This window comes from Agrobacterium sp. A3-95, from assembly GCF_053521785.1.
On record NZ_JBNWDR010000009.1, the window covers coordinates 1 to 53678 of the forward strand.

The window sequence follows — 53678 nt, forward strand, 5'->3', positions numbered from 1 at the left end:
AAACGAGGAACTTGACCACGACCGCAGACCCGAAACATACCTAACAGGCGGGTCAATTCTCGGTGGAAACGCCGGGTCAGTTCTCAGTGGCAATCAACAGCCAGTGATCTTGGAAACAGCGTCGTAGTCTGGATTGAGCACGTTCAGCTTGTCGATATAGCTGCGCATCTTGTCTGCATAGAAACGCTCGCGTTTTTCACAGTGCTGCCGTTTGTTGAATTCCTGCCCGCGAGTCTGATCTCGTTTTCGGCCGCGACAACGGCTCGCGGGACGGGCCGCCGACCAGGATGTCGAAGTCGTTGCCGATGCGAATGAGCGAAGACCCGAACATGAAGGATTTGAACTCGGATAGCGGAGCGCAGCTTTTAACGAGATGCCTCGCCACTTCACCGGACGTCTTCAACGTCCTTTCGGGAGCACCTTGAGTTTGTCCCACTTCATCACCTTGGAGCCAAGCTCTTCTCCAGTTTCGATAGCCTTTTGGGTGGTTTTACCATTCGGATGATATTCCAAACGACATCCACGCCTTGCGTGACTGAACCGTCAATGTTGATCAATGTCTGCTTTGTCCAGCGTCAGACTTTTAAATTGTCAGTCAACTCCCGGCTTCCTTGGGGAAATCATTTCCGCTTTGCGCGCCCGTTCCGGTCGCTAAGTCTGTGTTTCTCGATGCCCAAAAGCCGATACTTCTTGGCCTAAAACGCGAAAGCCATCTGTCGCTTAGTCAACAATGCCTCGCGCTGCCAGACCCATGCGTCGAATTCTCTTCTTGAGACAGACAAGAGATCGGCCGCGTAGCAGAAAACCGTCTTCAGGAAATCGTAGTCATCTTCCATGACACCGACCCGTTTCGCGAAAGTACGGACATGACGGTCGACAGCTACAGAGTCCATACCCACGAGACACCCCATGTAGTCGACGGTTTTTGGGCCAACGCCTCTGACGCCTCTAAGAGCTTTTGCGAACCCGCTGTCCTGAAGGCCCTCCTTCAGGTCATCCACGTGTTCAATGGAGGCGTCGGCGAGAAACAGAACCAGTGCGTCGAAACGGCCAACCTTCACCTGGTGTGTCCAATTGAGAAATGCAGAAGTCTCCCCGCGCTCAACGAGTTCAAGCAGATTGGAAATGCGGCTCAGTCCAGGATAGTCTGCGAGAATAGCCAGGATCCGCGGTCGAACCACGGAGTTGTAGTTCAACCCGGCTTCGGTATCGCCTTCGCCAATGATCACCAGGCGCGCAAAGTAGACCTCGGGGTTCGCCAGGATGACCTGTTGGATGAATTTGTCTTCCTCGCTGCTTTCCTTGGGCAACGGCAGCTCGAGTGCAGAGCTCGTGAGGGTTTCTGGAGAGTTCCGGAAGTAGCGAACGTTCCGAGGTGGGATCCGGCTCAGGATACTGGTCGCGTGGCTGGTCACGATCGCCTGTGCGGATCCAGTCTCGTTCAGCTTGTCTAGGAGTGCGACGAGCCGCGGAAGATAGAACGGAGAGAGATGGTTCTCCGGTTCCTCGAGAGCGAAAATCGTGAGCGCCGGGAATGTGAAATCGGAAGGATGAAATCCGCTGAGGCCGTTTGGCAAGGACTTCTGCATTTCCCAAATCAGCGTCTGATAGGTGGCAGCCAAGGCGAAGTACAGAAGCGATGTTTGTCCTTCGCTGAGCTCTTCGAGATACCTCTGGCCACCGCCCGGTGACTTGCTGAACCGTATTGTCAGATCGCGGATCAGCTTTTGAAATTCGGTTGCCACCACGCCGAGGCGCGGAGTGCCGTCGTAGTGCCCGTCGTGCAGCGACTTCCAGAAGCCATCGAGGGTCTTGCTTACATACTTGATCGCCTCCGTGGCATTGAGGTTATCCTCCAAATCGTCGGCAAATCCCTTCGATTTTAATCGCGTATCGTCGCTCCAATCCGCCGACGACTCCAATCTATGTAGCAGGTTTCTCAACGCAGTCTGGCTGACGCCACGGGAGTCCCTATGGGCGGGAATATAGATCACTTCGGCATACTGGGTCGGCCGCCCGCGGAGCGGGCTCTTCCGTTCATCGTCAGGACCGAATGGCACGGGGTCAAGCGTCTTGACGGAATAGATCTTGGTCTCGAGGTCATCGGTTGCGCTGTCGCTGCTTGAGAACTTGCATTCGAGCCGGATCCTGACCTTCAGTGTGTTGTCCGAGGCGGAGAAGAAGAGATCGTTAAAGACCATCGGTTCGGTCTCCGTGGCAAAGCCGAACACGGCATCGATCAAGATCTCTCGCTCAATTCCCCTCAGGGTCTGCGCGTCCTCATTCGGACCGAAATGAACATCCGATAGACGGATCTGCCTCTCTGCGGCGACAGGCGAAAAGAGCCGCTTCAGTCCTTCCAGTGCCGCGGTCTTGCCCGATCCATTGTTGCCTACGAAAGCATTCGTGCCGGGCTTCAGGGTGATCGTGACCGGCGTTGCGCCAAAGCAGCGGAAGTTCTGCAGGGTGAGGGTTTCGATATACACGGCTTTCCTCGGTATGGAATCGACGCACAAATCCTGTCTGAGGGGGGTTGAAAAAGCAACTCCAGCTTGCGCCATCTGCGAACCAACATGGGTGTTTTCTCACGTCGAGTTACCCTTCCAATAGGAGTTGTCGATGTCACAAAGGCAATCCGCACCATCGTTGCGGCTGCGGCTAGGAACTGTTGTCTGGAGGGCCTCAGAACGGCAGAACTATCCGTAAGCGTAGTCCACGTAAATGCCAATCAAAGACAGAAGGTGATTTTGTTGCAGACGGCAGTATTTTTCAGTTACAGCCCAGGACCAGACAGTCTGTAATCAGCCCCCAATCGGAAATTACTTCGCGGAAAGGCGCGCAGACCGCCCCAGTATTTGGCCATGGCAGCAGATGCGCTTTCTTCCAAACGGATCGTGGCACCGCCAACGATGATCTCGGGACGGCTGGCTTTTTTGATCGGCGGCTCCGCAACGGGTGGATAGACGATGACCGCCGCGAACTCTAACGCATCCACGAGTGCACGGAGTACAAGCTTGCCCTGCCGCGCCATCGTCCGCCAGGTGGATAGGTGGTTCTGCTTCAAGCCATGTCGCCCTGCGACCTCACTACCGTCGCACCGGGTCTCAAGCTCTCCGAAACGATCTGCGCCTTCACCTCGTCTGGCCAGTGTCGGTGAACCTCACGCCGAGCCTTCCCGGTCGTGAAAACCTCCAATGTACTCTCCATGGAGAAACTCCCGTTGCTCGTCCACAGCTATGCGATCACAGATCAGCGCGGCGACGACAACGTGGGGACAGAACAGCGGTTACGGTTTTCTCCGCATGCGCCTCGCTTCAAAGGCTTTCAGCCTTTCGATAACTCATTGTTGCCGCCTTGCTTGCTCGCGCGCCTTTCGCAATCCTTCGACAACCCGTTCCAACCTTCGGATCGAACCACCCGTCCAGACTTTCGCTAATGCGTCTAATTCGAATCCTTCGAGGGGCTTGGCCCAGCGCGGATCGTAACCCGCATCGATGTACAGCCGCTCCAGGATTCGCGGGGCGAGCGTCGGCAATTGATCGGCTCCCGGGGTGGGAAAACGAAGGATTCGGCACCTGTCGCGCAAGGGGCCCGGGATCGGCTCAATCGAGTTCGCGGTCATCAGCCAGGACACATGCGACAGATCGCATGGAGCCTGAATGTAGGGATCATGCCAGCAGCGCGATGTTACCGATTCGTACAGGCCGATCAACACGTCGTGCACATTGCCGTTGTTGCGGCTGGTCCCGATCTTATCGATCTCGTCGAGAATTATAATCGGTCCGGCGCACCGGTGGCGACGCACGGCCATGATCGCGAGACTTGGTTCGCCCGATGACCACCTCCGGGCGGTCCCGCCGATGGCGCTATCGCTCAGGCCGCCACAAGATATGACTTCAAAGGGCGCGCCGAGTTCCTTACTCAATCGTTTGGCAAACTCAGTCTTGCCGCTTCCGGGCGCACCAAGCAGGATCATTGGTCTCAGGTAGACATTGGCCCGGCCATCAAGGTACTCCAGCACATTGTCAATAACCGTCACTGCATAGGGAAATTCCGCGATCAGCCGCGCACGAACTTCGGTCAATCGAGGCATGCCGGGTAAAGGCAACGCCCGCTGTTTGAACTTTTCGAATTCCTTGGCTACTCGCCTCCCTTCGGCCGTCGTGTCATTACCGACGCCGTTGATAACGACGACACCGTTAGTCGGGAACGTCTGACGCTCCGAGGGCTCTTCTTCCCAGGTCGGGATAGAAAGGTCGGCATCAACTGAATCCTTGGTTTCCGGCCCAGCGACCGTTCTCGAAGTGATCGCATTTTGGAAATGCTCCTCGTAGGTCCGCACTTCCATCTCGAACCACTCTGCCGATCGCTGAATAGATACGCCTGCTCGCTGCCGCGCGTCGAGTGCACGGGACTGTGCTGCCCAACTGAGCGAACGCCACAGCAGGTGGAGGCTTTCAGCCGTATCGAGCTTCTCAGATGCGAGGTGGGCAATCTCCCCGGCGATCAACGCCGTCGCTTGGCCATCCCCAAAGAACGCCCGGTATAATTTACACCGGAGTCGGCACTCATCGAACGGCAGTCCTTTGGCTTCATCGATGACATCCAGAGCAGCCTCCACCGCAAGCACAGCGTCGTTATTGGGATGCAATACTAGCTCATCCAAGACGGTGGCGAGGATCGCTAGCCCAGTCCGCTCCCTCTTCTTAAGCAGACCTGATAAACGTTCGGAATATTCGCGGATGTCTTCGCTCAAGTCTTCGCGGAAGAAGGCCATTCCTCGGAGCAGCTCCTCTGCGGTCGGCAAATGCAATCCAGCTATTGCTGCCTGCTGTCGGCGATGGAAATGGCGATTGTGTGATGGCAGTTTATCCTTCACGGGACACCCTATTGGATCTTAGTGAGCATCGGTTCTAAGTCGTAGCCGCTTTCTGTGCGGTCTCATGATTTTCCAGCTTCGGCCGGACGCCCCAAGCGGTACCAACGGTTGAGCGTACGCGCGATGCCGAACTCTGTGTCCATGTACATAAGCTGACTTGTCATGATCTCACTACCGTCGGCCAGAGACGGATGTCCAAAGACATGTCCGGAAAGGCACGCCGTCCTCCGAGAATACATCTGATGGGATTCGAGTATGGGAGCGGTGTGGAGCGAGAGTGTGTGGGTGATTCCAGCCTCAACGGAACGAAGGTCAACGGAAAGCCGCTGGGCATCTTCTGAATTCAAGTAGACGAACTTCATCGGGACTTCCTTTTTTATCGATTCGCAGCAAACAGCGGACGGGCGGGTTTAGCGAATCTATCGTGTTTTTTAGCGATATTTTCGCTTTTATTAGCGATGTATTCGCTATTGTCAACATTTGTTTGCGGACAAGGGCTTTTGGTGGCATCACGGCGGCATGAGGCCGCCATCCCGAATGCTTGCCGTCGCGCGACTTGTCCTTGGTCAAAATCAGGCCGAGGTTGCAGAGGATTCAGGCATCAGTCCGCGCACGATTTACATGATCGAAAAAGGTGCAGCTGGTATCGCAAGCGTTGAAAAACTCGTACGCCACTACGGCAAGCGGGGTGTGATTTTTCTTGCGCCTACTTCGACGGAAGGCTGGGGCATCCGCACCAACTTTGTCACCGGTTCATATGATGATGAGCGACTAGAGTAGCGGACTATCAATATTGATCAATCGGGCGCTCAAAGCCCCTTCCTTCGGTCGGGGTCCAAAACCGGCTTCGCCGGAATTGACGGCCTGTCGGCCGGCTCTTAAATTCATTAGACGACAAAGCCTCGTCTGCTGCGAAGTTGGGCTCCGCTTCCTCGGCCTAGTCTTCTGAAGGGAATCCGCCTGGTCGGCGGATGAGTTTGCATAAAGTGTTTGAAGCAACAGCTTTACGTATCCAGACAACTGTTCAGTTGTTCAGATTGATCATCAGCCTTGGAGTGCATGTGGAAAAGGCGGACCAGCTTTAAGCGATCAACCAATTGTCAAATTATGATAAGTCCTTGACAAAAAATAAGAAAAACGTCGGAGTGGCGGGATTCGAACCCACGACCCCTTGACCCCCAGTCGCGTAGGAAAACGCTGCAGCCCTTATTTTGCAGGGTGTCTAGCGATTTCAGTTTACAGACCACCCATTTACCGCCCTGTGGATAACAAGGTCATCCGGGTTCGCCTGTAAACCGTTTTTGGCGATTCTCGATGCTCTCAACTGCCGCACTCGACACCAGATAGTGCTTCCGAATGATTCCCTCGGCGTCCTTTTCGGAATGACCGGACACCTCGGCAATCTCCTTGATCGATGCTCCATTGCGGTAGGCTAGGGTAACGAACGTTCCCCGCAGGTCGTGGAAGGTCTTTCCTTCAATGCCTGCTTTCTCTACGGCCTTGCGCCAAGACGATTTGAAGCCGGTCGCCCAAGGCTGGCCCTGACCATTGGTCAAGATCGTGACCGAGTTGCCCCGTGGAACTCCGTCCAGATAGCTCTTAAGCTCCTCCGAAACTTTCATCCTGACGTGCGCTCCTGTCTTCGACTGGCGCAGGTAAATGGAATGGCCATCGTATGCCTTCCATGTGATCTTGAGCAAATCCCCCTGTCTCTGCCCCGTCCAGATCGCCAGCATAAGCGCGCGCACCAATGGCTCGGCTGTGGGCTTGATCTTCCATTTATCCTTTTCGCCCGTGGCATCCGGGTTCTTCACCCCATACCGGAAAGTCTGGATATCCTCATCCGTCCAGATCACATCGCGGCGGGTGCCGTCGCTGACCTTTTCGACGCGCTCTAGCGGATGGCGCTCGATCATTTCCCGATCAAGGCCAAACCAGAGGATGCGTTTCAGCACGCTCATGTACAGATCGGCTTTGCGTGGGTGCGTCTCTGCTATCTCGTCACGCCATTCAAGGAACGTCGTTCTAGCGCCAGGCGCCGATATCTTTGAGGCTGGCATGTCGAAGAACATCGTCTCAATCGCTTTGATAGCGAAATCATATCCTTCTCGCGTGCTCGGCTTTAGATTCAGGTAGGTCGGAGATTTGAGATATTGGCGGATTATCTCAGCCAGACAGCCGTTATAGGGCGCGTCTTTTCTGTCGCGTGTCAGACGCACATACTCAGCGATGAAATCATTTTGGTTCTTCGGGTCGGCCTTCATTCTAGGGCCGCCCCGCCATGCATAGAAATAGAAAGTGCTGGTACCGTCAGCGAGTACCTTTTTGACGCGGTGAATACCCACTAGATTTACCTTCACGGCGCGCCCTCCATTCGGAGAGGCTATTGCCACCATATGCAATGTCGCGGTCAACGGACGTTTGCTTGTGATTATCGGGGATATCGGGGGCAACTCGAATTATTTTGCCATCGACTTCGATTTCGACACGGACGCCTTTCTCCAGGGCGATATCCGCCATCCGCTTCAGGTCTGCGGATTTGACCAGTGCCGGCGCCGTCATCCCTCGCTCCTTTCAAGCGCCGCTCGGCCAGCGTCGGTGATCCGGTAAGTGGTGTTGGGCTTACCAAATTCGAGCAGCCCATTTCTAAGAAGCTTGTCTATCCGCTGCTGCACTGCCCGATAGCTTGCGGCCGAGTTTCTTAGCTGCCGAATGGCAATCACCTCAAACGTTGCTTTCCAATCGTCGCAGGCGCGTAAAGTTTCAACATCGGCCTTGGTCAGATTCACCATCACCGCTCCTCCGATTTCAGGGTGCTTCTGGCATAGTCGATAAATCCCTGAAACGCCTTGGGCCGATACTGATAAAGCTCATGCGCGGTGAGGGCGGACAGAACATCCTCGACGGCCTTCGCCCTTGCCTCTGCCTCGCGTTTGTCTGCTTCGGATAGGAGTTGGCGGAGGCGGGTTATTTCGGTCGCGCCGTCGTATGCTGTGCGAGCGATCCCTTCTGCCTCACAGATCGAGCCAATGTATTCTAGGCGCTCAACGATATCAGTCATGGCCGACCTCCTGCTTTGCGGGTGCTGCGGCGTAATCACCTGAACTCATCGCGTATTCGGCTAAAAGAAATGCTGCATTTTCCCACCAAGTTGTTTGCCGAAGCATCCCACACTCATGAGCCGTGATAACTTCTGTGGCTGCTTCTCGTACCTCTTCTGGAACGCTTCCCGCCACGTCCTGCACCTGTGCGGCGACCTTGCCGTTACCGTCACAATCTGGGCATTCGGAAACAGCTTCATCGCCAACGTCGTTTTCATGCGGATGACGATACCGTTCCCAATCAGTGACGATTTCACCATTGCCTTGGCAACGTTGGCAGGTTTCGGTTCGCTGTTCGTGGGTGTCCTGCACCTGTGCGGAACCGGGAGCATCCCAAAAATCCCCGCGCTTTTCGGCATCATCGATCAGGTTGAGAGTTTCGAACCGATCAACGATGCGCTGGATCATTTCAGCCGGTCCCGGCGTGTGGCGCTCTGGATCATGGTCGGTGCAATATCGGTATTCGCCGTCGCCTCCGGTCAGTCGATCTATTTCCTGCACAGCCTGCGAATAACCATCGCGAACGCCAATCTGATAGGTTTCCTCGTCATCGTCGCTGCTGACGTCCTGCACCTGTGCGGAGAGGGCGGAGCGGATCCTCGTAGCATAATCTGCTTGGGCGGCGGCTTTGGCCTCGCTCAAGCGCTTATGTGTTGAGAGCCTGCCACCAACTGGTCCGCAAAGATCGTAAGAAAAACCTGTGCCGGGGAAAACGTGATAATGACCGATGGAGCTTGTTCCGCAGTGCGACCCATCTTCACGGGCATCCCATTCCAAAGCCTTCACGGCCACGGATGGCGCGGGAGGGGCGGCGTAAACCGGTCGATACTCGGTATCGGGAAGCTTGTCCTCTCTTGGCCCATCGGGGCAATGCTGCCACTGGCCACCGACCGTCCATCGCGGGTTTCGCCACTGCCAACCTACCGGTTCCGTAGCGGACTGGGCGGCTTCAATTATCGCCCGCCGGGCAACCTCTTTCACCTGGTCATCGCGCCAATGACCCATAGGATGCTCCTTGACAACTGAGAGCATCGCACTCTTGACTGCCTTCTCTAACAATTCTTCACTCTGCATGGTGTTCGCCTCCTGTGCTGGCGAGGGCGGTGCGGGCGCTATAGCTGAGGTCGCGCCGGTCGAATGCGGGACCATGAGGGTGAGGTTTGTAAATCTCGGGGTTCGCGTAAAACGCCAAGACCTCCCGCAGCTTCTTCTCGCCTGCTTCAGCTTCCTCCGCACGGATGCGGTTGCTGATGGAGACATCACGAAGCTGGTTAGCCTCTCCCTCGTATGTTCTGGCGAGCTGTTCGGCTTCCGCAAGCTTTGCCGCCAGTGAAACTAGGGACATCATGTCGCCGTCGGTGGTCTCAGCCAAAAGCTCTTCTTCGTCAGATAGGCGTTTAATGCCTGCCTTCAGCATATCGTTCTCGCGCTGCAAGCTTTCGATGGTTGAGCGAAAGTCGGGATCAAGGCACATGACGATATCCAGCTCATGCCGGTTCTGGACTGCATCTTGAGCCTGTTCCAACGTATCGAACTGGTCAGACAGCTCCTTTGCATAAAACGGCCTGTCGTTCGGAAACTTCTCCCGCACATCGTAAATGTGGTACATGCCGCGTGTCGCGTGAGCATACCATTCCCCGCAACCGTGTTCGGTAGGTCCGTCGAAATGATGCCATTCCAGCGGACGGAACATGTTCGGGAAAGCCTTCTTGAGCTCTTCCAATGCGGTCATGGCGAAACTCCCGTCGGAACAGAGATCGGAACGGATTTGGTGCAACCCTTCCCACAGGGCTCAGAATGGAAAGCCGTGGTGGTGCCGGTGCAGTTCGAGAAGTAGACGAAGCGACCGGCATCTTTGAACCGGTAGACCTTGCATCCATCGGTCTCGAACAGGACGCCGACCGGCACGTTCGGATTGTCGGTGCTGTGTGTGGAAACGGGGTCTTCGCCGCAGGACGCGAGAAGGATAGCCGTCACGGCCAGAGCGATTGCTTTCTTCATGGCTGCCTGCCTCCCACGATTTCACCGGTGCGGCGGTCAACGACCGTGCCGTCCATCAGGCGTTTCAGGTTTGGGTGCGATAGGGATGACTTAGGTTTGGCGATGCCGATGTGCTTCTTGCGTACACGGGCGATTTTCGACTTCACCTTCATCTCGGTGGCCGTCTTGACCTTGTGAGCGGGATAGAGTGCAGGCGCCAGATTGCTCTCGCGGTGCTGGCCGCCAAGAATCAGCGCATGAACGTGCTCAAGCTCCCAGCGCTCCCCAGGCTGGATTTTGCGGCCGGTCAGATGGCATATGCCGTTATGCCGGTCGAAAACGCGCTGGCGGACCCGTGGTGGTACCTTCTGGTCATCGTGCTTAGCCACCCACTCATCAAGCGATCTGGTCATGGCCGATCCTTTCCCCAGTGCGTGGGTCGATCCATGCTTGTTCCGGTAATGGCGTCGTCTTCCACATTTCGACCAGAGCTTTGCCCCTCGGTGTTGTGCGAGACACTCCGTCTTCGTAGCAAAGCACTCCGAGATCATGCAGGTGGTTGATTTCCCCACCATAGATTGGCGCATCCGCCCTCGGGAATCGGCCTGTGCTTGTTTGGTGGTGCAGGATTATCTCGATTTGATAAGGGGTCCACATCACCTCTGCCCTCCCAGCGCGCGTGTCATCATGTCCCGCTTGCGGCGTTCCAGATCGCGGACACGTCCTGTCTTGCTGCGGGATTGCTTTGCCTGTCGGATCTCGGCGTCGATCTCGGTTTGCCAGTTGTATTCACGGGCAAGGTTCTGTCTCGACTTCCAAGTGAGCCAGTGGTGGATGGCGCGGCGGATCAAGCGGTTCATGCTGCCACCTGCGCAATCTGGTCGATGTTGCCGTGGTGGACGGTGAAGTCGTAAACGACTACCCAAGGATTGGCGGCCCATGATCGGTCGCCATTGATATCGCGCCACAGCCGGTTGTATGCGCCGGTCGCGGTATCGTGCCCTTCGCCTTCGTGCAGGCCGTACAACGGTCCGCCGCCGATCCAAGCCTTACGATCAAGCTGGATGATGCCTTCGGCTAGTGCGTCTTCGTGGCTGATATTCTGAAGCCGCTCCACTCGCACATCGATGACGGCGAGCGTCAGTCGGGACGCAAAGCGTGGCATGAAGATCGAAGGGCGCCATTGATAGCCGCGTGCTTCGGCATCAAGGTCAGCACACGGGTCTGTTGCGGCATAGCGGACCTCGCAAGGCTCATGCTTCGTCGGGCGAAAGTCACCGAACGTCAGGCCCTGCCATGTCTCGCGCACCCATAGGCGATCACCAGTCTGGATATTGGCATAGTCTGGCGCATGCGTCGGAACATCTTCCTCGCAAACCCCGACAATGCCGCCGCCATTCCCAAAAACATGAAATGTTCCGACAGGTAGTCTCTCAATGCCTTTGAATAAGCGACGTGTCTGCGTTTTCTTCCCGGCCAGCAACGCGCGGATCATTGGGGCGCTGAATAGGATAGGGCGGTCAGCCATCGACGCCTCCCAGATCAGAGAGATTGCAGTCAAGCATTTCGGCAAAATGAGTGAGAGCCTTTTCGCGCAGAGCCGGCATCACCTTCGGGTCAGCCTTGATCTGAGCATCAGCGCTTTCAACAAAGGCCTTGATGTGCTGGTGAAGTTCTTCCGGCAGTTTGTCTTTCCAGTCGTCTTTTGCCGAGACGAGCGTGGCGCGGCGCTGCTGTGGCGTTTCGAGCAGTGGATTGACCACGACATACATCAGCTTATTGCAGCACTCGATCAGGTCGGCCCGGTCAATTGGGAAGATGGTCGAGGCCGGAGCATCCGATGCGGGGGTATCATCCGCTCCGGCCTCATCTACTGGCGTATTGCCAGCATCTGCCGACGACGAGGCGGTGGAGGGGGTGTCGTCGGAAGGGGTGTTGTCGAGAATTTCGCCCGTTAGAGCGGTTTCTGTCTCGGAATGCACGAATGCTGCGTCAAATCCTTCTCGCTCCTCACCGGGCTGCTGTGGGGCCGAGCGAAGACGCTCCATGACCGAAGGCTGGGAGGATGGTGTGACGTCTTTCATCCGCTCGTATTCATCCGGCTCCATGATACCCGAGAACCCGAAAGCATATCGAGCGCACTGGATTGCCGACTTATGGCGAAGCATACGGTTCGGCCACTTCTTCCAAGGGTCAGTTTGCCGGGAGCACTCGCTCATATATTCGATGACGGTGGTAGGGCGCTGCCTGTCCTTCCGGTACATCTTGCACTCGACGGAATAGAGCTTTCCATCGTCGCCCATGTTATCTACGAACTCCATGCCATCGAACTGAGGATGAGAATTAATAAGGTTCATCCATCCGTCGATCGAGACGATAGGGGTGATGCCCCCGCGATCCGGGAAGGCATAGATTTCCTTCGTTAGCGGGTTGAGGTCATACTCCTTGGCGACCATCAAGAAGGCGGCGAACTGTTCGTTGGAGCAATCGCCCTTGATGCAGGTAGCCTTGACGGCGCCCATGAACGCCTGCGGCTCCATTTCATATTTCGCGGCCATGGAATCCACGAGGGACCGCTTCGGAAGAGTTGCAACCTGGTTCATGTTATGGGGCCTCCTGGCGCTTTGCTGGTCTGCGGTTGTTGGCTTGTTCTTTCTTTGTGGCCCACCGGCAGTTTCCGGGTTCATAGTTGGGGTATCCGGATTTTGATGTGTAATTCGGCATGACATGTGCTACCTTTCAACCGGATTTTGGTGTGGAAAGAGGGGTGCGGTGATGCAGATGGAAATGCTGTTTGAACGAAGCGAACTGGACGCCCTTCATAAGCCGACGATGCTCAAGGCGGTTGCTGCGACCCTTCGTCCAAAGCCCAAGAAGGCAACGGCGATTGATGTGGTTGATGAGACGCTCCGGGCTTGCCTCCCACCTGATGTTCCGCCGTCTTTCGTTGAAATTCTGAGTGCATCGAAGGCTGGGACGGGTAGGAACGAGACCATCACAGCCAAACTCTCCATGATCGACGGCACGGTTGCGACCGTTCGGCTGAAGAAATGGGCGATGGGCTGGTCGCATCAGTACATGGACTTGCCAGGCGGCACTCTCTACTGGGACGGCGGCCGTTGGGTTCATGACTCCACAGAATAATCCGGTTGGGATATGACTCCTCCGAAACGAGGGGTGAATATGGCGAACGAGCTTTGGCTTAGGAACTGGCGAGTGTTGGAAGCTTCGGAGCCAGCGACCTTCGACGAACCGAAGGTCTTCACTGCCGAATGCCTTGATGCGCCTGAGGCTTGCAAGCATTGCGGGTGTGTTGATCGCCTCTACCGTCACGGCGTCATGACGTTGGACTACAAACACCTCCCGGCGTATTGGCGGCGCGTCATCATCAGAGCCAAAGTCGCACGCTATAGATGCAGGGAGTGCGGAAAGACGATGATGCAGCCCTTGACGGACATGGACCCGGCGCGAGGCATGACGAAGGACCTGGTGGAGTGGATTGGCTACGCGTCCATCGACAACACCTACGCCAGCATAGCCCGCGAATTGGATGTCGATGAAAAGACAGTCCGCAACATCAGCGACGAGTACATCGACCGGAAGATGGCCGAACATGTGATTGAAGCACCGCTGGTTCTGGGTGTCGATGAACTTACACTGATGGGCCGGAAGCGGTCGATCTTCGTTGACATCAACGGAAAAAAGCTTCTGGACATCATCGAGAGTATGGATCAGGGCGCGGTCTCCAGATGGATCGCCAGGCTGCCGAACAAGCAAAACGTCCGCATTGTCACCATGGACATGTGGGGCGCGTACAGCACGGTCGTCGAGGACCTGCTTCCCAAAGCCAAGGTTGTCGTCGACAAGTGGCACGTCGTAAGCAAGGCGAATGGCAAGCTTGATCTGGTCAGGAACCGCTTCAGACGCAATGCGAAGTTGATGAGGGACCGCAAGAATCCTCATCGAGGACGTCGTCTTCTGCATGCTCACGGCAAGAACCTTTCGCCTCACAGGCGGTTCATCCTTGACGGCGTCCTGTTGAATAATCCGCTCTTGAACGATGCGTGGCAGGCAAAGGAAGGGTTTTACGCGATATGGGAGGCGACCAGCCGAGGTGATGCGGAGAAACGGTTTGCCGAGTGGAAAGCCTCCATTCCGGACACCGTACCTGAGTTCAGAGACCTCGCGGCGACTGTCGACAACTGGCATAAGCAGATATTCGAATACTTCCGATACCCGTTCACCAACGCCTACACCGAGGCTCGAAACCGTCTGGTCAAGGACTTCGCCAGGGCGGGACGTGGATACGCGTTCAAACGAATTCGTGCCAAGGCCATTCTGAAGCAGAACATCACCAGCCGACCTATCGAAGTTTGCTACCTGTGCATGGCTCATATCGACACCGAGAATGAGGTCACCATGAAGCACCCGTGGGCCGTTCCAGAGCGCATTCTGTGCGGACGCTGCACGGCGAAATTCCACATGGAAGAGCAGTATGCGAAATCCATGAGTTCCACACGAAAATCCGGATAGCCCATAGTTGCCGTCGTTGTCCGGGTAGCGGTCGAGGGAATGCTGTGCGCTGGGCCGTCGCCCCATGTCGGATAGGAAGGCTTCGTAGCTTTCGATCCATCGCTGGCAGACGGTGATCCCTCTGCCGCCGTAGTGCGCAAAGGCATGATTGCGCTCGTTCAGGCACCTGTCCTTCATATTGCCCCACGCAGCGAACTCAGGCGCGCTTCGGGATTCTCCATGGGTGATAACTCCTCCGGCCACTTCCGAGTGAAAGCACCCGCAAGAGGTCGTCCGGCCTTGGATAATGTTGCTTTTCAGAACATCGACTGACGAGCCGCAGACGCATTCACAACGCCAGTAGTGAGAGCGGCCCTGCCTGCCTGCATACGAAAGCACTGTGAGGCGGTTGAACACTGCGCCGGCCAAATCCTTGAACCGAGTGTCATCAGGAATTTCCGTGCTGTCGTAGGTTCGGCTTGCCGGAGATCGCATTATGCTGCCTCCAATTCAATTTTGATGCGGGTCTTTGCCCATGCGGGCATCTCGGCATAGGAAATTGCCTTGTCGAAGCCGTCGTAGCCTGGCCAGTCGTTGCGCTTCAGGCATTCGTTGACGGTCGCTATAGCCTTACGCGCCAGCGCTTCCCCGAGGTCGATATCCTCGTCTTTCAGCTGCATCACGCGCACGTCATAGGGTGGTGACTTCTCGACAAACACGAAGGTGAAGCTGGAGAAGGCGTCAGCGCCGAGGATTTCGCGAACGACCATGCGGAGAAGACCGGCCTGAACATGATAGCCGTGCGAATAGATCGCCTTAGACAGGCTTTCGTCATCCACACTGGCGGCTGTCTTCAAGTCGACAAAGTCGCCGCTGTCGTTCGGCACCACGTCTGGGCGTGCCTTCAGCCAGATATCGCCGTGCTTGCAGAATATGCTGCGCTCGATGCGACCGTTCAGAATGCCGAGGCGGATCGCTTCCTTGCTCTGGAGCGAGTTGGCGATGTGTCGGATATGCGAGATATCGGTGTCGGTGATGACGACGCGGCCGGCGTCTTTCTGATCGGCAAGCCATTTTTTGCACCAGTTGGAATTGCCGCTCCAAGGCTTTTCGTTGCCTTTGTCGTCTGGGTATTTCTCAGGGCGCAGAACATAGCGCTCCTTGAAGCCGTCTTCGCCCAGCAGCAGCATATGAGCCGCCTTGCCGAACTCCAGGCTATCCTTCTCCGGCTTTTCGAACGGATTGGGATTGTAGGGCGAGAAGCCCCAATATTCGGACGGACGCTTGAGCACGGCGCGAAGGCCAGAGCTTGAGATAGAGAAGCCGTCAAACAGTTCGGTGTCGCTGTGGTAGGTCTCAATCGGAACGCCGCTGTAGACCGCTCCCAGCTTGATTTGCGAGCCATCCCATTTGCGATCCCGGCGAAGGCCGCCGAGCATCTTTCCAGCAATGCCGCCGATGGCTTTAAACTTGTCCTGGTCGACTATCTTTTCCACGCAATGATCTCCTGATTTACGAGTGCATCCGCCTTGAGGTAGCTTTCCGAAGCGAGAGAGATGGCGAGCATGAGCGTGCAGGTCACGAGAACCAGCGTCACGAACTCGATGAATTTGATTTTGCGGAAGTTTGAGGCCGCGCTCTTGTTCAGAGCCTCGATGTAGGCTTCGCGCTCATCCGCTTCTTGTGTGTTGGTGGTGGAGAAAGGGGGCATCACTCACCAGCCTTTCGGGCGGCGATCATGGCATCTGCAATCTCGTAGCTCATGATGGCTGCCAATTGAGACATGACGCCCTTCTCGACCTTAAGACCACGCTTGGCAGCCATGGTTTTGTACTGCTCCATGGGAGCGCGCTCGACCATGCTAAGGGCAGCTCCGACACATTGACCAGCAAACCAGTCGCGCAGGCTCATGCCAGCATTCCAAGGCTCACGATCATTCGTGCCGCCATGCTGTGGTTCAAACAGTCCACCGGAGAAAGCCGGGCCGCCATCATCGATTTTGCTATCTGCCATTGTTCCTGCCCTTTAATGCGCGGGTACTCGGTACATAGCCCGCTGGTGGGTTCAGTTGGTGGTTAGATGAGGTAAGAGACAGCTTCCCAGCGTGTCGCCGCAAACCCTTGTGTTCGCCCTGACGTAGAAACAGCACGCCATTTTGCGCCTTGGTTGAGCGGTCGGCTGACCTTCTCCACACTACCGACAATCGGTGTGTTTAAGGGGTCTTCGCTGTTTGCGTTAGATCGAACTTCGTATCTCCCGTTCCCCGTTTTCGCGTATTTAACGATGGCCTCCCTCATCTTACTCTCCCGTTGGGGTGTGAGGGGTGGAGAGGGCGGGTGGAGGGAGAGGCAACGGCATCCAGTGTGTGGGCTCAAGTTTGTCGCTGTCGTCGCGATCTCTCCACCCTTCGAAGCTCCAGCTTCCAACCACTACATCGCCATTCCAGTGGGGGCTGGAAAGAAGCACGTCGGAACCATCTTTCGGCGCGGTGGCAATAGGTAGCCACGCCGCCAGTTCCTGCGCATCAGTGAGCGCGTCGGGAGCCACATAAGGGTACGGCTCACCACAGCATGCGCAACAAGCTCCCCACGGCATAACGGCAATCCCTTTTCCTTTGTGGTCACATTTCTCGCTCATTCTTCCCATCCCTTGTTTGAAGCCTTGGATTGCGGGGCTATTCGGCCGCCGACATTGCAGCGAGTTCCGCCGCCAGCGCGGCTTTGCGCTGCTCGACAAGTGCCGCATCGTGCGCAGCCTTCATTTCCTTGATGTCGTCTGGGATGCTCAGAGCCGGGTGCGTCTTCACCCACTCAAGCAACGTGCCGTAATGCAGGTTGGTGGTGGTGTAGATATCGACAGTGAAGTTTGTCTTCTGACGGAACTTGGCGCAGGTTGCCTCGAACTCCGACCGTATGACCGCAGCGCGTTCTTCCTCAGTGTCGAAGAACTGGAAGTCAGTGCCATAGCTATCTGACAGCCAATGACGGGCGCGCCATTCCTTGCCCTTCTCGAAATCGCCACCCTCGACGCGCAGCCCTCGAATGTCCTTCATCTTCGGGATGTGAGGGATGTTCCTAGCGCCGTGGTAACGGTTTTCATCGACCGACAAGGGGTAGAGAACCTTGCCATCAAGAAGCTTTCCAAGGTCGATCATTCCCTTATGGGTCTTCATCCACTCTTCGAGTTGACGCTTGGCCGCCGAAAGTTCCCATTCGGCCTTTTGCTTTTCGCTTCTGATGGCGTCCAGAGCCTTTGAAGATTCGGCTTTAATCTTGGAAAGCTCGGCCTGTTTCGCCACCAATTCAGCTTCAACAGCCTGGATAGGAGGCGCATAGAAAAGCTCGGCTTCGTCTTTCGAAACGATGTAATCAGCAGGCTCGAAATCCACTTCCTCGTGGAAGTCGTCGCCGTGGTAGTTGGTCGATTGCATAACGACCTTCACCAGCGGGCGAACGTAGAGCGTCCCGTTGTGTTCATGGTCGAGTTTGAATGCAGCGCCGGTCTTGTCGTAAAGTGTTGCTGTCTTGCTCATAGTCATCACTCTGCTGCTTCCAGACGACCGATGACGGCGCCGTGGACGATGGGGTTGGAAACCCGAATGGCGTAAGACGACGGATCAGCGTGGGCGGCATAGCGCTCGAACTTAACGACCTCGCCGCCGTACTGGTCCGCATCGTCGTTCGCTTCACCTTCGCTGCGATACTCGAACACGTCGTTTTCGTCGGACGTGAACTCGGTTCCGTTGAAAACACGGGCACCGTCTTCAATCCTGTATCGAGTTACGAACGCCATCGACCATCTCCGGTTCTTGTGGTGGCAGCGAGATCGGCGGGGGATGCTTCGTCGCTGCTGATGGAGCCGATTATGCTTGAATTAAATTCCAAGTCAACAGCGGAGTTGAAAATAATTCCAGATTTTTCTGGATTGAATAAAATTCCAATGCTATGACAGGGGCATGGATATGCACCCTACAAAACGGAAAGAGCTATCGGCGCCAGGGATTTTTTACCGGCGCCGTGATGACTGGATTAAATACGTTCTGAGATTGCCCAAGGCTGAGCTGTCTCACGTCGAAAAGCTCGTCGCGATATACATCGCGGAGACAAATAACCCGAAAGACCGGGGATGGATAACGTCTCAGGAAAAGATTGCGGATGATCTCGATATCGGCATTAGGATTGTGAAAAGTGCCGTTTCAAAGCTGAGGGCGGCTGGTCTGATCGAAACCAAAAGACGACGGTTAGGCGACAACGTGAAGATGTTTAATCTTTACTCGATCGTCGACGTGAAGGACGCCGTTCCGCCAAGCGAAGTGCACCGTGATGCACCTTGGTAGGGGCATGGTGGTGCACCCATTAGAACGGTCATAGCTTAAGAACAGAGTTATTATTTGTTTTCTTGGTTCTTGCTCTGAGAGGGTATTTGTAGAACGGTGGAGGGAGTGGATTACTCTTTGCCATCGAGAATGATTTTCAGCGTTCTGATCATGTCAGCAAACCGCATCAAGATTTCTCGGATTTTCGCGTCGTCGCCTATCTCGGCGCGCAGAGCCTCCACTTCGATTTTGAACAGCTCGTCGTTCTTGAAGTTTCGGCTTTGCCTTATGCCGGTTTCAGCGCGCAGCGCGCGGATCAACACGGAAGCTTGTCCAGCAAGTGCTCTGCGCCGTTCTGGGCTAAGGCTTTGAGCGCGGTTTGCCTCTCGGATAAGCTCGGCAATAAACGCGCTCGCATCCTTCATCTCGGCTTGATCCAGTCGATCTTCGCAGCCCAGTCGACCGGCACGTCAACGATATCCGCAGCATTGAAGCTGGTCAGAGTGAACAAGCCTGGCTGAGATCCATTTCGGATCGTCTTCACCATGATCCGGCCGTCGGAAAGCTGAACGACCGAAAGCTGGTTGATCATGGCGCTGGCTGGTTTGGCGATTGACCAGTAGATAACCCAGCCATTCTGCAGAACGGGAAGCTGGGAATCGCCCTTGATCTCTGCGGCGACCGTATCGGGGTGACTGTCTGCGGGCGCTTCGATCTCATCTGGCCCAGCTTCAAGCGCTTCGACGTGGCCGCCGGCGCCGATGTAACCCTTCAGCGGAACCATGCGCGTGGGGTTCTCGGTGTCTATGCCCTTTTCGAGCCATAGCGGATCGACATTCAGCGCAGTCGCCAGCGCCGCCAGCATTTCGCCGCGCGGCTTTTCCACTTTCCCAGCAAGGTACTTGTTCACGTTGTCGTAAGGCACGCCGGATCGACGGGCAAGCTCTGCCTTGCTCCATCCAGTCGCGGTGAATTTCTCGTTCAAACGTTCGGGCCAACTCATGGCGCGAGAATAACTTTGAAAAAAAATCAAGGTTAGTGAAATCCCCGCTTGATATCTGGAATTAAATTCAATATGGTTTGGGTATGCGAACCATTGAAGAAATCATCACCGCAGCGGGCGGCGCCCGCGCAATCAGCGAAGCAAGCGGACCGGTGGATACTGCCGGTAAGCGCCCACTGACTTACGACGCCGTCTACAAGTGGTCGAAGATCGGGGTTCCTGATCGTCACTGGCCGCTCCTGATTTCGATGGCGCAGTCCAATCCAGATGAGCTGTACGCGGCTAACATCAAAGCGCGCGGCGTCCAGCAGGAGCCAGCAGCGTGACGACCAAAGGCCGAAACATTTATTTTATTCGCCCCGTCGGGATGCTCGGACCGATCAAGATCGGCTGTTCTACCTGCGTGGATGAGCGTCTTGATGCGCTCGCTACTTGGTCTCCGTTCAAACTGGAGATCATCTACACAGAGCCCGGAAACTACAGCCTTGAGAAGCAAATTCACGAGGTGTTTGCTGATTATCACTCGCACCGCGAATGGTTTAACCCCGGCGAACGACTTTTGACTGCTATCGGCAAGCTTTTGGCAGGAGAGACAATCGCTACGGCAATCAACCTCGCAGACTATCGCGGCACTATCCGCAATGTGACGAGGAAGCCGAGAAAGCCAATTCCAGAGTTCCAGAAAGAACTGAAAAGCTACGAGTTCCAGTTGATTTGGGCTGAGAGGAAGGCTGAGCAGGCCACAGGAAACTATCTCAAGAAGCCTAGCGATGTCTACGCGATCCTCGAAAGGTGGAAGGGAAGCTACGCGAAAAAGCGCGCAGACGCCGTCCGCCCGACGGAAGCTGAATTTGACAGGTTGCATGAGGTTATCCGCGATCCGGTATCTCATTTTGTCCTCATCGGAACACGGCAGCAGGTGGCGGCATGAACGTCTTGATCTGCGGCGGTCGCGATATGGACCGGATTGATGCTTGGAACTGGCTTGAGAAGAACGCCATGGACGAGCTGAGCTTCGCGTCCGGCCTGAGCAACTTCACCATCGACAAGATCATCCACGGCGGCTGCCGAGGCGCTGACGAAGGCGCGGGCGAGTGGGCTACGTCGGAACACATCCCGGTAGCAGTCTGTCAGGCCGACTGGAAGAAGCACGGCAAAGCAGCCGGTCCGATACGGAACCAGCTGATGATCGACCTCCACAAGCCAGACTTCTTGATCGCGCTTCCGGGCGGCAAGGGCACTGAAAACATGATCCGCTTGGCCGAGAGCCACGGCATCAAGGTTATCCGAGCGGAGGTCTATGCATGACCACCCAAAACGAAAAGCTCCGAGAAATCCTATTCGACCTCTCTGTCCAGCATCAGATCGAGGGATACGAGAAATCCGACCCGAAGCGGCCGGTCGAAATTCGTGAGGGGAATTGATCATGAAAAAGGTCACCAAACAGAAGCCGATCGTCATCGATATGAAGGCCTTTGAGGCTGAACTGATGGCTGAGGTTGCCCGCATCAACGATGAACGGGTGGCGGCATGACCGACACGACCATTTTCATCGGCGGTGCGGCGTTTCTGGCGGCTGTTACTGTCCTCGTCATCCTGGCGCACTTCACGGTATCGGGGCGGAAGTGATGGCAGCTCTCAAGCAATACCCGCTTCCGGCACTGGTCACCCATACGACGGACACCCGCGCCGGCTCTGTCTTCAAAGCCTTATGCGCGGTTTATCCGGGTCAAATTTCTGCAGAGCATCTTATGGCAAGAGCGGGTCTGTCTTGGCGGGCCGAACCGATCTGGTCTTTCGTGTCGCTCTGCAATGACTTCATCAAAATCAACGAGGCAATCGAACCTTTCGGCTGGCGGGCTGAACGGTCAGGCGGAATGCCTCGTGACAATTACTGGCTTTCGCCTCTAGGCGGCGGCTGAAACTCCCTTCGTATGCCGCCTCTCTCTGATGGGTTCAACCTATCAGGAGCGCGCACCATGAAATGGTCAGAAACTAACAAATCGAGTGCAACAGGGAAAACAGAGGCAAACGCGCAAATGTACGCAGTAGACGCATTTAGCCCCGAGGAGGCGGCAGGTTTCGCGAAGACGATGTTCAAGCGTCGGTGCGAAGGCTGGGGCGATGAAACACAGGCTCTGGAGGAAGTTTCTGGCTGGTGCGGCTTATCGCCCAGAAGCTTCAAGCGACTGATGAAGGGCGAAACCAAGGACGTTGGAATTGGCCTCTATCGCCGGGTTCGCATGGCGTACCTGAACTACACCCTTCGTCTCATCGCCCAGCTGCAAAACGAGGTCAAGACCATCGAGGAGGTCCACGGACATGCTGCTGTGGGAGACATTATTGCAAGCGTTGAAGCTTTGGAAACGAAGGCGCGCGCTGCGAAGGAAATCCAAATCCAACATCCAAGGCCAGCCAATAGGAGGTGACAAGTGACGGATACTGCACGGATCGGAGACAATACGAAGGCTGAACGCGAGCGCCGCGTTCTCTTCGCCTTCTACCACAAGAAGGACCGCGACATCGCGGCCCAGATCAAGGCTCTGCAGGCCGAGAAGTCATCCAACCGGCAGAACGCCAAGGCTTCCGGCTTCCCGGCGCAGAAGCTCGACCATTACCTCAAATCCTTCAATGCCGAGGATCACCAGAAGCCCGTCGACAAGCTCAAGAGCGAACGCGAAAACCTCGAATGGCTTGGTTACATTCCGGCAACATCCGGCGGCGACTTGCTGACCCAGATCGACCGTGTCGACGGCGAGCAGATGATCCAGGCCAAGGGCTTCCATGCGGGGCTGACAGGTCTCGACCGCGTGTCGGGTTACGACGGCGGTTCCGTTGACGACAAGCTATGGCTCGAATCCTACGACGCCGGCAAGCGCGAATACGACACTGAAATTCCCGACATCATGGCGCGCATCACTGCGGCGCAGTCGAAGGAGGAAGCCCCCGCAAGCGGAGAGGATGACCCCTTCAAGCTCGATCAGACGAACTGATCTCCCTCCCGGCCAGCGCCCCCTTGAAACATCGCTGGCCCAACTAACCCGGTGCGAGACATGCAAAGCGGACCCCGCACCGGGTTCTTTCTTCCACGAGGTGAACATGATTTTGGTTTCATGCCCCACTTGCGGCAACCACATGGGCGAATTGCCAGAGCCGACAAAGGTCAAGCAGCACCTTTCCCCGCTCGAAGCGAGAGCCTTCGATGTGCTGATGTCATCGGGCGTCGACGGTCTCAACCGGATCGATCTCTCCATTGCCATTCACGGCCCGGAGGAAGGAACGGAAGACAATCGCCTCAGGCAGACGGCCTCCATCGTATCCGACGTGCGGAGGCGGATAGAGCCCTACGGCTACCATATCCAGCGGCTGCGCACCCACGGCGATAACAAGGCCTATCGCGTCGTACCGGTCGAGGTGACGCCATGAGAGTTCTCGGTCTCGATATCTCCAAGCACGCCGGCTGGGCAATCTGGGAAACAAAGCATGCGCTGGCTTCGATCCGCTGCGATGTAATGGAGTTCCCGGCAAAGGCATCCATCGAATACTGCGCTGATCAGATGGGCCTCAAGGTCACGAAGCTGATCAAGGACGAGAAGCCGGATTTCATCGTTTTGGAAACCGCTCTCAAGATGAGCCCAAAGGGATCGGCCGCAACGGTATCATCCTGCATGCTGCATGGCGCCGTCTATGCCACGCTCGGCAACTGGGGAAAGCCATGGGGCACCATCAGCGCCGCGACCTGGCGCAAGATGTTCTTCGGCGCTGGCTATAAGCCCCCACTCGACAATCACGGCAAGAACGACTGGAAGCGCGCAGCTATCGAACAATGCGAGCTGGAAGGCATCATTCTGCCGACGAAGAAAGCCACCCGAGATAATGCGGCCGAAGCTGCGGCTCTGGCCGTGTGCTGGCGCGGCGTCGAGATCCATGCGGGCCGGTACCGCCCGGCATTCCAAGACTTTCTCCAACAGCGCAACGAGCGCGCGCCGGCAGGAGATCTATTCGCGGGGGCGGGCGCATGAACGCTTACACAGAATTTCTCGATCGCAAGAAGATCAATGATCCCGATACAGGCATTAGCCATGCTTTGTCCCTGCCGTCGGTCTTGAAGCCTCACCAGCACGATATCGTTCAGTGGTCATTGCGCCGCGGTCGCGCCGCAATCTTTGCCGGCACGGGTCTCGGCAAGACATTGATGGAGCTTTCGTGGTCGGATCAGGTCTTTGACTTCACGGGCAAGCCTGTCCTGATCATGGCGCCGCTCGCCGTCGCTGAGCAGCACATTACTGAGGCCGAGAAATTCGGCATGGCTGCCAACCTGGTTTCGTTTCATCCCGACGAGGGATGGGGGATCAACGTCACCAATTACCAGAAGATGGATCACTTCGACTTGTCCCGGTTCGGTGGCGTCGTTCTGGACGAAAGCAGCATCCTGAAAAGCACAGACGGCAAGTACCGGACGAAGCTCATTTCGGAATGTTCGAAGATACCGTTCAGACTGGCAGCAACGGCAACGCCTGCGCCGAACGACTTCATGGAGCTTGGCAACCATGCGGAGTTCCTCGGGGTCATGTCGTATACCGACATGCTTGCGACGTTCTTCACACACGACGGAGGAGATACGCAGAAATGGCGGCTTAAAGGGCACGCTGAAAGCGAGTTCTGGAAGTGGATGGCGTCGTGGGCTGTGATGCTTCGGAAGCCTTCCGATCTAGGCTACGACAACGCGGGCTACGATCTGCCGCCGCTGAACTACCACCAGCACACGGTAGGCGTGGAATACGCTCCCAGCCTCGATACAGGCCTCCTTTTCCCCATGGAAGCCCGCACGCTGCAAGAACGCATTGCGGCTCGCCGTGACAGCGTATCCGAGCGAGTGGCGCTAGCCGCCTCTATGACGCCGGCCGACAGGCCTTTCGTCTGGTGGTGCAATCTGAACAGCGAAGCTGAGGCGCTCGCAAAGCTCATACCCGGCGCGGTCAATCTATCAGGGGCAGACAAAGACGACGACAAGCGCCGCAAGCTTGTTGATTTCTCGCAAGGCCGCATTCGCGTGCTGATCACGAAGCCGTCGATCGCCGGGTTCGGGATGAACTGGCAGCACTGCGCAGATACCGGGTTTGTCGGGCTTAATGACAGCTTCGAGCAAATCTATCAGGCGATCCGGCGCTTCTGGCGGTTTGGGCAGATGAAGCCGGTCAACGTGCATTTCATCGCCTCCGAAATGGAGGGCGCCACCGTTGCAAACCTCCGTCGTAAGGAAATCGACGCGGACCGGATGGCCGCAGCGATGGTGATGCACATGGCAGACCTTTCGAGTGCAGCTGTGCGCGGATCTGTTCGTGATCGTCCTGACTACAATCCAACCATACCGATGAAAATTCCAACATGGATAGGGGAGTGCGCGGCATGACTATCAACGCCGTCGACCAGGTTGTGACCGATCGATACGCCATCTATCAGGGCGATGCCTGCGAGCTTATCCGTGGTGTCCCCGGTGATAGCGTCCATTTCGGCATCCATAGCCCGCCATTCGAGGGGCTTTACAAGTTCTCGAACTACGACCGCGATATATCGAACAATGACGGCCCGCAGTTTTGGGAACACTACGCATTTCTGATTTCCGAACTCTACAGGGTGACGAAGCCGGGACGCATCCATTCCGTGCACTGCATGCAATTGCCGACCAGCAAGACGCGTCATGGGTTTATTGGCATGCGTGACTTCCGCGGCGAGATCGTCCGCGCCTACGAGAATGCCGGATGGATTTTCCATTCTGAGGTTTGCATTTGGAAAGACCCGGTGATCGCCCAACAGCGCACTAAGTCTATCCGTCTTCTGCATAAGCAGATCGCAAAGGACAGCACGATCAGCGGTATGGGACTTGCTGACTACATCGTGTCCTTCCGTAAGCCCGGTGAGAACGAAGCGCCCGTCGCCGGTATGTTAGAACGATGGGCGGGCGATGAAAGCCTCGATATCAGTCGTGAGGCCTACGATCGGCACAGAAAGCAAACCGAAGCCGAAGGCCGCAAGGCTTGGCCATTCGAGCAGTGGCGTTCAATCCTCGTATGGCAGCGCTACGCATCGCCGGTTTGGATGGATATCAACCAGACGAACACCCTGCAGTATCGTGCCGGTCGCGACGAGAAGGACGAGCAGCACATATCTCCGCTGCAACTGGACGTGATTGAGCGCTGCCTCGATCTTTGGTCGGCCAAGGGCGAAACCGTCCTGACACCATTCCTTGGCATTGGAAGCGAAGTTTACTCCGCTGTAAAGCTCGGCCGGAAAGGACTGGGTTTCGAGTTGAAGCCGTCCTATTTTCGGCAGGCAGTCAAGAACATCGCCGAATTGGATATTCAACCATCTGACACGCTGTTCGATATGGCAGGTGTCGCATGAACGCCATGAACCAAGACTTCATCCCGGCGAACATTGAGGCCGAGCAAGCACTACTTGGCGCTTTGCTGATGAACAATGAAGCAGTAAGTCGCGTGCCGGTGACATTTGATGTCTCGCACTTTATCGAGCGAATCCATCGCGACATTTACACCGCTATCCTCAAGCTCCGGGCGATCAACAAGGAAGCGAACGCCGTTACCGTCCGGTCGCACATGTCGCCTGAAATGGTGTCGATCAAAATCGGTGACATGTCGGTGTCGCAGTATCTGGCTCACCTAGCCGCAGAAGCCGTCAACATCATCAACACGCCCGACTACGCGGACGCTGTGACCGAATACTATCACCGTAGGGAAGCAATCTCGGTTGGCGACAATGCAAGAAGTGCGGCGACACGAGCAGCAGACGAACTGGAGTTCATCGACCAAATCACGGATTGCCGCAATCGCTTCTCTGCCATTATCACCGACATACAGGCCCGTAACGAGCCGCAGGAGAGCTTTCTTGACGCGGTGGACCGAACACTCGGCGTGACGTCAGACGCGATTGCAGGCCGCCGTGTGGCCGGTCTTGATCTTGGAATTTCCGAACTGACCCATCTCATGGGGCCGCTTGGCACCGGTGAGCTGCTGGTGATCGGCGGCGACGTGAAGACTGGCAAGTCCGCGGCAGCCTGGCAGTGCTTCTTCAATCTGGCAGAGCGGCACCCAATTGCGGGTCTCAGCGGCGAAATGCCGACCGATCAGATCATCATGCGCGAGAAGGCCAGACGCACCGGGATATCTGCCAAGCGCCAAAAGCGAGGGCAAGTCTCTCAGGATGAAGTCGAGCAGTTGGTAAGGGCAGGGGCCGACATCAAGCGCCTAAAGTTCATCGACATAATATCCAAGCAGATCACGCTTGAAGAACTGGACGAGCGTATCAACCGGCTGCAGGGCGAACACGGGATAGAGGCTTTCGTAGTCGACCATATTCTAAAGCTGCTGTGGACCGGCAAGATGGAGGACGCCGACGACTTCAAGAAGGCGAACCGGGCGACATCGACGCTCAAGAACATCGCCATGAAGCGGAACATCCCGATCATCGCGCTCACCCACATCAACAAGAACAGCAATGACGGCACATGGGGCAAGAGCTACCGCGATCGCCTCATGGCCGCCAAGCGCCGCCGGCCGACATACAAGAGCATGCTCGGCAACATCGACAAGGACGTCGACAACATGATCATCGTCCATCAGGCCTATCCAGCCGTCGCCGGTATGGAGCCAGAGGAAGGAACCGACGATTACCGCCTGTGGGAAGACACCATGGCAGAGGTCAAAGGCAAAGCCGAGTTCATTCTGGCGCTGTCCCGCGAGAACGAGTTTCCCCGTCGCCAGGAAATCCAATGGAACGGCTCAAGCACCAGTTTTGGACCGGATTATGCCAGAGCGCAGAATAGCAGGGAGTTGTTTCCGCGATGAATGAATTCTCAGGTTATGCAGTCCAGCGCGGCGGCCAGTGGTGGGCAATGGTAAGATTTGCCCGCGATGCCAAGCCGAAGCCGATCATGGGGAAGGGCGATAAGCCCGAAGGCTACCCGGATGAACTGGCGGCGACGAAGGCCGCGCTCCGGCATGTACTCGCATATTTCAACGGCAACCTCGTCTGCTCTGGCGAGATACAGGGCGCCAGCATCAAGCAGGTACGGCGGGCGCAGGCTGAGAGGATTTTCTCCAAGGGCAAAGAGATCAGCGTGGAACGGAGGGAAATGGCATGAACCGCATCGTCATTAACATGGACCCGCAAGGCCTATTCACTGTGTACAGCGACGAGCCGGTCGAGTTCTTCGTGGTTTGCGACCACACGCCGAATGATCGCGTCTACCAGATGGAGGTCGAGACAGGCGTGGAGAAGGTGCGGCAGCAGCTTGGCGCCGATCCGGTAGGCCATAAGCACGATAGCCACGAGCTGGGCAGCGGCCACGGTCCGCGCAAGCCACCGTCTAAACGGAAGCTGGAGGTGGTGAAGTGATGGCCGCATTCATCGCATTTTTCATCATCATGGCCGGCGGCGTGGTTCTCAGCATGCGGGCACGGGCAGAAATCGACCGAGCGAAGGAACTTGACCGTCTCGCCAGCTCGTTTCTCAATCTTCACTTCAAGGCAATTGGCTTCAAAGGGAAGGCGACTGTTGTCAGAGGACGCGCTTCGATCAATCGCGAGGACGCAGCATGAACCAGATGGTGACAATCTCCTACGAAGAGACATTGAAGGCACGAGCCCGAGCCCGCCGGCTGAAACTGATGGGGAAGCCAAAGGTCGTCAACGTGGTCAAGGAAGTGCTGCGAGAAGTCAAAGCGCGTCAGCATGCAGTCCGTCGGCGCCCGAGAGCTTACGCTGATGCTCACATACGCGCTTGGGAAGCCTATCATTCTCGAGCAGCTAACCAGATGACGATGGAAGAGTACCAGCAGCAGGTTTGCGATCGGGAGGGCTTCAATCTCAACCTGATCATGAGCGACGTTCGACAGGAGCATGTAGTCGACCAGAGGGACTTCGTCGTCTTCGAGGTGTACGCCATGTACCCGAACGTCTCGAAGTCTGCTATCGCGCGTCTATTCGACCGTGATCCATCGTCTATCCATCATTGCCTGCAGAGAGAGGCGGAACGCAGAGGTATCGACCAGTCAGACCTGAATTCGATTGATCGAGCATACCCTACGCTGCGTGAAGATGTTGCCGCCGGTCTCAGCCTTTCAGAGATTGCGGTGAAGTATGGTGTCGGAGCCTCAACAATCGGTCGCAGGGTTCGAAAACTTGGACTTGCCAGTCAGTTGAATGGTCGAAAGACACGCTTGCCGCAGCATATGATCGACGCGATCGAGGACGAATATCTCTCTGGTACGAGTGGCCGTGAAATCTGCCGCCGATACCACATAAGCCAAGGACATATGAGAGATATGGCGCTCCGTTTCGGTTGGTCCGAAATGAGACGGAAGGCGAGGGCGGAATGACCAGCCACCCGGCAGCCGAAGCAATATTTGCAGAGCATGGCATTGCTGTTGTGCCGGCGCATGTAATGCCGGCCGTCGGGCAGACACGGGCAATCGTCACGCTGGAACGCATCATAAACCGCCATGGAGACGACCACGCGCGCTTTGTGGTCATGACGCTGGCAGAGACCGCCAACAACAAAGGCTTCATCGATGAGACATCCTTGTGGGTAGTTTCGGACATGATCCGGGCGGCCGAGAAGAACTTCCCCGAACTGGTCACCACCAACGTCACTGCCTGGTTCTCGTTCTTCGATACTCTCCCGCTGGGCTGGCTACAGTTCTGGGCTTTGGACCTCGACGGGGTGGTATCCAAACGACATGCGTTAGTCGGCATGCTATACGAGAGAATGAAGCGGACGTTCGGCGCTATGGCAAAGCAACCGGACCTTTTGGATGATAGGAGATCGGCATGAACATGATCGAGCGATTAGCCCGAGTTATCGCATCCGATGAGTATGGGTCGAACGTAGACGACGTATGGGCCAACTACGTAGACGTAGCTCGGGCTGTTCTCGATGCTATGCGCGAGCCGACGGATACCATGCGCCGCGAATGCGATGGCTGGAACGCTTCTACGAATGACATGGAAGCCTGCTACCAAGCCATGATCGACGCCGCACTCAATGATGAGGGGATGCGATGACGGAAGACCAGATTATCGAGCTATTCATTCGCGCTGCCGAGGTTGACCTCAAGCTGCCGGACACTGCGAGGCCGGCGCAGGCCAAGGCCATAAACTATGGCTACATCCACGACCGAGCCGACATGAACCAGTGGTTCGAAGAGGACAAGAAGGCAGCGAACTGGGCATGGCTCGACCCGAAGAAGCTCCGCAACACGACCAACGACATGGGTCTGTGGGAAGCCGCTATGGAGGTCATCAAGCTGGTGCCTTGCGAGAAGAAGCGGCGCGCGCTGTGGGCTTGGGCCAAGTCGGAAGCCGGTGGACAGGCCTTCGCCAAGTGGTGTCGGAACGTCGAAGGCATATCGAGACAGGCGGGAGATTACCGGAAAAACGCGGCGGTTAAATGCATTTTCTTAGCTTTCTCCCGCAAGCCATTGCAGCATAACGATTTTGACGATGAAGGACACTTGCCAAATCACCCCGAAATCGGGGATAAAAAGTCCAACATCGGAGTTTGGCGTGCACCTGACGCAAAGCCTTCTCTGGACTTCGACGCTGACCTTCGGGACTTTAGTTGGGCAGACGCTCAAAACGCCAGACGGCGGGAGCGTGAAGCCAGAAAGCGCGAGGCGGCATAATGGCCAACAGTGCTGAATGGGATGAAGGTAGAGAAGCCTTCATCAAGGACCGTCAATCGCACATCAGTGATTGCCCTTACCCGCCCGAGGGCGATTGGGACAAATGGGCTGATTGGGTGTGTGGGCACGGCGAGGCAGAAACAGAAATTTTGGAGGCGGAGACGTCTTCTCGACCAGTTCGCATGACGACACGGTAATCAGCCAAGGCCGTCCTCCCCGCAAGGGTGTAGAGTAATCCGAGTGTTTGGCGCTCGGCATGCGATAACAGGCTAGCGGGTCGCTCCCGCGAACCTTCGGGATGCGGAAATAACGAAGCAAAACACTTCCGCACAGTTTCGCCCAACAGGGCAACGGAATGCGAGGCGGCGTAAGCTATCTGTATCGACGGTAGCCACTGACCGCATAAGCCCAAAGCTTTGAACTTGGCGTCTGGTGGCCCTCGCAGCAAATCAGGAAGGCCTCGTAAGAGGCGAGGTGCTAGGGCGTCAGATGGGCCTAGCAGGCGTGCCGGAAGCGCGGGATGCGCGGTCAACCTTGCGACAGCGATTAGGGACACGGGATCAACACGCGGGAGGCATGACCTTCCTGAATAGACCACAGATCGTCAGTGATAGCCGAGAAGGCGAAGCGACGAGATGGGAAGCCCGCCGAGAGATAGGAACCGGCAGCAGAGAGCTCACCCGCCAGAGGAAACATACTGTTCTGGCTGGATGCGCGAGTAACGCCGCGCCTTCCCGATACCATTTCACCAGCCCCGCCCGTAACAAGGTGGGGCTGCATTCGTTTCAGGAGATGAGTATGTACACTGTCGTCATCGATGAGAGTGAACGCCAGCGTATGATGGTCAACGAGATCAACAAGGCTGTGCGGCGCTGCAAGATCGGCAAGGTGACGCGAAAGACGCATCCTGTTCCTGCCCAGATCAAGGATATGTTTCGTGGTGCCTTCTGGCCTCAAACGGGAACAATTTTTCCGACGCAGACATACATGCCGAAGTGCGGATGCAAGGTAGGCTCTGCTTGCGGCAATGTTGCTTGCCCCCATCGCCTGACCGCAACGTGTTCCATCGCCGCCTAACCCCATTCACCCGCCCACATGGAGAGAGCGATGAGCAACACGATGTGCCAATGTTCATCATGTGAAGGAACAGGTTTTGCTGACAAGGTTCATCGCAGCATTTTCGCCGCTGGGACATGCCACGAATGCAGAGGGCGAGGCTGGGTCGACGCAACACCGCTGCCATTTTACCACGGCCCGCTCAAATGGTTTTGGCTACGTCTCACCGGCTATCGCGACTCCTACGGTCGCAAAGCCCAGATATTCCTCCCTTGGCAGTGACAACCCCATGACCACCACCGAGCAAGAGCGGGAGAGGAAGATGGATAACGTCAAGCTCTTCCCAGGTATCACGCCACTCGATTTCGACGCTGATGTGATGCTTCACTCTGCCGTTGGGAAGCTCAAGAGCGTTGTCATCATTGGCGAAACAGAAGATGGTGACGAGTTTTTCTCCGCCTCCATCGCCAGCGGGCCTGAAACGCTCTGGATGATCGAGCGCGCCAAGCACAAATTGATGCAGGTTTTTGACGAAGAGTAGAAAACCATTATCGCGAAATGCCAACCGCCCAGCGTCTGGAAGGAATGATTTTGCGTGGAGTGTTTGAGAATGCTGAAAAGAGCCCTGATTTTCCCGTTTGGCCTGCTTTCTTACCTTATGTCGAGGTTCTTCGATGCTGTCGCCAAGTGCGAGCGAGACATCAGAGAAGCGATCGACGCCAGGGCGGAGGCAAAGAGAACAGCATGGTTGATGACGCTCGATCCCGACAGGATCGCAGAAGGCGGACGGCTTGAGGATGTCATTCTTGCCCAGCAGGCGAGGTGCGCGCAGGGGCTGGGGCCCAAGAACTACAGCGACCTACGTCGGTTCGCGTGATTGAATATTAATCAAACCGGAAATCAAATATGCGCGGTGGCAAACGAGAAGGCTCTGGCAGGCCCAAGGGAGCCCGAACAGTGCGGACGACGAAGGTTGCCGAACGGGAGCACAAGAACGGCATAACTCCTCTGGAGGTCATGCTGAAGGCGATGCGCGCGCATGTCGAAAAGAACGATCTGGACGCAGCAGCATCAATCGCAAAGGACGCGGCACCATACATGCACGCCAAGCTCGCCAGTGTGCAACATACCGGCCGCGGTGGCGGACCTATCCAGACAGTCGATCTCACCAATGCATCGGAAGAACAGCTGAATGCACTCGAAGAAGTCTTTGGCCCGCTTGCCGGACCCGGCGACGATGATGAGGGCGATACGAGCGGAGAGGGCGAGGAGAGCCGCTGAAGCTGAGCGGGAGCGCATAGCCGCCGACGCTGAGCGTATCAGGTCAAGGTGCCAGACGCTCGAAGGATTCATCCAAGAGTTCTGGACTGTCCTTGAGCCTAAGAAGGAACTGAAATTCGGGTGGGCGTTGCGCGCTATGTGCAAGCACCTTGAGGCCGTCACTTCCGGTGACATCCAGTTCCTCATGATGACCGTGCCGCCTGGCATGATGAAGTCTCTCGTGATGGTCTTCTGGACCGCATGGGAGTGGGGACCGCTTGAGCGACCTGATATCCAGGTTCTCGCCACCTCATACAGCCAGCCGAATGTGCTGCGCGACAACATGAAGCTTCGCCGGCTGGTGGAGAGTGACAAGTTCCAGATGCTCTGGCCTCTTCGGCTTCGAGACGATCAGAACGCCAAGGGGAAGTTCGAAAACACAGGCAGCGGCTTTAGCGAGGCCCGCCCGTTCAGTTCCATGACGGGTGGTCGTGGTGACAGGGTGAAGATCGATGACCCGCACTCAACCGAGACGGCAGAGAGCGATACCGAACGACAGACGGCAGTCCGTATCTTCCGAGAGGGCATATCGGACCGTCTAAACGATGTAACGACATCGGCCATCGTCATCATCATGCAGCGCTTGCACGAGCAGGACGTGGCGGGTGTTGCGCTACAGCTTGATATCGGTTTCATCCATCTCAACCTGCCGATGGAGTTCGAGCCGGAGCGGAAGTGCCAGACATACGTCAAGGGCAAACTCTTCTTCGAAGACCCGCGCACGGAAGATGGGGAGCTGCTGTTCCCTGAGCGCTTCCCGCCCGAGGAGATCGACCGGCTCAAGCGGGCAAAGGGATCATACGCCTACTCAGGTCAGTATCAGCAACGGCCGGCGCCTCGCTCTGGCGGTATGTTCCAGCGTGGTGACTTCGAGATTGTGGATGCTGTCCCTGCCGGTGCCATGCGGTGCAGGGCATGGGACTTTGCGGCAACCCAGCCGAAGCCTGGTAAGCAGCCCGACTGGACTGTTGGGCTAAGGATGGCCTACCGCAATGGCATCTTCTACGTCGAGGATGTGAAGCGTGACCGGTGGTCGCCGGCCGATGTGGAGAAGAACCTGAAGAACACGGCATCGCAGGATGGCCTAGAGGTTCGAGTTCGCATGCCTCAAGACCCCGGCGCGGCTGGTAAGTCGGATGCAGCCACGAAGGTCAAGCTGCTGGCTGGTTACGAGGTCAAGGTTGTCAGCCCGACCGGTGAGAAGTCCGTACGCGCCAAGCCAGCCTCTGCGCAGGCTGAAGCGGGCAACGTCAAGCTGGTTCGTGGCGACTGGAACGATACCTTTCTGGATGAGGTCTGCTCATTCCCGAACGCCCAACATGATGATCAGGTGGACGCTTTCGCTGATGCTCTCAATGAGCTGGCGCTTGGCTCTACCTTCACACTCGACAATATCTGAGGAACCCTATGGGAAACAATGACGTGCGGCTGAACGACAGCCTGACCAGTCTGGTGTCCCGCATGGGAACTGATCGGGATAAGGCCGCAACGGTCTTCTACACGCATCCGACGATGACAGATGAGCAGGCATTGGCCGCATATCGTGGCTCGTGGCTGCCCCGCAAGATCGTTGACATCCCGGCCTTGGATAGCTGCCGCAAGTGGCGCGACTGGCAGGCCAAGAATGATGAAATTGAACTCATCGAGGCGGAAGAGAACCGACTGAACCTCAAGGGCAAGGTGCTGGATGCTCTGATCAAGGCTCGACTACTGGGTGGTGGCGCGCTGTTCATCGGAACAGGAGATGCAAACCCGGAGGAGCCTCTGGACTATGAGAAGGTCAAGAAGGGCGGTCTGAAGTACCTGACGGTGCTTTCCAAGCGCGATATGTCGGCAGGACCGATTGATCAGGACGTTAACTCCGAGTTCCACGGTAAGCCTTCCTACTACGAGGTGACAGGCAACAACGCGATGGTGCGAATCCATCCGTCTCGTCTCGTGATCTTCGCCGGTGCCAAGCACCCAGACAGCCTCATGATGGGCATTCAGGACGGTTGGGGCGATAGCGTCCTCACGTCCACGCTCGACGCCATCAAGAACGCTGACAGCACGTCAGGTAACATCGCGTCGCTCGTGTTCGAAGCCAAGATAGACATAATCCGTATTCCGAACTTCATGGCCTCACTCGGCAATGAGGAATACAAGCGCAAGATCCTAGAGCGCTATACGCTGGCCAATATGTCCAAGGGCATTAACGGCACGCTGCTGCTCGACAAGGAAGAGGAATACGAAACCAAGACTGCCCAGCTGGCAGGCCTGACAGACATTCTGATGGCCTTCATGCAGGTCGTGTCCGGTGCTGCTGACATCCCGGTCACACGCCTTCTGGGGCAGTCACCAGCGGGCATGAACGCGACCGGTACCAGCGACATGAAGAACTATCATGACCGCATCCAGTCGATACAGCAGCTCGAAATGACGCCCGCCATGCACAAGCTTGACGAGGTGCTTATTCGGTCGGCGCTCGGCAAGCGCCCGCCCGAATTCCATTACGTCTGGTCGCCACTCGAGCAGATGAGTGAAAAGGAGCGGGCCGACATCTTCAAGCTCACTGCCGATGCGGCACGCCAGCTTGTCGGCTCTGGAACCGGGCAGGAAATCATCACCCGTGAGGCCGTGTCCAAGGCGCTCGTCAATCGACTGGTTGAGGATGGCGTTTTGCCAGGTCTTGAGGATGCGATTGACGAGTTCGGCGGCATCGAGGAGCAAGAACCAACGGAAGAAGAGCTTGCCGCCGCAGCAGGAGTCGCACAGGCAGCGAACAGCAACAACGTGACCCGGATGCAGCAGGCAGCAAACGATGCCGCGCCGCGCACGCTGTATGTGTCGCGCAAGGTCGTCAATGCCGCTGATCTGATCGAATGGGCAAAGGGGCAGGGGTTCAAGACCACACTTCCCGCCGATGATCTGCACGTCACCATCGCATACAGCAGCACACCTGTGGACTGGATGAAGGTTGGTGAAAGCTGGGCCAGCGAGTTGAAGGTGGCCGCTGGCGGCCCTCGTCTCATGGAGCGCTTTGGTGAGGCTCGCGTGCTGCTGTTCAAGGCTGCCGAACTCGATTGGCGGCACGAGAACATCAAGGCTGCTGGGGCTTCATGGGATCATTCAGAATACCAGAGCCACATCACCATCAGCTACGACCCGGAATCGCCTGATCTGGGAAGCATTGAGCCATACCAGGGTGAGATCATTCTTGGATCGGAGCTGTTTGCTGAGGTCAAGGAAGACTGGCAAGCGGGCATCAGCGAGGAATAACAGCCATGCAATTCACCGACGCTGTAACGGTGTCCGGCACTCGTCGGACGGCCGACAAGTATCTCATTGCCGAAGCCAAGTCGGTTCGCACCGGCATACAGCTTTATTCTGGCGACGAGGTAGGCAAGCCAGAGATGCAGATCGTCCGGGTATATCGCCCTCCGGAGGAGGTGTTTGCCGACGCCAGCCTCCAGAGCTTCACTCACGCCCCGGTGACAATGAACCACCCCGACGAGGCGGTGACGGCCGACAATTGGAAAGAGCTTGCCGTGGGCGAGGTGAGCACCGCTGCGAAGAAGGATGGCGAGTGGGTTCACCTGCCACTGATCCTGAAGGATGCCAAGGCAATCTCCGCAGTCGAGGACGGCAAGCGAGAACTCTCCGCCGGCTACACCTGCGAATTGGTCTGGGGCGATGGCGTAACGCCCGATGGCCAGCAGTTCAACGCCACACAGACCAACATCAAGATCAATCATCTCGCGATCGTGGATCGGGCGCGGGCTGGTTCTCAAGCTCGCATCGGTGACGGTGCGTCATGGGGCGCTGCCCCTTTCACCCCTGATCACAATCCAAAGAAGGAAACGATCATGACCCTGAAGACGGTTACCGTCGATGGCATCCCGGTTGAAGTAACCGATCAGGGTGCCGTGGTTATCGGCACGCTACAGACGCGGCTCGCTGATGCCAATGCGAAAGCTGAAAAGGCCGAGGCAGCCCACATCGCGGCAATCGCCGCCAAGGATGCCGAGCACGCAAAAGAGATGGCGGCAAAAGATGCCAAGATCGAAGACCTCGAAAAGAAGGTTGTTTCTGATGCTGAACTCGACAAGCGCATCCAGGCGCGTGGCGATTTGGTGAGCGTGGCAAAGACTATCGCCAAGGAAGTCAAGACCGAAGGATTGTCTGACGCCGCGATCCGGAAGGCTGTAGTCGTCGCCAAGATCGGCGACGCTGCTGTCGCTGGCAAGACGGACGCTTACATCGATGCCCGCTTCGACCTGTTGGTGGAAGACGCCGCCAAGGGCGCTCCAGACCCATTCGCCGCCGTCGTCAAGGACGGTCTCAACTCTAACAACGACGCCGACAAGGTCGTGACCGATGCCTACGCGCAAATGGTCAAAGACCTGAAGTCCGGCACGGCAGCAGTTAACTAAGGAGGCGCCGAGATGGCTACCTATCAGACCACCTATACCGAAACGCCTCCGAAGGGCCTGCCTGGACAGGTTGCCAACGAGGAAAAGTGCAACAAGGTCAGCCGCACGGTTGAAAACGCTGCTGGGGTCAAGTTCGGCCAGCCCGTTCAGCGCGGCGCTGGCGACCACGGCGTGGTCCCCTTGGCGGCGGCCGGCAAGTTCATCGGCCTTGCGGTGCTGACGCCTGCCGTTCCCCCTGTCGCTTCTGGCTCTACGCTGGTTGATGGCTATCCGCAGTATTTCACTGGCGCGTTCATGACTGATGGTCAGATGTACGTCCGGGCTGGTGTTGGCGGTGTGACCGATGGTGACCCCGTCTACTACAACACTGTCACCGATCGGTTCGTGGCTGCTGCTGGCACCAACATTGTCGGCCCGATCCCCGACGCATTCTTTGACACGACCGGCGCGGCAGAGGCCATTGTCGAAGTGTCGCTCAAGCACAGGAGCGCATAAGCCATGAACCAGATCATTCAACAGCCATTCGCTGATGCGCAGGCGGCCTATCCGTTTGTCATCGCACAGGGCCGGAACATCGAGACCAAGATTTACCAGCGGCGCTACCCGACGTTCAACTATGGCGCCACGGTGCCTGTCGTGACAGAGGGCAACGCCTGGGCAATCGGCACGACGTTCTTCTCTGTCGATACCGCTGGTGAGGCGAAGTTCCTCTCCGGCTCTGGTACTGACATGCCCTTCAACGCTGCTGTCAAAGACCAGGCAAGCACTGACTTCGCCATGATCGGCTCCGGTTGGGAGTGGACTATCGAAGAAATCAATCAGGCTGCGCTGTACGGCATTGATCTGAATGGTACCAAGGCCACTTCTGCGGCTGACAAGGTCGAACGCCTTCTGAACTCGGTTGCCATGATCGGCTCCACCGAGAAGAACTGGACCGGCTTTGCGAATAGCCCATCGGTATCGCGTGTGACTGTTGCTGCCGATGGCACGGGGAGCACGACGTTCTGGGCAAACAAGACTGTTGACCAGATCCTGCGCGACGTGAACGACCTCATTTCCAGCGTTCGCTCCAACACCAGCGAAATCGAATGGATTGACACACTTCGCTTGCCGCCCGCCGCGTTCCGCCTGATCGCGACCAAGCGTCTCGGCGCTGGCGATGGCTTCATCACCGCGTTGGAATACCTCCGCAAGAACAACGTCTACACGGCTGAAACCAACCAGCCGCTGGACATTCAGCCCCTCCGTGAGCTTGCCAAGGCATCGCAAAACGGTGGTGGTCGTATGGTGGTCTATCGCAAGGATGAGGAAGTGCTTCGCTTCCACCTGCCGATGCCTCGCCGTGTTCTCCAGCCTCGTCAGAAGTCCATTATGGGCTTTGAAACAGGCATCATTGCCCGTACCGGCGGCACTGAATGGCGTTTGCCCGGCGCGGCAGCATACGGCGACGAAATCACGGCACCATAAGGAGCGACACCATGGACGTGACCAACAGCAGCAAGGCACCACAGGGCATCCACACGCTGGATGGCTTAGTCTACGTGATGCCGGGTGAAACGAAGGCCGTTCGCCTGAATGAAACTCTCCACGGCCACGCAAAGGCCTTGGACTTCTTCAAGCTCAAGGGCGAGCCGGAGGATGATGATCTGGGAAAGGCTGACAACGGTGACGTTCTCGTCACTGCCGCCCAGATGGACGAACTGAAGACGAAGTTCGAAGAACAGACTGCCGAAATTGGCCGTCTGAAGTCGGAGAACGTCGATCTGACGACGAAGAACGCCGAGCAGGCTGAGAAGATTACTGAGCTCGAGGCTCTGGTGGTCGAACTCAAAGCAGCCCCTGCCAACGACGACGACAAGGGTTATGCCGTCAAGACCAAGGGCGGCGGATACTACGTCATCACGCTCGACGGCGCTGATGTCACCAAGTCGCTTCGCAAGGACGATGTGGCCGAGTTCCCAACGATGTCTGACACCGACAAGGCAGCCTTCGTTGAGCTTCACAAGCCAGTCTGATCACCATCCCCGGCTGGAAACGGCCGGGGCTACCAACCTCCCGGAGAATGACATGGCTTACGGCGACAACGCAGGTTTCACGGCTTACGCAGAAGCTGCAGGCTATGTCATCCCGGATGGTACGACCGATCCCCAGATATCCGCAGCGCGTCAGCGTGGGTCTCTGGTGATCGATCGGTTTGAGCCACGGTTTAGCGGAATGCGCACTGAAGGCTTTGCCCAGGTGAATGCATGGCCTCGAACCGGTGCATCGACCTACTACGGCGAAGCGATCCCTTCCGACTTCGTTCCTATGGCTGTTGTGAACGCCTCCTATGAGGCGGCTTTCCTCGAACTGACCAACCCCGGCATTTTGTCTCCGGTGGTGACAGGATCGTCTACGGTGAAGCGTGAGAAAGTCGGCAGTCTCGAAGTGGAATATGCCACATCATCGTCAACTGATATCGCGGACATCGTTGCAATGGCTACCCCCGTGGCTACCGCTATCGAGGGCATGCTTTGGCTCTTCATGTGCCCGGTCCTGCCTGGCGTTCTGGTGGTCTGAATGGCGACTTTTGATTACTCCCGCTCAAGGGCCACGGCTGAACGGCTGATCGCCAAGTTCGGCCAGCAAGGCACCGTGAAGCGCCTCACGCCACCCGATCCAGTCTACGGCGGCGACCCGGTTGAAACTGCGTACACGTCAACGCTGGTTCCGATGGCATACGATGCCAGATACATTAACGGTACAACCATTCTGACCGGTGACATGCAGATTTACATCTCGTCTGTCGGCTTGGCCATTGAGCCAGTACCCGGCGACATTGTGACCGCGAATGGCAAGCAATATACGGTCATCAACGCAGACCCGCAGAAATACGATGGCATCACGCCAGTTGTTCACATCATTCAAGGGAGAATTGCACCATGACAGACGTTCTGCTGACCAAGGCTTACATGTCGATAGACGCGGGCGCCATCTTGAACGATGTACCGGTCAATGAGGCCGATGCAATCGAAGCGCTCGGTCTGGGCAAGAAGATTGGTGTGATAGGCCATGTGGGCCAGGAACTGATCCTTCCCGCCAAGGTGGAAGCCAAGGGCAAGGGCGATAAGGGTGCCTCCGAGTAATGGCAAACCTTCGCCAGCAGCTTGACGCGCTGATCGACACGCTGACCCCATCCATGGAGAAGGCATTCAGGGCAGCGATAGATGATATCCGCTCTGAAATCGTGCTGGCTGAAGTCGTGACCATGCTTGAACGCAGGGACATCGAGGGCGCTATCAACGCGCTGCACATCGACCCCGAGGCTTTCCGGCCGTTGTCTGATGCAGTTCGGCAGGCATTCAATCAGGGCGGCATCCTCGTCACCCAGAACATGCCGAAGCTATCCGATCCGGCAGGCGCGCGTGTCGTCATCCGTTGGGATGGCGAGAACCAGCGTGCAGAGCAGATCATCCGCACCAAGGCCGCTCAACTGGTCACACTGGTGACGGAAGACACGAAAGACATGATCCGGGAGCGGATTGCTGCCGGGTACGAGCAGGGGCAGGGGCCGCGCACCATTGCAACGTCTATAGCTGGTCGGATCGACAAAGTCACAGGCAAGCGCGTGGGCGGCGTTATCGGTATGACGGCGCCACAGGGCCGAACAGTCGAGAAAGCGCGTCTGTCGCTCTCCACGGGCGATATTGAGGGAATGAAAGCCTATCTCCGACTGTCCAAGCGAGACAAGCGCTATGATGCGCGGGTCCGCAAGGCGATTCAGGCAGGAAAGCCCGTCGATAAAGAGACGCTGGAAAAGATCACTAGCCAGTTGACGGCGCGATACATCAACCTGCGGGCTGAGACAATCGCACGAACTGAAACCATGATGGCGGTCTCGACATCGCAGCATGAAGCTTATCAGCAGGGGCTAGACAAAGCCGGTCGTGATGCTTCGCTGGTGACGCGCACTTGGCGCAGCGCAGGGGATAGCCGGGTTCGCCACAGCCACATGGTCATGAATGGCCAGAAGGTTGTCGGCATGGACTTGGCATTTCAGGCGCCATCCGGTGCGATGCTTCGATATCCTGGCGATACCAGCTTGGGTGCCGGCGCTGCCGAGGTGATCAACTGCCGGTGCATCGCGATATATTCATTCGACTTTGCAGAGGCTTATGCGCGCTCAAGGGGCCGGTGATGCCGACACAGGGGCTTTCCTTCGCAGCACAGGTGTCCGAGTGGGTGCAGGCTGAAAAAGAACGTGAAGAGGCTGTCTTTCACATAGCGGCTCAAATGGTTGCTGACGAGGTGCGCGAGACAGTACCAGAAGGCGGGAACCTGCCGATCGACACGGGCAACCTAAGGCGCTCGCTCATGGCCTCCACTGCGGCGATGCCGCCGGTCAAGGAGGGCCAAGAGACGTTCACCGATGGTGGTGTGGAAATGATCATCGCCGGGGCAGAACTTGGCGGCACAATCTATCTTGGCTTCCAAGCGGCTTACGCGATGCGCATGGAATACGGCTTTGTGGGTCAGGATAGCCTGGGCAGGAATTACAATCAGGCTGGGTTCGGCTTTGTCGAGCGCACCTCGCAGCGCTGGCCGCAATTGGTGGCCGAAGCAGAGGCTAAGGTTCGCGGTCGCTCCGATCAAGAGTGACGCCTTCCGACAGGGAAACGAACGCCGTCTGGATGATCGTCAGGTCACGGATGGCCATGGATAGAACATCCTGAGCATGTTTCGTCTTCACAGTCTTATTCAGCAACAGCGAAAGCGCTTGGTGCAGGAGGTCGTAAACCTCTTCATCTGTCAGTGCTCTTTCAGCCATTGGGAACGGATAACAGAATGGCAGCGACGGTTGAAGAGGATATCTTCCGCGGGCTGATGGAATACTTCAAACAATGGCAGATGCCATCGGGGTGGGTTTCCAGCACGCACATAGCCTATCCCGGTATCGCTTTCACTCCTGCCGCCAATCGCCCGTTTGTCAGTCTCGAGGTTCATTTCAACCGATCGATAGAGACAGACCTTTCGCTTGAGATGGACCCGATCCGGCAAGGCTTCATGCGCGCTAACGTCATGTGGCCGAAAGGGCAGGGACATGTGCAGGGGGTGGGTGTGGCGGCATCGATCAGAAAGCACTTCCGGCGCGGCACCAAGGCGCTGAACGACGGCACCCAGACCCGCATAGACGAAGACCCGGAAATCGGGGTCATCGTGACGGGAGATACCCATGTCACCATTCCGGTGACAATCCGGTGGATTTGCTACCCACAAGTTCCGGCCTGATTGGCCTGCCTATCGCTCCTTCGGCAAGAGCACAATCAGACATGAGAGGATTGCGAGATGCAATTGTACCCTGTAGCAGGTGCCAAGTTCGACATTGGCCCGGCCGTAAACAGCGTGCCTGAAGATGCGGACATGGTTGCAGACCTGTTCTCGTCCACGGTGTTCACCGAAATCAAAGGCTGGCAGACCATGGGCTCTGTTGGCGATGCCGCCGCGCTTATCACGGAAGCGGTTATTTCTGCCGGTCGCGACCTCAAAGCAAAAGGCACGAAGAATGCCGGGTCGATGCAGAACAACTTCATCGTCCTGCCGGATGACGTCGGCCAGATAGCACTGATCGCCGCATCGCAAACGCCATACAACTACCCCTTCCGTATTCGCTTCGATGATGCGCCGCCGCCCAAAGTCTCAGTTGTCACCGTGACGATCGCGTCTCCCGGCGTCTTCTCCTGGACTGCCCACGGCCTTACGGCTGGCGCCCCGATCAAGTTCAGCACTACTGGTGCACTGCCGACAGGCATTACGGCCGGCACGACGTACTATGTCGTCAACCCGACCACAGACGCATTCAGTGTTGCGGCAACTCCCGGCGGCTCTGCGATCGCCACGACAGGCACGCAGAGCGGAGTGCACACGGCAACCACAGTCCCGACTGGCACTGTCAAGTATTTCTACGGCATCGTGATGTCTGCCAATGAACAGGGCGGCGGCGCAAATACAGCGCGTCTGGTTCAGGGCAACGTGGAAATCAACAGCGCCGTACTCACGGTCGCTCCGATTGGTGGTGCTTGATGAAGACTGAAGCACTCGATCTTTCCTACCTCTCCAACTTCACCAAGAGGCAGTCGGAGGGCGTGGAGCGAGATATCCTGCTGCCAAACGGCAAAGCGATGGGCCTCAAGATAAAAATTGTCGGTCCAGACAGTGAGCGGGCAGAGCGCGCGGTCAGCGAAGTCCAGAAAGAGTTCGCTGCCGAAGCATCCAATGCCGGGAACATCGAGGAATCGTCCATGGCGGAAGATCGGCTCCGCCGGTTCGCCTACGCTTCCAAGTGCTGCGTGTCGATGACGCCGGATGTGGTGAAAATCGGTGACGAAGAGTTCAAATGCAACGAAGACGATCTGCGCAAGCTCTTCGCAAAGCTCTTTTTCATCGGTGATCAGGTCTACAGCCAAGCGGTTTCGCGCGCGGATTTTATCGCAAGCTGATCGAGGCCTTGTGCCAGTGCATCCGAGATCAGCACAAAAATATCCCCATCAAGATACCATCAGCCGGTTCTCATGTTTGGAAATGGTTCAGGGAACTGGACCGGGCCAGACCGGGAACCGGGTACGGCATAAACCCGATATCATGGCACGAGCTTGATGCCTGGTCGCGCCGGAGAAAGGTTGATCCATCTCAATGGGAGGTGGATGCAATCATGGCTCTGGATGCGGTCAGGATGGAACTCTACTATGAGAAACAGAAATCTGAGAATAGTGGACGGCCCGAAGTGAATGACCGAGAACTTTCACCGGGCTTGTTCGACGCTTTGTTCAAAGCGTGAATGAAAATCAAATGCTATCGGCTCGGCCGAACATGAACCTCTTTGATGTCCCATTGTTAAACTGGATAGTTCCCTCGCCAGCAACCATCGAGGCATTTGTCATCGGCCTAGTCATCGTAACCGTTCCTGATCTGCCGTCGGTGCACGATACGGGGAAAACGACGGTCGCGTTCCGCCAGTGGGGAAAGCTACCTGCGCAAGTGGACGATGAGTCTGAAATAGAAAACTTACCGTCCTCCTGGGTCGCGCCAAAGGTCGTTTGTCCGCGGCCATGGACGCCAGTAGCATCGATGTATCTATTCTCGACAGTGTTGCACCCAGCGATTATTCCTAGGGCTGCAACAAGAATTGATGCCTTAGCTGATTTTATTGGCATACGTCTGCGTCCTGTCGGTAGAATGTTCCGGCGTAGATTACGAAAGGCTTAAAGTCTGCAAACGTGCCATATCTGTCCTCAACAGTGACAGAACCGCATATCGTCGTCGGGTCAACCTTAGCGCGCCTAAGCCCCTTTATCATCACCTTCCTCGGCATTGAGTTTGGCGGCTGCATAGCCGCGGCGATCGTATTCAGCAACGATTGATCAAACCCAGCCTCAGAACCATCAATCGTCTGTTGAGAATAAGCAGTCGTCTTTAGCCCAATGAGCAATAGGCTGGTCAAAATAAGTCTGAGCACTGCATTCCCCTTCAACTCTTGCGACCATAGACTCCTCCGGACCGAAAGGTAAAGCCCATGACGACAGCGACGCTAGGCTTCGCTATCGATAGCTCTCCTGCTGGGAAGGCTGCCGCAGAACTGGATAGTCTGGTCACGGCTGCTGCGCGTACCGAGTCCGCTGTCGATCGCATGGGGAAAAGTGCATCTCAGGCCGTAACCCGTGTTTCTGGCGCTGGAGTTCAAATCTCGCGCGCGCTGGGCAATGTTGCCGCTAGTGCCGAAACGCTATCTCAGCGAATCGAGCGGTCTCTTAACGTTCGCACCAATTTTGCGGATCGTGGCAAAGATATAGCAGCCTACGGGCAGGAGCTGGACCGGCTTCGGAGTAAATTCAATCCTGTATTCAGTGTTCTGCAGAGCTACAAGACTGCTCTGGGGGAGATACGCCAGGCGCAGCGTCTGGGCGCGATCTCTGCGGATGAGATGGCGGCTGCTATTGGTCGCGAACGTCAGGCCGCACTGTCGAGTATCGCTGCGCTCAAGGGGCGTCAGCAGGCAGGTGGCGGCGGTGGGCGGACCGGTGGTGGCAGCTTCGGCAACCAGAACAACCCCGGCAACATCGCCGCACAGTTGTTCGACACCCTCTCGACTGCCCCTTATATGGGCGCTGGTCAGGTCGGCTTGCAGCAAGGACCGCAGTTCGCACAGGCATTCGCAGGGCAGACCACGAAGCAGGCGCTGGCAGGGCTTGCCGCTGGCTTTTCAGCTATTCTAAGCCCAGTATCGTTGATCGCTATCGGCCTTACCACGGCAGCAGCAGCGGCAGTGAGCTTCGGTGTCAACGCGTTCAACGGAGCCAACAAGGCTCAGGTCGCTCTTGAGAACCATGAAGCAACGCTGAAGCGTATCAAGGAACTTTACGACAACGGTGTTGAAAGCCGTGGATCTGGCTTTGGCCAATACACGCAGGCACAGATCTCGTTTTTGACGAACCGTGACAAGTTCCTGCTGAATAATAGCATGACCTCTCAGCTGAAGGGGATCGGTGGAAGCCTCGGCGTCTCGACCGGCGGCGGCGCAGATGCGGATGGTCTCGCCGCAGCTATTCTTTCTGGTGGCCAGACTGGTGACGCGGGATACAAGCTTGCCCTGAAGGGTCTTGAGGCACAGTACGGGGCTGCGGCTGGCGCTGTTCTCAAATTCGCGGATGCCGCTAAAACGGGCAAGGCCGACGTTCTCGGTTTCAACGAAGAAATCATCAAGATCGCTAACCAGGACCCGGCGAACGAAAAGCTGCAGAAGACTGTTCGCTCTCTGTTGGAGATGACGAAAGGCGCTTCCGATGCGGCTGCCGCACTTCGGGAGACTGGCGACGAGCTGGAGAAAATATCTCGTAGCCAGAGCCAATGGGACCGCCAGTCTGCCAACAATGCAGCAAAATATCAGGCAGATAACGATTATGCTCGCTTGAGCCTAACGCGGCGTTTTGATGCTGACGTTGCCGGGATCGGCGCTCGTTCTCCTCGCCAGATAGCTGATGCCGAGCGCAGGCGCCTGATGGCCGAACCGATCGACCCGAAGGAGTCTCCTGAAACTCGGGACTTGCGCATCAGTCAGCAGACGGAGTTGGCATATCGCCGTGCTAATCAGTCCATCAATGACGGCCAGAAGGAGCGCCAGAGAAATCTGGACAAACTTCTTGCTGACCAGCAGGTAGAGATTGATCTCGTCGGCAAGACTGGCGGCGCTGCGGCTGCATTGCGCAAGGAATACGAGCTTACATCTGCCCTTCGACTTGAAGCAGCTCGGCAGGGTATAGAGGTCGATCAGCGCGAGCTTGATCTGATCAAGGAGCGCGCAGCTGAACTCGGCCGGCTGACAGACGCTTATAATCAGTCTCGCTTTGGCTTCGAGATGAGCCAGCAAGCGTCTGATGCGCGTCTGAGTAGCCGCGATCGGCAGGTTACGACGACACTTCGCCAGTACAATTTGCCGGAGGATCTTAATGGCGCCAATGCCAAGAGGATAAAACAGCAACTGGACTGGCAGGAAGCCAAGGATGCTGCCAAGGGGTTCGGCGCTGCGTTCAGTAGCGAGCTGATTTCCGGCAGTCACAATATCGGCAGGGCGCTTCTAAAAGGCATACAGACGTCGCTTGAGAACTCTGCATCCAAGATGTGGGAGAAGGTATTCGACGGCATCGGCAATATGTTTGCGGATTGGCTCACCGGGGGGAAAGGCGGTTCTGGCGGCGGCGTTGGTATTGCTGGTGGCGTTGCATCGGCTGTTATGGGCGGCGGCGCATCGAACGATAACCGCGTCACATCGACAGGATCCGCCGTTGATCTAGCCTCTGGTCTCCTTGGCAAGAGTGAGAAGTCAGGCCGCGCAGACATCAACTCTTTCTTGAAAAAAGGTGGTGTTGATATCGATGCGGCTCAAACGGCTTGGTGCGCTGCTTTCGTCAACTCATCGCTTGAACAGGTAGGCGTGAATGGTTCCGGGTCTCTCGTCGCCAACTCTTTCCAGAAGTGGGGAAAGGCTGTCGATCCAAGCAGCGTGTTGCGTGGCGATGTCTTGTTGCAATCACGAGGACTGGGCGCTGGGCAGCCAGGCGGCCACGTTGGGTTCGCTACCGGCGCATCTAGGATGTTGGGTGGGCAGCGGCAACTGGAGATGCTCTCTGGCAACCAAAACAACGCTGTCAGCAATGCATGGGTGAACGCGTCAGATCTTCAAGTACGGAGGGCAACAGAGGCGGCAGATGCCCTCGGAAATCTAGCATCGTCCTCTGGTGCGGCAACGCAAGGCTTGGGCCAACTTGGTCAGTCTCTATCGTCTAGCTTCTTTCCTGCGGCTCCTGCGGCAGCAAAAGGCGGGGGCGGTGGTGGGCTTTTCTCGTGGCTTGGAGGGCTATTCGGAGGTGGTGGCGCTCAATGGAATGCCGCCAAGTCTGGAAAGATCACGGGCCTGTTCGCAGGTGGCACGAGTTATGCGCCAGGTGGTCTTGCCGTGGTTGGTGAACAGGGGCCTGAGTTGGTTGATCTTCCTCAGGGCGCGCAGGTTTTCAACAATAACAAGAGCCGAGCGATGGTCGCTGGAGCTAACGACGACAATGCCTCGAAATATCAGCCTCGTCCTTTGAACGTCTACGTGCAGGGTGCAAATACCGATGCGCAGATCAGGGAGCTTTCTCTGCAAGGCGCTCGTGAGGCAATCCAGCAGGACAAGATTGATCAAGCGCGTGGTGGCTTCGGCTCAATGAACCAGCAATACAGTGCTCGAAAGGGATAGCGGTGGCTACATACATCAACCAGCCGATGTTCCCCGTCTCCTATCTCCGCCCGAAGCGCGCGTCATTCGACAACGTCGGAAGCGGCGTCGACGGAGGCGTTGACGGCGTCGGGCAAGCCATCACGATCGAAACAGCGGGGGGCGGGCTTGTCACCGCCTCCTACGAAGCCATGGTTTTGGAAGGGCCGGACGAGCGGCATGAAATCATCAATTGGCTAGGCGCCAGACTGAACGGCGGTTTTCGCTTCATCAACGTGCCTATCGTTAATGACAAGATCGGTCCATTTCCATTCATCCGCGGTACGGTGCGGCCCATCGTTGACGGCATACCGCACTCTGATGGAGCGCTGTTTTCTGACGATTCCGGTTACTCACAGGCAACCGTCTGGGGCAAACTGCTTGAAAATGCTCCTCTTAACGCGGGGCAAATAACGATGCGGGTCTATGGCGCGTCTCGCGATTTACGCTGGTCGGACTGGCTTTCCATCTATCACGACCAGAATGGGGCGTCGTCTAAGGGCTGGCGGGCGTGGCGTTATTGGGAGAGCGACAAGCTTAACGAAGGCACGGAAATCGTTGATGGAGTTGAGTTGTCCTTCAAGGATTACAAGCTAGCTATCAGCCCTCCTTTAAGGGAGGCGACGGCGGCCGGCACTCGTATCGAGGCCGCAAGGCCAACATGCGTCATGAAGATTGCCAAAGGAGAGACTATCCCTTGGGACTATGAGGGCTGGTATTCATCCCGCCCGAGCATCCATTTCGTGGAGGCATTCTGATGGCCTACTCGGTGGACTATGTGCCTTCGGCAATCATTGAGGCGCAGCGTGGGTCTCACCAGTTGGGCGTCTTCCTGCGCATCGGGACAGAACCAGCGTTGCATATGTGGTTCGGAGTGAACGATGTCCCAGCCGGGTTCGACGGGGTTGATGCCGACGGAACAGTTTATCTCGGCGGCGGGCGTCTGATTGGCATCCCTTCACTCGAGGTATTGGTCAACGGGACGTCGGACGCAGTTGATTTTTCGGTGTCTGGTATCGACCCGGCGACCGGCGCGGCGATGCTCGACAGCATCCCGCCAGTTCGCGGCGCTCTTGTGCAGGTCGGGTTGACCACGCTTGATCAATACTACCAGCCGATGAGCAAGGTCATTCCGATCTGGACCGGCATAGCCTCACACACCAAAGAAGCCAGGCAGCCGACCAAAACCGGTGATACCGCAACGCTCTCTCTCGGCCTATCCGTCGTTGCCGGTGAGAACACTCGGTCTCGGGCCGCAAGGGTGCTGTGGTCGGATGCAATGCAAAAGGCGATTTCGCCAACGGATGAGTTTTGCAGCCGAACAGGCGAACTGGCACGCGCCATAAACCCGGTCTGGCCCAACTACTGAGGCACCATGAACATTCATGAGTTTCTGGCTCTGCCACATCGGTTCAGATGGGGCGGAATAGGCGGCGACGACTGTTTCACGTTCCCTGCCTCTTGGTGCCTTGACCAGAAAGGTATTGATCCGGCGGCGGAGCATCGGGGCGCGTATTGCAGCCGGATTGAGGCGCACGCGCTCATAGCCGAATATGGGGGCGAGGTTGCGTTTGCTTCTAGGCAGCTTTCAACGATAGGGGCGCGCCGTGTGCAGAACCCACAAGACGGTGACGTTGGTATCGTCATCATGATGGCGGGCGAGAACTCTTCCGAAATGCATCAGGCGCTTGTCGGCGCCATCCGCTTTGGGCCTCTCTGGGCTTCTATTTCTCCCGCTGGTGTGCGGGCAACGAAAGCTGACTTTGTGGCAGCGTGGAGATTTCCCCTGTGAGCTTCCATCAAAAGATGATGCTTCAGCGATATGGCTTGTGCCATACGACGAGCCTTTACAGCCAAGTCGTCTTTGATCCGATTTTCACGCCAATCTTCACGGCAGTGTTCGGGACAGCTGGCTTCACGATCGCCGGCACCACGATCACCTATGCGTCGATTGCTTCGGCAATTGCCGTCACAGCGTTGACGATCGGCATTCAAGCTCTCATGGCACCTAAGCCACCGAAGCCGGAAGATGGCCGCGTTCCGAAAATTCAGTCTATCCCATATCGGCAATGGGGCGTTGGTCGTTGTCGCATGGGCGGCGCGCAAATGCTTTGGACGGCTAAGGGGTCGAAGCTGTTCTCGGTCCAGGCGATTGCCGGTCACCGTATCAAGAGTGTGAACCGCTACTGGCTGCATGAGGACGAAGTAGAGGTAAATGGCGGTGGCGTTACGACCGAGGGCGATCGGTACGGGTCAAACGTCCAGATCCTACGCAGATACGGAAACTTCCCGGAAGCGCCATACGATGAGATAGTAGGGGAATTGGGCGCAAGCGGCGTCTGGACAAATAATCACCGTGGCGACGGTCAAGCGTCGATCGCCTACATCGCCACAAATGCGGCCGCCAAGGATCAGAATACCCGGTTCCCCTACGGTGCGCCTCAGCTCTCCGTTGAGGCAGATCTCGCTTATGTTTTCGATTACCGCATCAGTTCTGACCCCGGCAACCCGGCGGCTTGGGTTTGGTCGCGAAACTCCGCCCTCATCATGTGCTGGCATCAGTGCTTCAATGAGTTCGGTCACAAACGTAATTTTAACCGGGCGATCCTTCCGGTTATCGATATGTGGATCGAAGAGGCCAATGTTTGCGATGAGGATGTTTCTCTCGCGGGAGGCGGGACGGAAAAACGGTACGAATGCAACGGCTTCGACACGACGGAAAACGATCCGAAGGTTGGGACAAATGCAATCCTCGCGACGTGCGATGGCTGGATTTGTGAACGAGGGGACGGCGCTCTTCTTTTCACGGTAGGAAAATTCCGCGAAAGCCGTGTCGTAACGCTGACTGACGCCGATATAACCGGACACCAGATCGAATATGATGTCCTGTTCGAAGACGAGATCAACCGCCTCATCCCGAAATTCACGTATCCGGCAACCGGCTACGCTACGAGCGATACGGACTTCTTTGAGGATGTGGCTGCGCAAATAACCGCAGGCCGCGTTCTGGCTCAGGAGGCTGATTATCAGTGGTGCCACCAGTGGCGCCAGGCAAGACGCCTTGGAAAGCGTGACTGGCTTCGCGTGAGGCAAAAGATACGCGGTAATCTGATCGTTCGCCTGTCAGGCATCAACGCCGTTTATGCGCGGTGGGTCAGGGTGAATGCACCTTACATGTTGCCGCGCCTGAATGGTCAGTTGATCGAAAACAGGAAATCCACACTGTCAATTTTGCAGGGCGGGTTCTCCATGGACTTCATCAAACACCCGGAAAATATTGAGGATTGGAACCCGGCAATAGACGAGGGGCGCGCGCCGCCGGTTCCTACTCGCCTGAACGCCGACGAAATTGAAACGGCGGTCGTCAATTCTGTCGTTGTCGAAGCCAACGGCGGCTCCGTTTATCTGCGAGTCCGCATCGATCAGCCGGACGATGGAAGTCTGACGCCTATGGTGCGGTACCGGATCGCAAACACGGGTGGCGGCAGCCCAGGTGATTGGGTGACTAAAGCGTTTGCGGATATGCAGCCGTCTGGAGGCTTTATCACTGTCTCCACGGACATAGTGCCATCAGATCAGGTCTTGGACGTGCAGGCTGCCTTTACTGCCTCCAATGGCAAAACTGGTGATTGGTCGGCTACGGAGACCGTAACGTCTACGTCTGACCCAAATCCTCCGGGTGTGGTTGATGTCGACCCTGTCTCTACAGGCGTCGGTACAGCGCTGTTCTCGTGGACTGCCCCAAATAGCTCGAATTACGCCGGCGCGAAAATTTACTGGAACACGGTCAATAACTTTGCGACCGCATCATTCCTTGGTCCTGTTGAGTATGGCGGTCCCAACGCACCCGACAGCGCTGAAAGGTCAATTAGCGCGGGAACGCGATACGGCTGGATAACATCGGTCAATCGTTCCGGCGTCGAAAGCGCGCCGACAGCAACCGGTGCTTTCACCGTCGGATAATCGAATTAGCAACATTGAAATTGAGCCTCTGGTTGATCGCCGGAGCGATCTTCTATGGAGAAGAGCATGGCGAATGAAATCCTAAACGTCTTCAATCAGGTCTACGCTGACGGTCCAAGCATTTCCCCATCGCATCCGCCTAAGAGTGAGATCAGGGGGGCGATTGCGACGACGCTGCAGCAGCAAATCGATGAGGCTAAGGATAATGCTGCGGCTGCGGCTGCGGGAGATATAGACGCTGCCACATGGGCTGAACTCGTTGCTACCCCAGGAACCCGTGTGGGTCAGCCCGGCTACGTCCCGGCCGTAGACACCGGCACACACACTGACCCAGTCGTGGGTGGGACTGTGCCAAATGGTGGCACCTACCGTTGGTCTGGATCTGCGTGGAAGAGGACTGGCGATCCGACCGATTCTGCCGCAATCAGGTCGGAAATCGCCCGTGTGCAGGTAAAGACAAATGCGGCTGTCGCCACAACTTCGGCCCCGGCTCTTAAGGCGAGCGCTGCAACAGTTTCGGCGTCGCGGGTAGACAGTATTGCTGCCTGGGCACCAGCTGATTTCTCCGGTTGGATTTTCGCATGGTCTCCGTCCGAGGTCATGATCGTTGATAGCATAGAGCCTCTTCTCAACATCGGCGCGACAGTCTCTTATCTTGAACTCCGGGTGTGGCAGAGATCGGTCGCCAATGCGTCAAGCACTACCGCTATGGGTTCCCTTGCTGGTGATGCTGAAATCTATAGTCGTACCGTCCCTGTGTCAGAGGTCAGCCAAGCCGTTGGCACTTTCAGTCATGTCCGTATCGACCTATCCGCCCTTGGGGCTGTCGTTCCCGGCTTTATTTACGGTGTAGAGCTGGTTGCCCGCACTTCGGGCGGAGCCTTTGCGCCGATCGCCGGTGCTGCATCGTCTTACAGTGGCACTCACCCCCAATGGGAGCGCGGCTGGGTACGCGCGATTGCAGGTAATACTGCACCAGTATCGTCGGCTTCCAGGCTGACATTCCGCCTTAACAAGAGTTCGGCACGCGGGGTCGATGTGCTGCAAGGGAATGTCGCGGCGCTGGCTGGGAATTTCTCGGCCCGCTATGACGTTGCCGCCGCTGATACTGGCTTTGCCGGACGGTATGCGCTGAGCAACAATTTCCGCGGGGTGCAGGTAGGCATCGAGATCACCGAGCCGACGATCGGGGCGAGCGTGGTCCTGCCATTCCATGTGGCGGCCGACTGCGCCTTTGTTTATCTGCGTGTCTACCAGAGAAGGACGGATGCAGCCACTACGGCAGCATTCGGGAATGATTCCGCTGACATCGTGGTGCTTGATAAATTGGTGCCGATTGCGGATGCCGGTCTGGCTGCCAATGTTGCTGGCACGGCGACAATCGACCTTTCCGATCTCGCCGTCATGCAGCCAGGATATCTTTACGGCTTCGAGCTGACGGGCAAGACCGCAACGATGAGCGCTGCGATTATCGCTATGGCCAATACGAGCCAGCCGAGCGGTTCGCCGCAGTGGGTGCGTGGCTGGTACACGACAGCAGCACCACCCAGCTGGTCGGCGTTCAATGCGACAACCGGACTTTCCATTCGGCTCAACAAGTCGTCCTACCAGCCTAACGATGTGCCGGAAACGCCGATCGCCCCCGCTGT

At 56.8% G+C, this 53678-nt stretch carries 71 protein-coding genes (1 of these 71 running past the window's edge); 47 read left to right on the plus strand and 24 right to left on the minus strand.

Translation table 11 applies throughout. The features are described from left to right. Positions 1 to 695 precede the first annotated feature (695 nt). The 5 genes from ACQZ5Y_RS20950 to ACQZ5Y_RS20970 form a co-directional block, all read right to left on the minus strand. Entirely contained in the window at positions 696 to 2486 is a 1791-nt protein-coding gene (locus tag ACQZ5Y_RS20950) for an AAA family ATPase (protein WP_174059796.1), read from the minus strand. Between the two features lie 287 nt (positions 2487 to 2773). Beyond that, positions 2774 to 3064 carry a hypothetical protein gene (locus ACQZ5Y_RS20955; RefSeq protein ID WP_211380928.1) on the minus strand — a complete coding sequence of 97 codons (291 nt, stop codon included), beginning with the start codon at positions 3062 to 3064 and terminating at the stop codon, positions 2774 to 2776. Continuing rightward, entirely contained in the window at positions 3061 to 3207 is a 147-nt protein-coding gene (locus ACQZ5Y_RS20960; protein ID WP_211380929.1) for a transposase, read from the minus strand. Before ACQZ5Y_RS20960 ends, ACQZ5Y_RS20955 begins: the two co-directional genes overlap by 4 nt. Before the next feature lie 133 nt (positions 3208 to 3340). Then, positions 3341 to 4879: an AAA family ATPase gene (locus ACQZ5Y_RS20965; RefSeq protein WP_174049386.1), complete on the minus strand. Its 1539-nt coding sequence runs from the start codon at positions 4877 to 4879 to the stop codon at positions 3341 to 3343. Positions 4880 to 4941: 62 nt separating this feature from the next. Then, positions 4942 to 5241 carry a DUF6634 family protein gene (locus ACQZ5Y_RS20970; RefSeq protein WP_174049387.1) on the minus strand — a complete coding sequence of 100 codons (300 nt, stop codon included), beginning with the start codon at positions 5239 to 5241 and terminating at the stop codon, positions 4942 to 4944. 175 nt (positions 5242 to 5416) lie between these two features. Between ACQZ5Y_RS20970 and ACQZ5Y_RS20975 the strand changes: the two genes are divergently transcribed. Beyond that, positions 5417 to 5659, plus strand: coding sequence for a helix-turn-helix domain-containing protein (locus tag ACQZ5Y_RS20975; protein WP_174049388.1), 243 nt, complete (start codon positions 5417 to 5419; stop codon positions 5657 to 5659). A gap of 494 nt (positions 5660 to 6153) precedes the next feature. On the opposite strand, the gene ACQZ5Y_RS20980 is transcribed toward ACQZ5Y_RS20975, so the two are convergent. The 11 genes from ACQZ5Y_RS20980 to ACQZ5Y_RS21030 form a co-directional block, all read right to left on the minus strand. After that, positions 6154 to 7143 (minus strand): tyrosine-type recombinase/integrase, encoded by a 990-nt coding sequence (locus ACQZ5Y_RS20980; RefSeq protein WP_174059797.1) that lies wholly within the window; start codon positions 7141 to 7143, stop codon positions 6154 to 6156. Positions 7144 to 7189: 46 nt separating this feature from the next. Beyond that, on the minus strand, positions 7190 to 7441 hold the full coding sequence (locus ACQZ5Y_RS20985) for a hypothetical protein (protein WP_174059798.1): 252 nt from the start codon (positions 7439 to 7441) through the stop codon (positions 7190 to 7192). Further along, positions 7438 to 7671 (minus strand): hypothetical protein, encoded by a 234-nt coding sequence (locus ACQZ5Y_RS20990; protein WP_174059799.1) that lies wholly within the window; start codon positions 7669 to 7671, stop codon positions 7438 to 7440. The genes ACQZ5Y_RS20985 and ACQZ5Y_RS20990 overlap by 4 nt, the downstream gene beginning before the upstream one ends. After that, positions 7671 to 7940: a hypothetical protein gene (locus ACQZ5Y_RS20995; protein ID WP_174059800.1), complete on the minus strand. Its 270-nt coding sequence runs from the start codon at positions 7938 to 7940 to the stop codon at positions 7671 to 7673. Before ACQZ5Y_RS20995 ends, ACQZ5Y_RS20990 begins: the two co-directional genes overlap by 1 nt. After that, a complete protein-coding gene (locus ACQZ5Y_RS21000) occupies positions 7933 to 9054 on the minus strand; it encodes a hypothetical protein (protein ID WP_174059801.1) in 1122 nt (373 codons plus the stop codon). Before ACQZ5Y_RS21000 ends, ACQZ5Y_RS20995 begins: the two co-directional genes overlap by 8 nt. After that, positions 9044 to 9712, minus strand: a complete 669-nt coding sequence (locus ACQZ5Y_RS21005; RefSeq protein ID WP_174059802.1) for a hypothetical protein — start codon at positions 9710 to 9712, stop codon at positions 9044 to 9046. The genes ACQZ5Y_RS21000 and ACQZ5Y_RS21005 overlap by 11 nt, the downstream gene beginning before the upstream one ends. Then, a complete protein-coding gene (locus ACQZ5Y_RS21010; protein ID WP_174059803.1) occupies positions 9709 to 9981 on the minus strand; it encodes a DUF4884 domain-containing protein in 273 nt (90 codons plus the stop codon). Before ACQZ5Y_RS21010 ends, ACQZ5Y_RS21005 begins: the two co-directional genes overlap by 4 nt. Then, on the minus strand, positions 9978 to 10373 hold the full coding sequence (locus tag ACQZ5Y_RS21015) for an HNH endonuclease (protein WP_174059804.1): 396 nt from the start codon (positions 10371 to 10373) through the stop codon (positions 9978 to 9980). Before ACQZ5Y_RS21015 ends, ACQZ5Y_RS21010 begins: the two co-directional genes overlap by 4 nt. Before the next feature lie 243 nt (positions 10374 to 10616). Beyond that, entirely contained in the window at positions 10617 to 10820 is a 204-nt protein-coding gene (locus ACQZ5Y_RS21020) for a hypothetical protein (RefSeq protein WP_164056518.1), read from the minus strand. Then, on the minus strand, positions 10817 to 11488 hold the full coding sequence (locus tag ACQZ5Y_RS21025; RefSeq protein ID WP_174059805.1) for a hypothetical protein: 672 nt from the start codon (positions 11486 to 11488) through the stop codon (positions 10817 to 10819). Before ACQZ5Y_RS21025 ends, ACQZ5Y_RS21020 begins: the two co-directional genes overlap by 4 nt. Continuing rightward, the gene (locus tag ACQZ5Y_RS21030) at positions 11481 to 12563 is read right to left on the minus strand and encodes a recombinase RecT (RefSeq protein WP_174059806.1); all 1083 of its coding nucleotides are present in this window, start codon (positions 12561 to 12563) and stop codon (positions 11481 to 11483) included. Before ACQZ5Y_RS21030 ends, ACQZ5Y_RS21025 begins: the two co-directional genes overlap by 8 nt. 172 nt (positions 12564 to 12735) lie before the next feature. Between ACQZ5Y_RS21030 and ACQZ5Y_RS21035 the strand changes: the two genes are divergently transcribed. Continuing rightward, positions 12736 to 13104, plus strand: a complete 369-nt coding sequence (locus ACQZ5Y_RS21035) for a hypothetical protein (protein WP_174059807.1) — start codon at positions 12736 to 12738, stop codon at positions 13102 to 13104. A 39-nt stretch (positions 13105 to 13143) separates the two neighbouring features. Next, entirely contained in the window at positions 13144 to 14493 is a 1350-nt protein-coding gene (locus ACQZ5Y_RS21040) for an ISL3 family transposase (RefSeq protein WP_174059808.1), read from the plus strand. A 473-nt stretch (positions 14494 to 14966) separates the two neighbouring features. On the opposite strand, the gene ACQZ5Y_RS21045 is transcribed toward ACQZ5Y_RS21040, so the two are convergent. From ACQZ5Y_RS21045 to ACQZ5Y_RS21070, 6 genes are all read right to left on the minus strand, one after another. Further along, positions 14967 to 15968: a PD-(D/E)XK nuclease-like domain-containing protein gene (locus ACQZ5Y_RS21045; protein WP_336510354.1), complete on the minus strand. Its 1002-nt coding sequence runs from the start codon at positions 15966 to 15968 to the stop codon at positions 14967 to 14969. Continuing rightward, positions 15956 to 16183: a hypothetical protein gene (locus tag ACQZ5Y_RS21050; protein ID WP_174059809.1), complete on the minus strand. Its 228-nt coding sequence runs from the start codon at positions 16181 to 16183 to the stop codon at positions 15956 to 15958. Before ACQZ5Y_RS21050 ends, ACQZ5Y_RS21045 begins: the two co-directional genes overlap by 13 nt. After that, positions 16183 to 16485 carry a hypothetical protein gene (locus tag ACQZ5Y_RS21055; protein ID WP_174059810.1) on the minus strand — a complete coding sequence of 101 codons (303 nt, stop codon included), beginning with the start codon at positions 16483 to 16485 and terminating at the stop codon, positions 16183 to 16185. Before ACQZ5Y_RS21055 ends, ACQZ5Y_RS21050 begins: the two co-directional genes overlap by 1 nt. A 285-nt stretch (positions 16486 to 16770) precedes the next feature. Continuing rightward, positions 16771 to 17217: a DUF551 domain-containing protein gene (locus ACQZ5Y_RS21060; protein ID WP_419462424.1), complete on the minus strand. Its 447-nt coding sequence runs from the start codon at positions 17215 to 17217 to the stop codon at positions 16771 to 16773. Continuing rightward, positions 17147 to 18004, minus strand: a complete 858-nt coding sequence (locus ACQZ5Y_RS21065) for a hypothetical protein (RefSeq protein WP_174059812.1) — start codon at positions 18002 to 18004, stop codon at positions 17147 to 17149. Before ACQZ5Y_RS21065 ends, ACQZ5Y_RS21060 begins: the two co-directional genes overlap by 71 nt. Before the next feature lie 5 nt (positions 18005 to 18009). Then, positions 18010 to 18264 carry a hypothetical protein gene (locus tag ACQZ5Y_RS21070; RefSeq protein ID WP_174059813.1) on the minus strand — a complete coding sequence of 85 codons (255 nt, stop codon included), beginning with the start codon at positions 18262 to 18264 and terminating at the stop codon, positions 18010 to 18012. A gap of 163 nt (positions 18265 to 18427) precedes the next feature. On the opposite strand from ACQZ5Y_RS21070, the gene ACQZ5Y_RS21075 reads away from it, so the two are divergent. Continuing rightward, on the plus strand, positions 18428 to 18808 hold the full coding sequence (locus ACQZ5Y_RS21075) for a hypothetical protein (protein ID WP_111808010.1): 381 nt from the start codon (positions 18428 to 18430) through the stop codon (positions 18806 to 18808). A 110-nt stretch (positions 18809 to 18918) separates the two neighbouring features. Here ACQZ5Y_RS21075 and ACQZ5Y_RS21080 read toward each other — a convergent pair whose 3' ends face one another. Then, positions 18919 to 19110 carry a hypothetical protein gene (locus tag ACQZ5Y_RS21080; RefSeq protein ID WP_174059814.1) on the minus strand — a complete coding sequence of 64 codons (192 nt, stop codon included), beginning with the start codon at positions 19108 to 19110 and terminating at the stop codon, positions 18919 to 18921. Between the two features lie 98 nt (positions 19111 to 19208). Next, a complete protein-coding gene (locus ACQZ5Y_RS21085; protein WP_111808014.1) occupies positions 19209 to 19790 on the minus strand; it encodes a LexA family transcriptional regulator in 582 nt (193 codons plus the stop codon). An 83-nt stretch (positions 19791 to 19873) separates the two neighbouring features. Between ACQZ5Y_RS21085 and ACQZ5Y_RS21090 the strand changes: the two genes are divergently transcribed. From ACQZ5Y_RS21090 to ACQZ5Y_RS21300, 43 genes are all read left to right on the plus strand, one after another. After that, positions 19874 to 20116 carry a carph-isopro domain-containing protein gene (locus tag ACQZ5Y_RS21090; protein ID WP_236762845.1) on the plus strand — a complete coding sequence of 81 codons (243 nt, stop codon included), beginning with the start codon at positions 19874 to 19876 and terminating at the stop codon, positions 20114 to 20116. Next, positions 20113 to 20721, plus strand: coding sequence for a GIY-YIG nuclease family protein (locus ACQZ5Y_RS21095; RefSeq protein ID WP_174059815.1), 609 nt, complete (start codon positions 20113 to 20115; stop codon positions 20719 to 20721). The genes ACQZ5Y_RS21090 and ACQZ5Y_RS21095 overlap by 4 nt, the downstream gene beginning before the upstream one ends. Further along, positions 20718 to 21098 carry an SLOG family protein gene (locus ACQZ5Y_RS21100; protein ID WP_174059816.1) on the plus strand — a complete coding sequence of 127 codons (381 nt, stop codon included), beginning with the start codon at positions 20718 to 20720 and terminating at the stop codon, positions 21096 to 21098. The genes ACQZ5Y_RS21095 and ACQZ5Y_RS21100 overlap by 4 nt, the downstream gene beginning before the upstream one ends. A gap of 320 nt (positions 21099 to 21418) precedes the next feature. Beyond that, positions 21419 to 21712 (plus strand): hypothetical protein, encoded by a 294-nt coding sequence (locus tag ACQZ5Y_RS21105; RefSeq protein ID WP_174059817.1) that lies wholly within the window; start codon positions 21419 to 21421, stop codon positions 21710 to 21712. Between the two features lie 57 nt (positions 21713 to 21769). Further along, positions 21770 to 22219, plus strand: a complete 450-nt coding sequence (locus ACQZ5Y_RS21110) for a hypothetical protein (RefSeq protein ID WP_162705224.1) — start codon at positions 21770 to 21772, stop codon at positions 22217 to 22219. A gap of 3 nt (positions 22220 to 22222) precedes the next feature. Beyond that, the gene (locus ACQZ5Y_RS21115) at positions 22223 to 22783 is read left to right on the plus strand and encodes a hypothetical protein (RefSeq protein WP_236762847.1); all 561 of its coding nucleotides are present in this window, start codon (positions 22223 to 22225) and stop codon (positions 22781 to 22783) included. A 106-nt stretch (positions 22784 to 22889) separates the two neighbouring features. Next, positions 22890 to 23216, plus strand: coding sequence for a hypothetical protein (locus tag ACQZ5Y_RS21120; protein WP_174059818.1), 327 nt, complete (start codon positions 22890 to 22892; stop codon positions 23214 to 23216). Beyond that, the gene (locus ACQZ5Y_RS21125; protein ID WP_174059819.1) at positions 23213 to 23812 is read left to right on the plus strand and encodes a hypothetical protein; all 600 of its coding nucleotides are present in this window, start codon (positions 23213 to 23215) and stop codon (positions 23810 to 23812) included. The genes ACQZ5Y_RS21120 and ACQZ5Y_RS21125 overlap by 4 nt, the downstream gene beginning before the upstream one ends. After that, entirely contained in the window at positions 23809 to 25203 is a 1395-nt protein-coding gene (locus tag ACQZ5Y_RS21130) for a DEAD/DEAH box helicase (protein WP_174059820.1), read from the plus strand. The genes ACQZ5Y_RS21125 and ACQZ5Y_RS21130 overlap by 4 nt, the downstream gene beginning before the upstream one ends. Continuing rightward, positions 25200 to 26195 carry a DNA methyltransferase gene (locus ACQZ5Y_RS21135; protein WP_174059821.1) on the plus strand — a complete coding sequence of 332 codons (996 nt, stop codon included), beginning with the start codon at positions 25200 to 25202 and terminating at the stop codon, positions 26193 to 26195. The genes ACQZ5Y_RS21130 and ACQZ5Y_RS21135 overlap by 4 nt, the downstream gene beginning before the upstream one ends. Continuing rightward, positions 26192 to 27655, plus strand: a complete 1464-nt coding sequence (locus ACQZ5Y_RS21140; protein ID WP_174059822.1) for a DnaB-like helicase C-terminal domain-containing protein — start codon at positions 26192 to 26194, stop codon at positions 27653 to 27655. Before ACQZ5Y_RS21135 ends, ACQZ5Y_RS21140 begins: the two co-directional genes overlap by 4 nt. Further along, on the plus strand, positions 27652 to 27951 hold the full coding sequence (locus ACQZ5Y_RS21145; RefSeq protein ID WP_174059823.1) for a hypothetical protein: 300 nt from the start codon (positions 27652 to 27654) through the stop codon (positions 27949 to 27951). Before ACQZ5Y_RS21140 ends, ACQZ5Y_RS21145 begins: the two co-directional genes overlap by 4 nt. After that, complete coding sequence (locus tag ACQZ5Y_RS21150) at positions 27948 to 28205, plus strand: hypothetical protein (RefSeq protein ID WP_174059824.1); 258 nt, start codon at positions 27948 to 27950, stop codon at positions 28203 to 28205. The genes ACQZ5Y_RS21145 and ACQZ5Y_RS21150 overlap by 4 nt, the downstream gene beginning before the upstream one ends. Next, positions 28205 to 28408, plus strand: coding sequence for a hypothetical protein (locus ACQZ5Y_RS21155; protein WP_174059825.1), 204 nt, complete (start codon positions 28205 to 28207; stop codon positions 28406 to 28408). The genes ACQZ5Y_RS21150 and ACQZ5Y_RS21155 overlap by 1 nt, the downstream gene beginning before the upstream one ends. Beyond that, positions 28405 to 29187, plus strand: a complete 783-nt coding sequence (locus ACQZ5Y_RS21160; RefSeq protein ID WP_174059826.1) for a hypothetical protein — start codon at positions 28405 to 28407, stop codon at positions 29185 to 29187. The genes ACQZ5Y_RS21155 and ACQZ5Y_RS21160 overlap by 4 nt, the downstream gene beginning before the upstream one ends. After that, positions 29184 to 29642 (plus strand): hypothetical protein, encoded by a 459-nt coding sequence (locus ACQZ5Y_RS21165; protein ID WP_153513903.1) that lies wholly within the window; start codon positions 29184 to 29186, stop codon positions 29640 to 29642. Before ACQZ5Y_RS21160 ends, ACQZ5Y_RS21165 begins: the two co-directional genes overlap by 4 nt. Then, positions 29639 to 29872, plus strand: coding sequence for a hypothetical protein (locus ACQZ5Y_RS21170; RefSeq protein WP_174059827.1), 234 nt, complete (start codon positions 29639 to 29641; stop codon positions 29870 to 29872). Before ACQZ5Y_RS21165 ends, ACQZ5Y_RS21170 begins: the two co-directional genes overlap by 4 nt. Continuing rightward, on the plus strand, positions 29869 to 30492 hold the full coding sequence (locus tag ACQZ5Y_RS21175; protein WP_174059828.1) for a hypothetical protein: 624 nt from the start codon (positions 29869 to 29871) through the stop codon (positions 30490 to 30492). Before ACQZ5Y_RS21170 ends, ACQZ5Y_RS21175 begins: the two co-directional genes overlap by 4 nt. 798 nt (positions 30493 to 31290) lie before the next feature. Further along, positions 31291 to 31569 (plus strand): hypothetical protein, encoded by a 279-nt coding sequence (locus tag ACQZ5Y_RS21180; RefSeq protein WP_174059829.1) that lies wholly within the window; start codon positions 31291 to 31293, stop codon positions 31567 to 31569. A 268-nt stretch (positions 31570 to 31837) separates the two neighbouring features. Further along, entirely contained in the window at positions 31838 to 32089 is a 252-nt protein-coding gene (locus ACQZ5Y_RS21185; RefSeq protein WP_174059830.1) for a hypothetical protein, read from the plus strand. Between the two features lie 69 nt (positions 32090 to 32158). Beyond that, positions 32159 to 32425, plus strand: coding sequence for a hypothetical protein (locus ACQZ5Y_RS21190; RefSeq protein ID WP_174059831.1), 267 nt, complete (start codon positions 32159 to 32161; stop codon positions 32423 to 32425). A gap of 80 nt (positions 32426 to 32505) precedes the next feature. Continuing rightward, a complete protein-coding gene (locus ACQZ5Y_RS21195; RefSeq protein ID WP_336510355.1) occupies positions 32506 to 32829 on the plus strand; it encodes a hypothetical protein in 324 nt (107 codons plus the stop codon). Between the two features lie 136 nt (positions 32830 to 32965). Next, complete coding sequence (terL, locus tag ACQZ5Y_RS21200; RefSeq protein ID WP_236762849.1) at positions 32966 to 34267, plus strand: phage terminase large subunit; 1302 nt, start codon at positions 32966 to 32968, stop codon at positions 34265 to 34267. A 23-nt stretch (positions 34268 to 34290) separates the two neighbouring features. Continuing rightward, the gene (locus ACQZ5Y_RS21205) at positions 34291 to 36126 is read left to right on the plus strand and encodes an anti-CBASS protein Acb1 family protein (protein WP_336510356.1); all 1836 of its coding nucleotides are present in this window, start codon (positions 34291 to 34293) and stop codon (positions 36124 to 36126) included. Between the two features lie 5 nt (positions 36127 to 36131). Next, positions 36132 to 37280, plus strand: a complete 1149-nt coding sequence (locus tag ACQZ5Y_RS21210) for a DUF2213 domain-containing protein (RefSeq protein ID WP_174059835.1) — start codon at positions 36132 to 36134, stop codon at positions 37278 to 37280. A 12-nt stretch (positions 37281 to 37292) separates the two neighbouring features. Continuing rightward, positions 37293 to 37775, plus strand: coding sequence for a structural cement protein Gp24 (locus ACQZ5Y_RS21215; protein WP_174059836.1), 483 nt, complete (start codon positions 37293 to 37295; stop codon positions 37773 to 37775). 3 nt (positions 37776 to 37778) lie between these two features. After that, on the plus strand, positions 37779 to 38747 hold the full coding sequence (locus ACQZ5Y_RS21220) for a DUF2184 domain-containing protein (RefSeq protein WP_174059837.1): 969 nt from the start codon (positions 37779 to 37781) through the stop codon (positions 38745 to 38747). 11 nt (positions 38748 to 38758) lie between these two features. After that, positions 38759 to 39295, plus strand: a complete 537-nt coding sequence (locus ACQZ5Y_RS21225; protein WP_174059838.1) for a hypothetical protein — start codon at positions 38759 to 38761, stop codon at positions 39293 to 39295. Between the two features lie 52 nt (positions 39296 to 39347). Next, positions 39348 to 39839, plus strand: a complete 492-nt coding sequence (locus ACQZ5Y_RS21230) for a DnaT-like ssDNA-binding protein (protein ID WP_174059839.1) — start codon at positions 39348 to 39350, stop codon at positions 39837 to 39839. Next, the gene (locus ACQZ5Y_RS21235; protein ID WP_174059840.1) at positions 39840 to 40205 is read left to right on the plus strand and encodes a hypothetical protein; all 366 of its coding nucleotides are present in this window, start codon (positions 39840 to 39842) and stop codon (positions 40203 to 40205) included. It abuts the gene before it with no gap. Continuing rightward, the gene (locus tag ACQZ5Y_RS21240) at positions 40202 to 40405 is read left to right on the plus strand and encodes a hypothetical protein (RefSeq protein ID WP_174059841.1); all 204 of its coding nucleotides are present in this window, start codon (positions 40202 to 40204) and stop codon (positions 40403 to 40405) included. Before ACQZ5Y_RS21235 ends, ACQZ5Y_RS21240 begins: the two co-directional genes overlap by 4 nt. Next, complete coding sequence (locus tag ACQZ5Y_RS21245; protein WP_174059842.1) at positions 40405 to 41457, plus strand: phage minor head protein; 1053 nt, start codon at positions 40405 to 40407, stop codon at positions 41455 to 41457. The genes ACQZ5Y_RS21240 and ACQZ5Y_RS21245 overlap by 1 nt, the downstream gene beginning before the upstream one ends. Further along, positions 41457 to 41918 (plus strand): hypothetical protein, encoded by a 462-nt coding sequence (locus ACQZ5Y_RS21250; protein WP_174059843.1) that lies wholly within the window; start codon positions 41457 to 41459, stop codon positions 41916 to 41918. Before ACQZ5Y_RS21245 ends, ACQZ5Y_RS21250 begins: the two co-directional genes overlap by 1 nt. A 186-nt stretch (positions 41919 to 42104) precedes the next feature. After that, the gene (locus ACQZ5Y_RS21255; protein WP_174059844.1) at positions 42105 to 42548 is read left to right on the plus strand and encodes a phage tail terminator-like protein; all 444 of its coding nucleotides are present in this window, start codon (positions 42105 to 42107) and stop codon (positions 42546 to 42548) included. 57 nt (positions 42549 to 42605) lie between these two features. Beyond that, complete coding sequence (locus ACQZ5Y_RS21260) at positions 42606 to 43340, plus strand: hypothetical protein (protein ID WP_174059845.1); 735 nt, start codon at positions 42606 to 42608, stop codon at positions 43338 to 43340. Continuing rightward, on the plus strand, positions 43340 to 43756 hold the full coding sequence (locus ACQZ5Y_RS21265; protein WP_174059846.1) for a hypothetical protein: 417 nt from the start codon (positions 43340 to 43342) through the stop codon (positions 43754 to 43756). The genes ACQZ5Y_RS21260 and ACQZ5Y_RS21265 overlap by 1 nt, the downstream gene beginning before the upstream one ends. An 8-nt stretch (positions 43757 to 43764) precedes the next feature. Further along, entirely contained in the window at positions 43765 to 44094 is a 330-nt protein-coding gene (locus tag ACQZ5Y_RS21270; protein ID WP_419462429.1) for a phage tail assembly chaperone, read from the plus strand. Between the two features lie 735 nt (positions 44095 to 44829). Then, the gene (locus tag ACQZ5Y_RS21275) at positions 44830 to 48048 is read left to right on the plus strand and encodes a C40 family peptidase (RefSeq protein WP_174059847.1); all 3219 of its coding nucleotides are present in this window, start codon (positions 44830 to 44832) and stop codon (positions 48046 to 48048) included. 2 nt (positions 48049 to 48050) lie between these two features. Then, entirely contained in the window at positions 48051 to 48824 is a 774-nt protein-coding gene (locus ACQZ5Y_RS21280; RefSeq protein WP_174059848.1) for a hypothetical protein, read from the plus strand. Then, on the plus strand, positions 48824 to 49435 hold the full coding sequence (locus tag ACQZ5Y_RS21285; protein ID WP_174059849.1) for a hypothetical protein: 612 nt from the start codon (positions 48824 to 48826) through the stop codon (positions 49433 to 49435). The genes ACQZ5Y_RS21280 and ACQZ5Y_RS21285 overlap by 1 nt, the downstream gene beginning before the upstream one ends. A 6-nt stretch (positions 49436 to 49441) precedes the next feature. Continuing rightward, positions 49442 to 49858 carry a DUF6950 family protein gene (locus ACQZ5Y_RS21290; protein ID WP_174059850.1) on the plus strand — a complete coding sequence of 139 codons (417 nt, stop codon included), beginning with the start codon at positions 49442 to 49444 and terminating at the stop codon, positions 49856 to 49858. Continuing rightward, positions 49855 to 52029, plus strand: a complete 2175-nt coding sequence (locus tag ACQZ5Y_RS21295) for a phage tail protein (RefSeq protein WP_174059851.1) — start codon at positions 49855 to 49857, stop codon at positions 52027 to 52029. Before ACQZ5Y_RS21290 ends, ACQZ5Y_RS21295 begins: the two co-directional genes overlap by 4 nt. A gap of 54 nt (positions 52030 to 52083) precedes the next feature. Next, a protein-coding gene (locus tag ACQZ5Y_RS21300; protein WP_174059852.1) for an SGNH/GDSL hydrolase family protein crosses the window boundary here: on the plus strand, positions 52084 to 53678 show its 5' portion. Its footprint extends 1330 nt past the window's final position; the window shows 1595 of its 2925 coding nt (coding positions 1-1595); it begins with the start codon at positions 52084 to 52086; its stop codon lies off the right edge, out of view.

Coding starts and splice junctions, on each gene's coding strand:
- ACQZ5Y_RS20960 (WP_211380929.1), bottom strand. CDS start 3,207: ATGGAGAGTACATTGGAGGTTTTCACGACCGGGAAGGCTCGGCGTGAG.
- ACQZ5Y_RS20970 (WP_174049387.1), bottom strand. CDS start 5,241: ATGAAGTTCGTCTACTTGAATTCAGAAGATGCCCAGCGGCTTTCCGTT.
- ACQZ5Y_RS20975 (WP_174049388.1), top strand. CDS start 5,417: ATGCTTGCCGTCGCGCGACTTGTCCTTGGTCAAAATCAGGCCGAGGTT.
- ACQZ5Y_RS20980 (WP_174059797.1), bottom strand. CDS start 7,143: ATGAAGGCCGACCCGAAGAACCAAAATGATTTCATCGCTGAGTATGTG.
- ACQZ5Y_RS20985 (WP_174059798.1), bottom strand. CDS start 7,441: ATGACGGCGCCGGCACTGGTCAAATCCGCAGACCTGAAGCGGATGGCG.
- ACQZ5Y_RS20990 (WP_174059799.1), bottom strand. CDS start 7,671: ATGGTGAATCTGACCAAGGCCGATGTTGAAACTTTACGCGCCTGCGAC.
- ACQZ5Y_RS20995 (WP_174059800.1), bottom strand. CDS start 7,940: ATGACTGATATCGTTGAGCGCCTAGAATACATTGGCTCGATCTGTGAG.
- ACQZ5Y_RS21000 (WP_174059801.1), bottom strand. CDS start 9,054: ATGCAGAGTGAAGAATTGTTAGAGAAGGCAGTCAAGAGTGCGATGCTC.
- ACQZ5Y_RS21005 (WP_174059802.1), bottom strand. CDS start 9,712: ATGACCGCATTGGAAGAGCTCAAGAAGGCTTTCCCGAACATGTTCCGT.
- ACQZ5Y_RS21010 (WP_174059803.1), bottom strand. CDS start 9,981: ATGAAGAAAGCAATCGCTCTGGCCGTGACGGCTATCCTTCTCGCGTCC.
- ACQZ5Y_RS21015 (WP_174059804.1), bottom strand. CDS start 10,373: ATGACCAGATCGCTTGATGAGTGGGTGGCTAAGCACGATGACCAGAAG.
- ACQZ5Y_RS21020 (WP_164056518.1), bottom strand. CDS start 10,820: ATGAACCGCTTGATCCGCCGCGCCATCCACCACTGGCTCACTTGGAAG.
- ACQZ5Y_RS21025 (WP_174059805.1), bottom strand. CDS start 11,488: ATGGCTGACCGCCCTATCCTATTCAGCGCCCCAATGATCCGCGCGTTG.
- ACQZ5Y_RS21030 (WP_174059806.1), bottom strand. CDS start 12,563: ATGAACCAGGTTGCAACTCTTCCGAAGCGGTCCCTCGTGGATTCCATG.
- ACQZ5Y_RS21035 (WP_174059807.1), top strand. CDS start 12,736: ATGCAGATGGAAATGCTGTTTGAACGAAGCGAACTGGACGCCCTTCAT.
- ACQZ5Y_RS21040 (WP_174059808.1), top strand. CDS start 13,144: ATGGCGAACGAGCTTTGGCTTAGGAACTGGCGAGTGTTGGAAGCTTCG.
- ACQZ5Y_RS21050 (WP_174059809.1), bottom strand. CDS start 16,183: ATGCCCCCTTTCTCCACCACCAACACACAAGAAGCGGATGAGCGCGAA.
- ACQZ5Y_RS21055 (WP_174059810.1), bottom strand. CDS start 16,485: ATGGCAGATAGCAAAATCGATGATGGCGGCCCGGCTTTCTCCGGTGGA.
- ACQZ5Y_RS21060 (WP_419462424.1), bottom strand. CDS start 17,217: ATGCGGCACTTGTCGAGCAGCGCAAAGCCGCGCTGGCGGCGGAACTCG.
- ACQZ5Y_RS21065 (WP_174059812.1), bottom strand. CDS start 18,004: ATGAGCAAGACAGCAACACTTTACGACAAGACCGGCGCTGCATTCAAA.
- ACQZ5Y_RS21070 (WP_174059813.1), bottom strand. CDS start 18,264: ATGGCGTTCGTAACTCGATACAGGATTGAAGACGGTGCCCGTGTTTTC.
- ACQZ5Y_RS21075 (WP_111808010.1), top strand. CDS start 18,428: ATGGATATGCACCCTACAAAACGGAAAGAGCTATCGGCGCCAGGGATT.
- ACQZ5Y_RS21085 (WP_111808014.1), bottom strand. CDS start 19,790: ATGAGTTGGCCCGAACGTTTGAACGAGAAATTCACCGCGACTGGATGG.
- ACQZ5Y_RS21090 (WP_236762845.1), top strand. CDS start 19,874: ATGCGAACCATTGAAGAAATCATCACCGCAGCGGGCGGCGCCCGCGCA.
- ACQZ5Y_RS21100 (WP_174059816.1), top strand. CDS start 20,718: ATGAACGTCTTGATCTGCGGCGGTCGCGATATGGACCGGATTGATGCT.
- ACQZ5Y_RS21105 (WP_174059817.1), top strand. CDS start 21,419: ATGGCAGCTCTCAAGCAATACCCGCTTCCGGCACTGGTCACCCATACG.
- ACQZ5Y_RS21110 (WP_162705224.1), top strand. CDS start 21,770: ATGAAATGGTCAGAAACTAACAAATCGAGTGCAACAGGGAAAACAGAG.
- ACQZ5Y_RS21120 (WP_174059818.1), top strand. CDS start 22,890: ATGATTTTGGTTTCATGCCCCACTTGCGGCAACCACATGGGCGAATTG.
- ACQZ5Y_RS21125 (WP_174059819.1), top strand. CDS start 23,213: ATGAGAGTTCTCGGTCTCGATATCTCCAAGCACGCCGGCTGGGCAATC.
- ACQZ5Y_RS21130 (WP_174059820.1), top strand. CDS start 23,809: ATGAACGCTTACACAGAATTTCTCGATCGCAAGAAGATCAATGATCCC.
- ACQZ5Y_RS21135 (WP_174059821.1), top strand. CDS start 25,200: ATGACTATCAACGCCGTCGACCAGGTTGTGACCGATCGATACGCCATC.
- ACQZ5Y_RS21140 (WP_174059822.1), top strand. CDS start 26,192: ATGAACGCCATGAACCAAGACTTCATCCCGGCGAACATTGAGGCCGAG.
- ACQZ5Y_RS21145 (WP_174059823.1), top strand. CDS start 27,652: ATGAATGAATTCTCAGGTTATGCAGTCCAGCGCGGCGGCCAGTGGTGG.
- ACQZ5Y_RS21150 (WP_174059824.1), top strand. CDS start 27,948: ATGAACCGCATCGTCATTAACATGGACCCGCAAGGCCTATTCACTGTG.
- ACQZ5Y_RS21155 (WP_174059825.1), top strand. CDS start 28,205: ATGGCCGCATTCATCGCATTTTTCATCATCATGGCCGGCGGCGTGGTT.
- ACQZ5Y_RS21160 (WP_174059826.1), top strand. CDS start 28,405: ATGAACCAGATGGTGACAATCTCCTACGAAGAGACATTGAAGGCACGA.
- ACQZ5Y_RS21165 (WP_153513903.1), top strand. CDS start 29,184: ATGACCAGCCACCCGGCAGCCGAAGCAATATTTGCAGAGCATGGCATT.
- ACQZ5Y_RS21170 (WP_174059827.1), top strand. CDS start 29,639: ATGAACATGATCGAGCGATTAGCCCGAGTTATCGCATCCGATGAGTAT.
- ACQZ5Y_RS21175 (WP_174059828.1), top strand. CDS start 29,869: ATGACGGAAGACCAGATTATCGAGCTATTCATTCGCGCTGCCGAGGTT.
- ACQZ5Y_RS21180 (WP_174059829.1), top strand. CDS start 31,291: ATGTACACTGTCGTCATCGATGAGAGTGAACGCCAGCGTATGATGGTC.
- ACQZ5Y_RS21185 (WP_174059830.1), top strand. CDS start 31,838: ATGACCACCACCGAGCAAGAGCGGGAGAGGAAGATGGATAACGTCAAG.
- ACQZ5Y_RS21190 (WP_174059831.1), top strand. CDS start 32,159: ATGCTGAAAAGAGCCCTGATTTTCCCGTTTGGCCTGCTTTCTTACCTT.
- terL (WP_236762849.1), top strand. CDS start 32,966: ATGTGCAAGCACCTTGAGGCCGTCACTTCCGGTGACATCCAGTTCCTC.
- ACQZ5Y_RS21210 (WP_174059835.1), top strand. CDS start 36,132: ATGCAATTCACCGACGCTGTAACGGTGTCCGGCACTCGTCGGACGGCC.
- ACQZ5Y_RS21215 (WP_174059836.1), top strand. CDS start 37,293: ATGGCTACCTATCAGACCACCTATACCGAAACGCCTCCGAAGGGCCTG.
- ACQZ5Y_RS21220 (WP_174059837.1), top strand. CDS start 37,779: ATGAACCAGATCATTCAACAGCCATTCGCTGATGCGCAGGCGGCCTAT.
- ACQZ5Y_RS21225 (WP_174059838.1), top strand. CDS start 38,759: ATGGACGTGACCAACAGCAGCAAGGCACCACAGGGCATCCACACGCTG.
- ACQZ5Y_RS21230 (WP_174059839.1), top strand. CDS start 39,348: ATGGCTTACGGCGACAACGCAGGTTTCACGGCTTACGCAGAAGCTGCA.
- ACQZ5Y_RS21235 (WP_174059840.1), top strand. CDS start 39,840: ATGGCGACTTTTGATTACTCCCGCTCAAGGGCCACGGCTGAACGGCTG.
- ACQZ5Y_RS21240 (WP_174059841.1), top strand. CDS start 40,202: ATGACAGACGTTCTGCTGACCAAGGCTTACATGTCGATAGACGCGGGC.
- ACQZ5Y_RS21245 (WP_174059842.1), top strand. CDS start 40,405: ATGGCAAACCTTCGCCAGCAGCTTGACGCGCTGATCGACACGCTGACC.
- ACQZ5Y_RS21250 (WP_174059843.1), top strand. CDS start 41,457: ATGCCGACACAGGGGCTTTCCTTCGCAGCACAGGTGTCCGAGTGGGTG.
- ACQZ5Y_RS21255 (WP_174059844.1), top strand. CDS start 42,105: ATGGCAGCGACGGTTGAAGAGGATATCTTCCGCGGGCTGATGGAATAC.
- ACQZ5Y_RS21260 (WP_174059845.1), top strand. CDS start 42,606: ATGCAATTGTACCCTGTAGCAGGTGCCAAGTTCGACATTGGCCCGGCC.
- ACQZ5Y_RS21265 (WP_174059846.1), top strand. CDS start 43,340: ATGAAGACTGAAGCACTCGATCTTTCCTACCTCTCCAACTTCACCAAG.
- ACQZ5Y_RS21275 (WP_174059847.1), top strand. CDS start 44,830: ATGACGACAGCGACGCTAGGCTTCGCTATCGATAGCTCTCCTGCTGGG.
- ACQZ5Y_RS21285 (WP_174059849.1), top strand. CDS start 48,824: ATGGCCTACTCGGTGGACTATGTGCCTTCGGCAATCATTGAGGCGCAG.
- ACQZ5Y_RS21290 (WP_174059850.1), top strand. CDS start 49,442: ATGAACATTCATGAGTTTCTGGCTCTGCCACATCGGTTCAGATGGGGC.